The 55479-nt window shown below is 70.0% G+C and carries 53 protein-coding genes and 1 pseudogene (1 of these 54 only partly in view); 19 read left to right on the plus strand and 35 right to left on the minus strand.

Annotated elements, in window-relative coordinates:
* A pseudogene (locus tag C9F13_RS16510) lies at positions 1–1031 on the plus strand (aconitate hydratase); the annotation flags it as partial.
* A 199-nt stretch (positions 1032–1230) separates the two neighbouring features.
* Here C9F13_RS16510 and C9F13_RS16515 read toward each other — a convergent pair.
* The 10 genes from C9F13_RS16515 to radC all read right to left on the minus strand — a co-directional run bounded on the left by C9F13_RS16515 (position 1231) and on the right by radC (position 10968).
* Positions 1231–2910, minus strand: coding sequence for an NAD-dependent malic enzyme (locus C9F13_RS16515; protein ID WP_108447350.1), 1680 nt, complete (start codon positions 2908–2910; stop codon positions 1231–1233).
* 133 nt (positions 2911–3043) lie between these two features.
* Positions 3044–4252: a YeeE/YedE family protein gene (locus tag C9F13_RS16520; protein WP_108447351.1), complete on the minus strand. Its 1209-nt coding sequence runs from the start codon at positions 4250–4252 to the stop codon at positions 3044–3046.
* A 167-nt stretch (positions 4253–4419) separates the two neighbouring features.
* Entirely contained in the window at positions 4420–5445 is a 1026-nt protein-coding gene (gene trpS / locus C9F13_RS16525) for a tryptophan--tRNA ligase (RefSeq protein WP_108447352.1), read from the minus strand.
* Between the two features lie 258 nt (positions 5446–5703).
* Complete coding sequence (ald, locus tag C9F13_RS16530; protein WP_108447353.1) at positions 5704–6819, minus strand: alanine dehydrogenase; 1116 nt, start codon at positions 6817–6819, stop codon at positions 5704–5706.
* 213 nt (positions 6820–7032) lie between these two features.
* Positions 7033–7362: a putative signal transducing protein gene (locus tag C9F13_RS16535; RefSeq protein WP_342747811.1), complete on the minus strand. Its 330-nt coding sequence runs from the start codon at positions 7360–7362 to the stop codon at positions 7033–7035.
* A 3-nt stretch (positions 7363–7365) separates the two neighbouring features.
* On the minus strand, positions 7366–8559 hold the full coding sequence (locus C9F13_RS16540) for a class I SAM-dependent rRNA methyltransferase (RefSeq protein ID WP_108447354.1): 1194 nt from the start codon (positions 8557–8559) through the stop codon (positions 7366–7368).
* A gap of 30 nt (positions 8560–8589) precedes the next feature.
* Positions 8590–9423, minus strand: a complete 834-nt coding sequence (gene mutM, locus C9F13_RS16545) for a bifunctional DNA-formamidopyrimidine glycosylase/DNA-(apurinic or apyrimidinic site) lyase (RefSeq protein ID WP_108447355.1) — start codon at positions 9421–9423, stop codon at positions 8590–8592.
* 94 nt (positions 9424–9517) lie between these two features.
* Positions 9518–9673, minus strand: coding sequence for a 50S ribosomal protein L33 (gene rpmG / locus C9F13_RS16550; RefSeq protein WP_071944136.1), 156 nt, complete (start codon positions 9671–9673; stop codon positions 9518–9520).
* A gap of 24 nt (positions 9674–9697) precedes the next feature.
* Complete coding sequence (gene rpmB, locus C9F13_RS16555; protein ID WP_071944134.1) at positions 9698–9934, minus strand: 50S ribosomal protein L28; 237 nt, start codon at positions 9932–9934, stop codon at positions 9698–9700.
* A gap of 359 nt (positions 9935–10293) precedes the next feature.
* On the minus strand, positions 10294–10968 hold the full coding sequence (gene radC / locus C9F13_RS16560) for a RadC family protein (RefSeq protein WP_108447356.1): 675 nt from the start codon (positions 10966–10968) through the stop codon (positions 10294–10296).
* 111 nt (positions 10969–11079) lie between these two features.
* On the opposite strand from radC, the gene coaBC reads away from it, so the two are divergent.
* The 5 genes from coaBC to slmA all read left to right on the plus strand — a co-directional run bounded on the left by coaBC (position 11080) and on the right by slmA (position 15955).
* A complete protein-coding gene (coaBC, locus tag C9F13_RS16565; RefSeq protein ID WP_108447357.1) occupies positions 11080–12345 on the plus strand; it encodes a bifunctional phosphopantothenoylcysteine decarboxylase/phosphopantothenate--cysteine ligase CoaBC in 1266 nt (421 codons plus the stop codon).
* A 22-nt stretch (positions 12346–12367) separates the two neighbouring features.
* Positions 12368–12835: a dUTP diphosphatase gene (gene dut / locus C9F13_RS16570; RefSeq protein ID WP_108447358.1), complete on the plus strand. Its 468-nt coding sequence runs from the start codon at positions 12368–12370 to the stop codon at positions 12833–12835.
* A 31-nt stretch (positions 12836–12866) separates the two neighbouring features.
* Positions 12867–14255 carry a phosphomannomutase/phosphoglucomutase gene (locus C9F13_RS16575; protein ID WP_108447359.1) on the plus strand — a complete coding sequence of 463 codons (1389 nt, stop codon included), beginning with the start codon at positions 12867–12869 and terminating at the stop codon, positions 14253–14255.
* A gap of 67 nt (positions 14256–14322) precedes the next feature.
* A complete protein-coding gene (gene argB, locus C9F13_RS16580) occupies positions 14323–15240 on the plus strand; it encodes an acetylglutamate kinase (RefSeq protein ID WP_108447360.1) in 918 nt (305 codons plus the stop codon).
* 103 nt (positions 15241–15343) lie between these two features.
* A complete protein-coding gene (slmA, locus tag C9F13_RS16585; protein WP_108447361.1) occupies positions 15344–15955 on the plus strand; it encodes a nucleoid occlusion factor SlmA in 612 nt (203 codons plus the stop codon).
* Positions 15956–16045: 90 nt separating this feature from the next.
* Here slmA and rpoH read toward each other — a convergent pair whose 3' ends face one another.
* From rpoH to ftsY, 4 genes are all read right to left on the minus strand, one after another.
* Positions 16046–16912 carry an RNA polymerase sigma factor RpoH gene (gene rpoH / locus C9F13_RS16590; protein WP_108447418.1) on the minus strand — a complete coding sequence of 289 codons (867 nt, stop codon included), beginning with the start codon at positions 16910–16912 and terminating at the stop codon, positions 16046–16048.
* 119 nt (positions 16913–17031) lie between these two features.
* Positions 17032–18003, minus strand: coding sequence for a permease-like cell division protein FtsX (ftsX, locus tag C9F13_RS16595; RefSeq protein WP_108447362.1), 972 nt, complete (start codon positions 18001–18003; stop codon positions 17032–17034).
* Positions 18000–18668 (minus strand): cell division ATP-binding protein FtsE, encoded by a 669-nt coding sequence (gene ftsE / locus C9F13_RS16600; protein WP_108447363.1) that lies wholly within the window; start codon positions 18666–18668, stop codon positions 18000–18002. The genes ftsX and ftsE overlap by 4 nt, the downstream gene beginning before the upstream one ends.
* Positions 18665–20023, minus strand: a complete 1359-nt coding sequence (ftsY, locus tag C9F13_RS16605; protein WP_108447364.1) for a signal recognition particle-docking protein FtsY — start codon at positions 20021–20023, stop codon at positions 18665–18667. Before ftsY ends, ftsE begins: the two co-directional genes overlap by 4 nt.
* Before the next feature lie 90 nt (positions 20024–20113).
* Between ftsY and rsmD the strand changes: the two genes are divergently transcribed.
* Entirely contained in the window at positions 20114–20794 is a 681-nt protein-coding gene (gene rsmD, locus C9F13_RS16610) for a 16S rRNA (guanine(966)-N(2))-methyltransferase RsmD (RefSeq protein WP_108447365.1), read from the plus strand.
* Between the two features lie 83 nt (positions 20795–20877).
* Positions 20878–21072, plus strand: coding sequence for a cell division protein ZapB (locus C9F13_RS16615; protein WP_089849877.1), 195 nt, complete (start codon positions 20878–20880; stop codon positions 21070–21072).
* Positions 21073–21079: 7 nt separating this feature from the next.
* On the opposite strand, the gene rimI is transcribed toward C9F13_RS16615, so the two are convergent.
* The 7 genes from rimI to prfB form a co-directional block, all read right to left on the minus strand.
* A complete protein-coding gene (gene rimI / locus C9F13_RS16620; protein WP_108447366.1) occupies positions 21080–21544 on the minus strand; it encodes a ribosomal protein S18-alanine N-acetyltransferase in 465 nt (154 codons plus the stop codon).
* Positions 21531–22352 carry a hypothetical protein gene (locus C9F13_RS16625; protein ID WP_108447367.1) on the minus strand — a complete coding sequence of 274 codons (822 nt, stop codon included), beginning with the start codon at positions 22350–22352 and terminating at the stop codon, positions 21531–21533. The genes rimI and C9F13_RS16625 overlap by 14 nt, the downstream gene beginning before the upstream one ends.
* Entirely contained in the window at positions 22349–22660 is a 312-nt protein-coding gene (locus C9F13_RS16630; protein WP_108447419.1) for a BolA family protein, read from the minus strand. Before C9F13_RS16630 ends, C9F13_RS16625 begins: the two co-directional genes overlap by 4 nt.
* A gap of 75 nt (positions 22661–22735) precedes the next feature.
* Positions 22736–24130, minus strand: a complete 1395-nt coding sequence (locus tag C9F13_RS16635) for an MFS transporter (RefSeq protein ID WP_108447368.1) — start codon at positions 24128–24130, stop codon at positions 22736–22738.
* Positions 24131–24248: 118 nt separating this feature from the next.
* Positions 24249–24629 carry a hypothetical protein gene (locus C9F13_RS16640; RefSeq protein WP_108447369.1) on the minus strand — a complete coding sequence of 127 codons (381 nt, stop codon included), beginning with the start codon at positions 24627–24629 and terminating at the stop codon, positions 24249–24251.
* A 328-nt stretch (positions 24630–24957) separates the two neighbouring features.
* Positions 24958–26496 carry a lysine--tRNA ligase gene (lysS, locus tag C9F13_RS16645; protein ID WP_108447370.1) on the minus strand — a complete coding sequence of 513 codons (1539 nt, stop codon included), beginning with the start codon at positions 26494–26496 and terminating at the stop codon, positions 24958–24960.
* Between the two features lie 108 nt (positions 26497–26604).
* A protein-coding gene (gene prfB / locus C9F13_RS16650) for a peptide chain release factor 2 (protein ID WP_342747812.1) occupies positions 26605–27700 on the minus strand; the annotation gives its coding sequence in 2 pieces (ribosomal slippage) (positions 26605–27627 and positions 27629–27700; 1095 coding nt in all).
* A 244-nt stretch (positions 27701–27944) separates the two neighbouring features.
* Here prfB and C9F13_RS16655 point away from each other — a divergent pair.
* The 4 genes from C9F13_RS16655 to C9F13_RS16670 all read left to right on the plus strand — a co-directional run bounded on the left by C9F13_RS16655 (position 27945) and on the right by C9F13_RS16670 (position 33020).
* Positions 27945–29522: a peptide ABC transporter substrate-binding protein gene (locus tag C9F13_RS16655; RefSeq protein ID WP_108447372.1), complete on the plus strand. Its 1578-nt coding sequence runs from the start codon at positions 27945–27947 to the stop codon at positions 29520–29522.
* Positions 29523–29586: 64 nt separating this feature from the next.
* Positions 29587–30513, plus strand: coding sequence for an oligopeptide ABC transporter permease OppB (oppB, locus tag C9F13_RS16660; protein ID WP_108447373.1), 927 nt, complete (start codon positions 29587–29589; stop codon positions 30511–30513).
* Entirely contained in the window at positions 30503–31387 is an 885-nt protein-coding gene (locus tag C9F13_RS16665; protein ID WP_108447374.1) for an ABC transporter permease subunit, read from the plus strand. The genes oppB and C9F13_RS16665 overlap by 11 nt, the downstream gene beginning before the upstream one ends.
* Positions 31388–31406: 19 nt before the next feature.
* Positions 31407–33020, plus strand: a complete 1614-nt coding sequence (locus C9F13_RS16670) for an ABC transporter ATP-binding protein (protein WP_108447375.1) — start codon at positions 31407–31409, stop codon at positions 33018–33020.
* Between the two features lie 67 nt (positions 33021–33087).
* Here C9F13_RS16670 and C9F13_RS16675 read toward each other — a convergent pair whose 3' ends face one another.
* Positions 33088–34446: an OmpP1/FadL family transporter gene (locus C9F13_RS16675; RefSeq protein ID WP_108447376.1), complete on the minus strand. Its 1359-nt coding sequence runs from the start codon at positions 34444–34446 to the stop codon at positions 33088–33090.
* A 282-nt stretch (positions 34447–34728) separates the two neighbouring features.
* Here C9F13_RS16675 and C9F13_RS16680 point away from each other — a divergent pair, with 282 nt between their 5' ends.
* The 3 genes from C9F13_RS16680 (at position 34729) to C9F13_RS16690 (ending at position 38545) form a co-directional block, all read left to right on the plus strand.
* Positions 34729–35172, plus strand: coding sequence for a MerR family transcriptional regulator (locus C9F13_RS16680; protein WP_108447377.1), 444 nt, complete (start codon positions 34729–34731; stop codon positions 35170–35172).
* Positions 35169–38009: a heavy metal translocating P-type ATPase gene (locus C9F13_RS16685; protein ID WP_108447378.1), complete on the plus strand. Its 2841-nt coding sequence runs from the start codon at positions 35169–35171 to the stop codon at positions 38007–38009. Before C9F13_RS16680 ends, C9F13_RS16685 begins: the two co-directional genes overlap by 4 nt.
* A gap of 116 nt (positions 38010–38125) precedes the next feature.
* On the plus strand, positions 38126–38545 hold the full coding sequence (locus C9F13_RS16690; RefSeq protein WP_108447379.1) for a VOC family protein: 420 nt from the start codon (positions 38126–38128) through the stop codon (positions 38543–38545).
* 12 nt (positions 38546–38557) lie between these two features.
* Here the strand turns inward: C9F13_RS16690 and C9F13_RS16695 are convergent, their stop codons facing one another.
* The 11 genes from C9F13_RS16695 to ffh all read right to left on the minus strand — a co-directional run bounded on the left by C9F13_RS16695 (position 38558) and on the right by ffh (position 49558).
* On the minus strand, positions 38558–39175 hold the full coding sequence (locus tag C9F13_RS16695) for a YitT family protein (RefSeq protein WP_108447380.1): 618 nt from the start codon (positions 39173–39175) through the stop codon (positions 38558–38560).
* A 9-nt stretch (positions 39176–39184) separates the two neighbouring features.
* A complete protein-coding gene (locus C9F13_RS16700) occupies positions 39185–40978 on the minus strand; it encodes a single-stranded-DNA-specific exonuclease RecJ (protein WP_108447420.1) in 1794 nt (597 codons plus the stop codon).
* A 213-nt stretch (positions 40979–41191) separates the two neighbouring features.
* A complete protein-coding gene (gene thrC, locus C9F13_RS16705) occupies positions 41192–42580 on the minus strand; it encodes a threonine synthase (RefSeq protein ID WP_108447381.1) in 1389 nt (462 codons plus the stop codon).
* A 3-nt stretch (positions 42581–42583) separates the two neighbouring features.
* Entirely contained in the window at positions 42584–43900 is a 1317-nt protein-coding gene (locus C9F13_RS16710; RefSeq protein WP_108447382.1) for a homoserine dehydrogenase, read from the minus strand.
* A gap of 93 nt (positions 43901–43993) precedes the next feature.
* Entirely contained in the window at positions 43994–44737 is a 744-nt protein-coding gene (locus C9F13_RS16715) for a DsbC family protein (RefSeq protein WP_108447383.1), read from the minus strand.
* A gap of 3 nt (positions 44738–44740) precedes the next feature.
* Complete coding sequence (xerD, locus tag C9F13_RS16720; protein ID WP_108447384.1) at positions 44741–45643, minus strand: site-specific tyrosine recombinase XerD; 903 nt, start codon at positions 45641–45643, stop codon at positions 44741–44743.
* A 119-nt stretch (positions 45644–45762) separates the two neighbouring features.
* A complete protein-coding gene (rplS, locus tag C9F13_RS16725) occupies positions 45763–46119 on the minus strand; it encodes a 50S ribosomal protein L19 (RefSeq protein ID WP_108447385.1) in 357 nt (118 codons plus the stop codon).
* A gap of 167 nt (positions 46120–46286) precedes the next feature.
* Positions 46287–47060, minus strand: a complete 774-nt coding sequence (trmD, locus tag C9F13_RS16730) for a tRNA (guanosine(37)-N1)-methyltransferase TrmD (protein ID WP_108447386.1) — start codon at positions 47058–47060, stop codon at positions 46287–46289.
* 26 nt (positions 47061–47086) lie between these two features.
* Positions 47087–47635: a ribosome maturation factor RimM gene (gene rimM, locus C9F13_RS16735; RefSeq protein ID WP_108447387.1), complete on the minus strand. Its 549-nt coding sequence runs from the start codon at positions 47633–47635 to the stop codon at positions 47087–47089.
* A gap of 37 nt (positions 47636–47672) precedes the next feature.
* Positions 47673–47921, minus strand: coding sequence for a 30S ribosomal protein S16 (rpsP, locus tag C9F13_RS16740; protein WP_071944078.1), 249 nt, complete (start codon positions 47919–47921; stop codon positions 47673–47675).
* Between the two features lie 227 nt (positions 47922–48148).
* Complete coding sequence (ffh, locus tag C9F13_RS16745) at positions 48149–49558, minus strand: signal recognition particle protein (protein WP_108447388.1); 1410 nt, start codon at positions 49556–49558, stop codon at positions 48149–48151.
* 225 nt (positions 49559–49783) lie between these two features.
* Between ffh and C9F13_RS16750 the strand changes: the two genes are divergently transcribed.
* Both C9F13_RS16750 and C9F13_RS16755 read left to right on the plus strand, forming a co-directional pair.
* Positions 49784–50584, plus strand: coding sequence for a cytochrome C assembly family protein (locus tag C9F13_RS16750; protein ID WP_108447389.1), 801 nt, complete (start codon positions 49784–49786; stop codon positions 50582–50584).
* 75 nt (positions 50585–50659) lie between these two features.
* Positions 50660–51943 carry an HlyC/CorC family transporter gene (locus C9F13_RS16755; RefSeq protein WP_108447390.1) on the plus strand — a complete coding sequence of 428 codons (1284 nt, stop codon included), beginning with the start codon at positions 50660–50662 and terminating at the stop codon, positions 51941–51943.
* A 19-nt stretch (positions 51944–51962) separates the two neighbouring features.
* Here C9F13_RS16755 and C9F13_RS16760 read toward each other — a convergent pair whose 3' ends face one another.
* Together C9F13_RS16760 and C9F13_RS16765 are read right to left on the minus strand one after the other, a co-directional pair.
* Positions 51963–52718 (minus strand): 1-acyl-sn-glycerol-3-phosphate acyltransferase, encoded by a 756-nt coding sequence (locus tag C9F13_RS16760; protein WP_108447391.1) that lies wholly within the window; start codon positions 52716–52718, stop codon positions 51963–51965.
* Entirely contained in the window at positions 52718–53335 is a 618-nt protein-coding gene (locus tag C9F13_RS16765) for a TetR/AcrR family transcriptional regulator (protein WP_108447392.1), read from the minus strand. The genes C9F13_RS16760 and C9F13_RS16765 overlap by 1 nt, the downstream gene beginning before the upstream one ends.
* A gap of 188 nt (positions 53336–53523) precedes the next feature.
* Between C9F13_RS16765 and C9F13_RS16770 the strand changes: the two genes are divergently transcribed.
* Together C9F13_RS16770 and C9F13_RS16775 are read left to right on the plus strand one after the other, a co-directional pair.
* On the plus strand, positions 53524–54210 hold the full coding sequence (locus C9F13_RS16770) for an SOS response-associated peptidase (RefSeq protein ID WP_108447393.1): 687 nt from the start codon (positions 53524–53526) through the stop codon (positions 54208–54210).
* Positions 54210–55479, plus strand: the start of a protein-coding gene (locus C9F13_RS16775) for an insulinase family protein (protein WP_108447394.1). It continues 1562 nt past the right edge of the window; the window shows 1270 of its 2832 coding nt (coding positions 1–1270); the start codon lies at positions 54210–54212; the stop codon falls past the right edge of the window. The genes C9F13_RS16770 and C9F13_RS16775 overlap by 1 nt, the downstream gene beginning before the upstream one ends.

Consider the following 55479-nt stretch of genomic DNA (forward strand, 5'->3'; position numbering starts at 1 on the left):
CCTCGCCGCCCCTGGTGGTGGCCTACGCCCTGGCCGGCAACGTCCAGCTCGACCTGACCCGCGAGCCGCTGGGCATCGACCATCACGGCAAGCCGGTCTTCCTCAAGGACCTCTGGCCCAGCCAGGCCGAGATCGCCGAGGCCGTGGAGCGGGTCAACACCGAGATGTTCCGCAAGGAGTACGCCGAGGTCTTCGACGGCGACGAGACCTGGAAGGCCATCGAGGTGCCGAAGAGCAAGGTCTACCAGTGGTCGACGGACTCCACCTACATCCAGCATCCGCCCTTCTTCGAGGGCATGGGCCGCACCCCCGAGGCCATCGAGGACGTCAAGGACGCCCGGGTCCTGGCCCTGCTGGGCGACTCGGTGACCACCGACCACATCTCCCCGGCCGGCGCCATCAAGCCGGACAGCCCCGCCGGGCGCTACCTTCAGGAGCGTGGCGTGAAGCCGGTGGACTTCAACTCCTACGGCTCACGGCGCGGCAACCACGAGGTGATGATGCGCGGCACCTTCGCCAACGTGCGCATCAGAAACGAGATGCTCGACGGCGTGGTCGGCGGCGAGACCCGCCACGTGCCGAGTGGCGAGCAGATGGCCATCTACGATGCCGCCATGCGCTACCAGCAGGAGGGCACGCCGCTGGTGGTGATCGCCGGCAAGGAGTACGGCACCGGCTCCAGCCGTGACTGGGCCGCCAAGGGCACCCGCCTGCTCGGCGTGCGCGCGGTGCTGGCCGAGTCCTACGAGCGCATCCACCGCTCCAACCTGATCGGCATGGGCGTGGTGCCGCTGCAGTTCCCCGAGGGCGAGAGCCGCAAGACCCTCGGCCTGACCGGCGACGAGACGGTCTCCATCGAGGGGCTCAGGGAGCTCACCCCGGGGGGCAAGGTCACGGTGACCATCGCCTCCGACAAGGGCGAGAAGAAGATCGAGGCGCTGTGCCGCATCGATACCGAGAACGAGCTGGAGTACTACCGCCACGGCGGCATCCTCCACTACGTGCTGCGCAAGATGATCGGGGCGGCCTGATCCCAACGGGCGAGAGGCCGTCGGGGACAGGCCTAAGAGGGGGTCCGATGCCAAGGATGGCATCGGTAGCGCCCAGGGATGGGTTCACAGCGCCCCCTCGTGTCCTGTCGCCGAAAGAGCCCGAGCCCTTCCACCATGAAGAGCGACGAAAAGGCCCCGCCGGGCGGCCGGCGGGGCCTCTTTCATGCCCGTGGCACGATCAGAAGGAGCGGCGGCGGTAACGCCGATACTCCGGCGTCCAGCTGTTGCGCTCGATGGCCTGGCGCAGCTTGATGCCGTTGGTCTTCAGCGCCACGCCCTCGCCCTGGGCCTGGGCGGCGACGTCGAAGGCGATCGCCTTGGAGAGCTCGCGGATCTGGGAGAGCGGCGGCAGCAGCGCGCCCTTGCCTTCCTTGACCAGCGGCGCCTCGCGAGCCAGCGCCCGGGACGAGGCCATCAGCATGGCATCGGTGACCCGCTTCGCCCCGGCCGCCACCACGCCGAGGCCGATGCCCGGGAAGATGTAGGCGTTGTTGCACTGGGCGATGGGGATGCTGCGCCCCTCGTACTCGACCGGCGCGAAGGGGCTGCCGGTGGCGACCAGGGCCTGGCCGTCGGTCCAGCGGAGCACGTCCTCCGGCACCGCCTCGGCCCGGGAGGTCGGGTTGGAGAGCGGCATGATCAGCGGCATCTCGCAGTTGGCGTGCATGGCGCGCACCACCTCTTCGGTGAAGATGCCCGGCATACCGCAGACCCCGATCAGCACCGTGGGCTCGATACGGCGCACCACCTCGAGCAGCGACTGGCCGTCCCACTCGGCCACCAGTTCCGGGTCGTGGGCGAGGCGCCCCTGGAAGTCGCGCAGCCAGGCCTGCTCGGAGGTGACCAGGCCCTCGCGATCGACCATGTAGATGCGCGAGCGCGCCTCCTTCTCGGTCAGCCCCTCGGCCTGCATGGCCACCACCACCTGCTCGGCGATGCCGCAGCCGGCGGAGCCCGCGCCCACGAACACCACCCGCTGCTGGCCGATTCCCTCGTCACGCGCCTGGCAGGCCGCCATCAGGGTACCTACCACCACCGAGGCCGTGCCCTGGACGTCGTCGTTGAAGCAGCACAGCTCGTCGCGGTAGCGATCCAGCAGCGGCAGGGCGTTGGCCTGGGCGAAGTCCTCGAACTGCAGCAGCACCCCGGGCCAGCGGCGCTTCACCGCGGCGATGAACTCGGCCATGAAGGCGTCGTACTCCTCCTGGGAGACCCGCCGGTGACGCCAGCCCATGTACATGGGATCGTCGAGCAGCGCCTGGTTGTTGGTGCCCACGTCGAGCATGATCGGCTGGGTATAGGCCGGGCTGATGCCACCGCAGGCGGTGTAGAGCGCCAGCTTGCCGATCGGGATGCCCATGCCGCCGATGCCCTGGTCGCCGAGCCCCAGGATGCGCTCGCCGTCGGTGACCACGATCACCTTGACGTTATCCTTGGTGGAGCTCCTGAGGATGTCGTCCATGCGGTCGCGATCGGGATAGGCGATGAAGAGCCCGCGGTGGTTGCGGTAGATGTTGGAGAACTCCTCGCACGCCTTACCGACCGTGGGGGTGTAGATGATCGGCAGCATCTCCTCGAGGTGCTCGGAGACCAGTCGGTAGTAGAGGGTCTCGTTGTCGTCCTGGATCGCCCGCAGGTAGATGTGCTTGTCGAGGTCGTTCTGGCACTGGCTGTACTGCCGGTAGGCCCGTTCCGCCTGCTCCTCGATGGTCTCCACATTCTGCGGCAGCAGCCCGATCAGGTTGAACTCCAGGCGTTCCTCCCGCGTGAAGGCGCTGCCCTTGTTGAGCAGCGGCATCTCGAGCAGCGGTGGACCGGCGTAGGGAATGTAGAGGGGGCGCTTGTCTTCGGTGGTCATCTCTCGCCTCGATAGGGTGACTGGAACGGGCCGTTGGCGCTCTGGCGGCGCCATTGGCGACACTCTACCACGCCGAAAACGACGACGCCCCGACCGGGGGTCGGGGCGTCAACGATGGGAGCGACGGCGGCGCTCAGCAGCCCTTCGCGGTCGCCACCCGAGCGGCGGGCCCCGTGAAGAAGAAGGGCCGCAGCTTCACGCCGAGCATGTTGCCGGCGAAGGCCGCCACCAGCCACACCCAGCCGTGCAGGCTGCCGGAGGCGATGCCGCCGAAGTAGGCGCCGATGTTGCAGCCGAACGCCAGGCGGGCCCCGTAGCCCAGCAGGATGCCGCCGATCACCGCGGCCAGCACCGAGCGCAGCGGGATGCGAAAGTTGGGCGCGAACTTGCCGGCCAGCGACGCCGCCACTAGGGCGCCGGCCATGATGCCGACGTTCATCACCGTGGTGATGTCGCCCCACACGCTGGCCTCCAGCGCCCTGGCGTTCCAGGGGGCCTGCCAGTAGCCCCACTGGCCGACGTCGCCGCCCAGGAGCTCGAAGCCCTTGGCGCCCCAGAGGGCGAAGGCCGAGGTCACCCCCCAGGGACGCCCGGCGAGCGAGAGGGTGGCGAAGTTGAGCAGCGCCAGCCCCACGGCGCCGGCCAGCAGCGGCCAGGGGCCGGTGAGCCAGCGCCGGTTGCCGGCGTCGATCCGGGGCGTGCGCTCCAGCTGGCCGTGGCGGCGACGCTCCATCACCACGGTCAGCGCCGCGATGGCGGCGAACAGCGCCAGGCTGATCGCGATGCCGCCGCCGGCGCCGGCGCTCTTCACCAGCGAGACCGGCTGGAAGGCCGGCAGGCTCTGCCACCAGGCGAAATGGGCCGTGCCGATCACCGAGCCGACCACGAAGAACAGCAGGGTGATCAGCATGCGGGCGTTGCCGCCGCCGGCGGTGAAGAGGGTGCCGGAGGCGCAACCGCCGCCCAGCTGCATGCCGACCCCGAAGAGGAAGGCGCCGACGATCACCGACACGCCGATCGGCGCCACGAAGCCGGAGACGGACTGGCCGAACAGACTGCCGGCCGAGAGCGCCGGGAAGAACAGCGCCACGGCGATGGCCAGCATCACCATCTGCGCCCGCAGGCCGCGGCCGCGACGCTCGGTGATGAAGACCCGCCAGGCGGCGGTGAAGCCGAAGGCGGCGTGGTAGAGCACCATGCCGAGCAGGCCGCCTACCACCATCAGCGCGCCTATCCGGGCGCCGAAGGCGCTGCCCACGGCCAGCGCGCCCAGCAGCAGGCCAGCGGCGGCGAGGAGCGGCAGGGTCGGACGGGAACGCCGGATCAGGGCGACATCACTCATTGGGGGGATCCTCCGGAAGCGTCCGGGTCAGCGGTCAGGGGGAAGACACGCAGACTAACGAATCCGCCGCAGAACGTGAAGTCATCGTCTGTATGGCTTTTATGCTATAAAGAAATAGAAGGGCCGGGCTCCGCGTGGAGCCCGGCCCGAGGCCCGCGCGGTCGCCGTCAGACGAAGCGGCCGAGGCCCGCCGCCTGGCGCAGGCGGTCCATGAAGGGCGCCGCCTCGGCGCGGGCCCGCTCGGCGCCCTGGAGCAGCACCCGCTCGATGTGGCCGGGATCCTCCATCAGCCCCTGGTAGCGCTCGCGGGGCTCGCGCAGCTGCTCGTTGAGCAGCTCGAAGACGCGGTTCTTGGCCTCGCCCCAGCCGATGCCGTTGGCGTACTCGGCGCGCATGGCCTCGGTCTCGTCGGCGGTCGCGAAGGCGGCGAAGATCTGGAACAGGGTGCAGTTCGCCGGATCCTTGGGCTCGCCCGGCTCCAGGGAGTTGGTCTTGATCTTGCGCACCAGCTTCTGGAGCTTCTTCTCGGAGACGAACAGCGGGATGGTGTTGTTGTAGCTCTTGGACATCTTGCGCCCGTCCAGGCCGCCCAGCACCTCGACCCGCTCGTCCACCACCGCCTCGGGCTGGGTGAAGTACTGCCCCTTGTAGAGGTGGTTGAAGCGCCCGCCGATGTCCCGCGCCATCTCGATGTGCTGGATCTGGTCGCGGCCCACCGGCACCTTGTGGGCGTTGAACATCAGGATGTCCGCCGCCATCAGCACCGGATAGCCGAACAGCCCCATGGTGATGCCCTTGTCCGGGTCCTGGTTGCCGGCGGCCTCGTTCTCGGCCACCGCCGCCTTGTAGGCGTGGGCGCGGTTCATCAGGCCCTTGGCGCAGACGCAGGAGAGCATCCAGGTCAGCTCCGGGATCTCCGGCACGTCCGACTGGCGGTAGAAGATGGCGTTGTCGGTATCCAGCCCCAGCGCCAGCCAGGTGGCGGCGATCTCCAGGCGCGACTCCTGCACCCGCCGCGGGTCCTGGCACTTGATCAGCGCATGCAGGTCGGCGAGGAAGTAGTAGGACTGGACGGTCGGATCCTGGCTCGCGGCGATGGCAGGCTTGATCGCCCCCACGTAGTTGCCGAGGTGCGGGGTACCGGTGGTGGTGATGCCGGTGAGGACACGGGTCTTGTCGGACGGTGCGGTCATGAAGGCGGGACTCTGCTGACTCTCGAATGGCCGCTATGGTAACGCGAGGCCCCGATCAAGGCGACCGGGGCCCGCGGTGTCGACTTGCAGGGGCGCGGGTCGGCGCGAAGGTCCTTTTCCAGGGAAGGAAAAGGTAGCGCCCAGGGAGGGGTTCACAGCGCCTCCACAACGGCCCGGAGTCCCCGGAGGCAGTGCCCTCGGACGCCTCGCCCCTCCCCCGCGCCGCTCGCGCTGCCGGCACCTGTCGCCAGGAGGGTCCTACTTGATCAGGCTGGCCGGATCGACGCTCTCCAGGCCGAAGGCGTCCGCGACCGCCTGGTAGGTGACCTGGCCGTCGTGGACGTTGAGGCCGGCGGCGAAGTGCGGATCGTCGGCCAGCGCCTGTTGCCAGCCCTTGTCGGCCAGCGCCCGCACGAACGGCAGGGTGGCGTTGGTCAGCGCCTGGGTGGAGGTGCGCGCCACGGCGCCGGGCATGTTGGCCACGCAGTAGTGCACCACGCCGTCGACGATATAGGTCGGATCGGCGTGGGTGGTGGCCCGGCTGGTCTCGAAGCAGCCGCCCTGGTCGATGGCCACGTCGACCAGCACGCTGCCCGGCTTCATCTCGGCGAGCATCGCGCGGGTGATCAGCTTGGGCGCCGCGGCGCCGGGAATCAGCACGGCGCCGACGATCAGGTCGCTCTCGCGCACCGCCTCGTCGATGGCGTCGGCGGTGGAGAAGACGGTCTTCATGCGCCCCTGGTAGCGATCGTCCAGGGTCTCGAGGCGCGGGATGGAGGTGTCGAGCACCGTGACCTCGGCGCCCAGGCCCAGCGCCATGCGGGCGGCGTTCTCGCCCACCACGCCGCCGCCGATCACGGCCACCCTGGCCGGGGCGACGCCGGGCACGCCGGGCAGCAGCACGCCGGCCCCGCCCTGGGCCTTCTCCAGGCTGTGGGCGCCGGCCTGCACGGCCATGCGGCCGGCCACGGTGCTCATCGGCGCCAGCAGCGGCAGCCCGCCCTGACGGTCGGTGACGGTCTCGTAGGCGATGCAGGTGGCACCGCTCGCCATCAGGCCGCGGGTCAGGGTCTCCTCGGCGGCCAGGTGCAGGTAGGTGAAGAGCGTCTGGCCCTTGGTCAGCCGGGCGACTTCCTCGGCCTGGGGCTCCTTGACCTTGAGGATCAGCTCGGCCTCGCTCCAGACCTTCGCCACGTCCGCCTCGAGGCGCGCCCCGGCGGCCTCATAGGCGGCGTCCTGGAAGCCGGCGCCCTCGCCGGCCCCGGCCTGGACGGTGACGGTATGGCCACGGCCGACCAGCTCCCGGGCCCCCGAGGGGGTCAGGGCGACGCGATACTCGTGGTTCTTGATTTCCTTGGGTACGGCGATCTGCATGGCACGCTCCTGCGGTGGGTGACGGAATCGGTGTTCCCCCATTACAGCACAGGCAGTCGATACACGAAGAGTCCACGCAGAAGAACAAAAAGGATGAATAAATGCCGGCTTTTTCACCGGAAAATCTTCTATGAGAGAAGGCGTCGACAGAAAACCCTGTGGCCTGGCCGTGCACGGAAGGGCGACGGGTGCCTCCCCTGCCCGCTTGTCGCGCTAGTCCTGGCCCTCCCGGCCGGCACCGCAGTGCCAGCAGGTATCGAAGGCGCCCTCGAGGCGCTCGCCGCAGCCGGGGCAGGTCCAGGCCGGGCGCTCGCTGCCCCCGTGGAGGGCCTGGCGAATCAGCGCCTCGGCCCGCTCGCGGTTGTGGGGCGCTACCCAGACCTCCGGCTCGCACTCGCCCAGCGGCAACTCGCCGGCACCGCCGCCCAGGGTCATGTTGCGCAGCTCCACCGGGATGCCGGCCGCGGTCAGCACGTTATGCACGTGGCTGACCAGCAGCGCATTGGAGTGGGCGAAGGCGCGAACGTAGCCGGGCACCGTCACGGCCTAGTCCCGGAAGACGCGCACGCCCAGGGCCTTGAGGTAGGCGGTCTCGGGGATCGCCGGATGCACCGGGTGGTCCGGCCCCTGATGGCCCTGGAAGAGGATCTGGCCCTGGCGGTCCTGGTGGCGCACCGCGCCGCGCACCACGTCGACCAGGCGCTCCGGGGCCAGGTGCATGGAGCAGGAGGCCGAGAGCAGCAGGCCGTCGCGGCCGAGCAGGCGCATCGCCTCGCGGTTGAGCTTGCCGTAGGCCCGCTCGCCGTTGGGGATGTCCTTGCGCTTGCGGATGAAGGCGGGCGGGTCGAGGATCACCACGTCGAACTCCTCCCCCTCGGCCTTGAGGGCGGCGAGCACCTCGAAGGCATCGCCCTCGCCCACCGCCACCTGCTCGTGCAGGCCGTTGAGGGTGGCGTTCTCGGCGACCCGCTCCAGCGCCGCGCCGGAGGCGTCCACGCAGAGCACCTCGCTGGCGCCGCTGGCCGCGGCCTGCACGCCCCAGCCCCCGACGTAGCTGAACAGGTCCAGCACCCGCTTGCCGGCCACCAGGCCGTTGAGCCAGGCGCGGTTGACCCGGTGATCATAGAACCAGCCTGTCTTCTGGCCGTCGAGCACCGGCGCGACGAAGCGCACGCCGTTCTCCTCGAGCAGCACCTGGTCGGGCAGCTCGCCCTTCACCACCTCGACGCTCGCCTCGAGGCCCTCCTGGCGACGCCCGCTAGTGTCGTTGCGGAACACCACGGCCGCCGGCGAGAGCACCTTCTCCAGGGCGTCGAGCAGCTCCTCGGCCACGGCCTGCATGCCGGCGGTGTTGAGCTGGACCACGACGACGTCGCCGAAACGGTCGATGATGAGCCCCGGCAGCAGGTCGCCCTCGCCGTGCACCAGGCGATAGAAGGGCTTGTCGAAGAGCCGCTGGCGCAGGGCCAGGGCCTGGTTCAGACGGTGCACCAGCAGCGAGCGGTCGAGCCCCTGCTTGGGATCGCGGGAGACCATCCGGGCGCAGATCAGCGAGTGCGGATTGACGTAGGCCACCCCCATGCCCTTGCCGTTGGCCGCCTCGACCACCACCTGCGTGCCGGGCGCGATCTCCTTGAGGGGCGTGGCCTGGATGTCGATCTCGTTGGAGTAGAGCCACAGGTGGCCGGCCTTGAGGCGACGGTCGGCGTTCTTCTTCAGGCGCAGGGTGTGCTGGGTCATGGGGGTCTCGCAGGGGAAAGAGGGGATCGTTCAGGTCTGGCACTGGCCGCAGAACACGCTGGCCCGCTGGCCCAGGGTCACCAGGCGCAGCTCGGCGCCGCAGCGCCGGCAGGGCTCGCCGTCGCGGCCGTAGACATTGAGCCGCTGCTTGAAGTAGCCGGGCTCGCCGGTGCCGCCGACGAAGTCGCGCAGGGTGGTGCCGCCCTGGGTGATGGCGGCCGCCAGCACCTCGCGCACCGCCGCCGCGAGGCGGTCGTAGCGCTCCCGGGCGATGCGCCCGGCGGCCCGGCGCGGGTCGATGCCGGCCAAAAACAGCGCCTCGGCAGCGTAGATGTTGCCCACGCCCACCACCACAGCGTTGTCCATCAGGAAGGGCTTCACCGCGAGGCGCCTGCGGCGGGACAGCGCGAAGAGCCGGGCGCCGTCGAAGGCGTCAGACAGCGGCTCCGGCCCCAGTCGGGCGAGGCGCGCATCCCCCGCCGGGCCCTCGGCGAGCCAGTCGACGAAGCCGAAGCGGCGCGGGTCGTGATAGCGCAGGATGCCGCCGTCGTCGAGCACCAGGTCGACGTGGTCGTGCTTCTTCGGCAGCTCACCGAGGCGGGCGAGCCGCAGGCTGCCGGACATGCCCAAGTGCCAGAGCAGGGTGCCGGCCGAGCAGCCGTTCGCGCCCGTCAGCGGCACCAGCAGGTACTTGGCGCGACGCGAGAGGGGGCCGATCCGCGCCCCGACGAGACGCTCGACCAGATCCGCCGGCACCGGCACGCGCAGGCGGGCCTGGCGGACGATCACCTCGGTGATCTCGCGGCCCTCCACGTGGGGCGCGATGCCGCGGCGGGTGGTCTCGACTTCGGGCAACTCGGGCATGGTCTCGTCCGGAGAAGCGTCACTACGCAAGAACCCGACCATCGGGCCGGGTTCAGGCTGACAGGCTCGTACCTGCGGCGGAAGCGACCAAGGGTTACTTGATCTTGCCTTCCTTGTACATCACGTGCTTGCGGATCGTCGGATCAAACATCTTCTTCTCAAGCTTGTCCGGGGTGTTCCGCTTGTTCTTGTCGGTGGTGTAGAAGTGGCCGGTACCGGCGCTGGAAATCATTCGGATCTTGTCACGCATGACGGATATCTCCCTGTGGAACGCTTAGACGGCGTCGCCGCGCTTGCGAATGTCGCCGAGCACCGCCTCGATGCCCTTCTTGTCGATGATGCGCATGCCCTTGGAGGAGACGCGCAGCTTGACGAAGCGCTTCTCGGACTCCACCCAGAAACGGTGGGAATGCAGATTCGGCACGAAACGACGGCGCGTCTTGCGCTGGGAGTGTGAAACGTTGTTACCAGTCACCGGGCGCTTGCCGGTAACCTGACATACTTTGGACATGAGAGCCTCCAACCGCTTGGCCAGGTGTATAGACCTGAGTGTTCAAAACCTGTCGGGCAAACCGGGACGACCCCGTTGTCATTTGACCCAAGGGAATTCAAAGGCTGCACTTTATACCAGAGACCGCCACGGTCGGCAAGCGACGCGGCGATGATCCGATGGGGGCGTGGCATGGCCTGGCGACACCCGAGGGTGGCGCGGCATACGGCGATGACAGGCGGGGACCCGTACCAAAGGGTCCAGCGCAACCGGTGCGACATTATACCGATCCGCGCGCCGTTTTCCTATCGCGATCCTGGTCGGCAGGGCCAGACGGGGCACGACAGCGCGGGCGCCTGGCTCACGCGACCTCCCCCGCGCTACAGCCAGCCCCGCTCGGCGAAGGAGACCACCTCCCCGTCCCCCACCACGAAATGATCCAGCACGCGGATCTCGAACAACGCGAGCGCCTCGCGCAGCCGCTCGGTGATGCGCCGATCAGCATCCGACGGCTCGGCCACCCCGGAGGGATGGTTATGGGCGAAGATCACCGCCCCGGCACCCAGCGCCAGGGCGCGTCGGGCCACCTCGCGGGGGTAGACCGAGGCGCTGTCCAGGGTGCCGCGAAACAGCGACTCGTAGCGGATCACCCGGTGCTGGCTGTCGAGGAAGAGCACGGCGAACTCCTCGTGGCCGAGGTGGCGCAGCTTGGCGGCGAGGTAGGCGCGCACCAGGGTCGGCGACGTCAGGGCATGATCACGCTCGAGCTGGCTGGCGAGATGACGCCGCGACAGCTCCAGGGTGGCCTGGAGCTGCACGAAAGTGGCGGTGCCGATGCCGCGCTCGGCACAGAAGCGCGCCTGGTCGGCCTCGAGCAGCGGCCGCAGGCCGCCGAAGGACGCCAGCAGGTCCCGGGCCAGGTCCACCGCCGATCGGCCCGCCACCCCCACGCGCAGGAAGATCGCCAACAGCTCCGCATCGGAGAGCGCCTCCACGCCGAGGGCCAGCAGCTTCTCCCTGGGACGCTCCCCTTCCGGCCAGTCGCGAATCGACATCTCGGCCTCCCTGCCCGCCGTTCGTGGCTATCAGTGTAGTCGGGCCGGCGGCTACGCAAGGTGGGGCGCCGATGGTAAGGTATGAGGCCCGATTCCCGTTCGGATATCACCATGTCTTCACTGCCCGGCTCACGGCGCAGCGGCCGCCCGAATGCGGGCCACCGCATCCTGCTAGGCATCAGTGCCGGCATCGCCGCCTACAAGAGCGCCCAGCTCGCCCGCCTGCTCAAGCAGGCGGGCTGCGAGGTGCGCGTGGTCATGACCGAGGGCGCCCAGGCCTTCATCACGCAGCTGACACTGCAGGCGCTGACCGGCGAGCCGGTGCGCACCTCGCTGCTCGACCCCGAGGCCGAGGCCGGCATGGGCCACATCGAGCTGGCGCGCTGGGCCGACACCATCCTGATCGCCCCGGCGACCGCCGACCTGATGGCGCGCCTCGCCCAAGGCCATGCCGACGACCTTCTGACCACCCTGTGCCTGGCGAGCGACGCCGAGAGGGTGATGGCCCCGGCCATGAACCAGGCCATGTGGCGCCATCCGGCGACACAGCGCAACGCCGACCAGCTCGCCCGGGACGGCTGGCGGCTGCTGGGGCCGGCGAGCGGCGACCAGGCCTGCGGCGACGTCGGGCCGGGACGCATGCTGGAGCCCGAGGCGATCGTCGCGGCGCTGCGCTCTCAGGCGACCGGTGCCGAGGCGCGCGAGGCCGAGGGGCTGACCGTGACCATCACCGCCGGTCCCACCCGGGAGGCGCTGGACCCGGTGCGCTACCTCTCCAACCACAGCTCCGGCAAGATGGGCTACGCCCTGGCCGCCGCCGCGGCCGCGCTCGGCGCCCGGGTGCGGCTGATCAGCGGCCCGGTGGCCCTGCCCACCCCGGAGGGCGTGGAGCGCATCGACGTGGAGAGCGCCCGGGAGATGCACGCGGCCGCCCAGCGGCTGGCCCCCGACAGCGACCTCTTCATCGGCTGCGCCGCCGTGGCCGACTACCGCGCCGAGACGGCCGCCGAGCACAAAATCAAGAAGGTCGACGGCAAGGAGGGCCTGACCCTGCGCCTGGTCAAGAACCCCGATATCATCGCCGCGGTGGCGGCCCTGGCCGATCGCCCCTTCGTCGTCGGCTTCGCCGCCGAGACCCGCGACCTCGAGGCCTACGCCCGGGACAAGCTGACCCGCAAGGGGCTGGACCTGATCGTCGCCAACGACGTCTCCGACCCCGAGATCGGCTTCGGCACCGATCACAACGCCGCCCTGCTGCTGTGGCGCGACGGCGAGACCGAGGGCCGCGAGGCGCTCTCGCCCCAACCCAAGGCCGATCTCGCCCTGGCGGTGGTGCGCCGCGCCCTGGCCTGCCTGGCGGCCCGACACACCCCCTGACACCGCACCCCGAGGAGCCCCGATGTCTCTCGCCCCCGAACGCCCGCGTCTCGCCGTCAAGCTGCTCGACGAGCGCCTGCGCGACGCGATGCCCCGCTATGCCACCGACGGCTCCGCCGGCATGGACCTGCACGCCCTGCTCGACGCCCCGTTGACCCTCGCGCCCGGCCAGTGCGAGCTGATCCGTACCGGGCTCGCCATCCACATCGCCGACCCCGGCCTCGCCGGCATGATCCTGCCCCGCTCGGGGCTGGGCCACAAGCACGGCATCGTGCTCGGCAACCTGGTCGGCCTGATCGACTCCGACTACCAGGGCGAGCTGATGGTCTCCACCTGGAACCGCGGCCAGGCACCCTTCACCATCGAGCCCTTCGAGCGGCTGGCACAGTACGTGCTTGTGCCCGTGGTGCAGGCCGAGCTCGAGATCGTCGACGACTTCGCCGAAAGCCATCGCGGCGACGGCGGCTTCGGCAGTTCGGGCCGGCGCTGAGCCACTCGCACTCTCACAACGGATGGAACCCATGACCACAGAGACCGTACCCGCCTCGATCTTCCGCGCCTACGACATCCGCGGCATCGTCGACGACACCCTGACCGAGACCAGCGTCGAGCAGATCGGCCGCGCCATCGGCAGCGAGGCCCGCGCCCGCGGCGAATCCACCGTGGTCGTCGCCCGCGACGGCCGCCTCTCCGGGCCGCGCCTGCTCGCCGCCCTGACCCGCGGCCTGACGTCGACCGGGTGCGACGTCATCGACGTCGGCATGGTGCCCACGCCGGTGCTCTACTTCGCCACCCACGTGCTCGAGGGCACCGCCTCCGGCGTGATGGTCACCGGCAGCCACAACCCGCCGGACTACAACGGCTTCAAGATCGTGCTGGGCGGCGAGACGCTCTCCGGCGAGGCGATCACCGCGCTGCACACCCGCCTCGCCACGGGCGACCTCGCTGAGGGCCAGGGCTCGGTCCGCGAGGAGGACGTGCGCGAGGCCTATCTGGCGCGCATCCTCGGCGACGTCAGCCTGGCCCGCCCGATCAAGGCGGTGGTCGACTGCGGCAACGGCGTGGCCGGCGAGCTCGGCCCGGCGCTGGTCGAGCGTCTCGGCGCCGAGACGGTGCCGCTGTTCGCCGAGATCGACGGCACCTTCCCCAACCACCACCCGGACCCGGGCAAGCCCGAGAACCTCGAGGACCTGATCCGCACCGTGCAGGAGACCGGCGCCGATATCGGCCTGGCCTTCGACGGCGACGGCGACCGCCTCGGCGTGATCACCCCGAACGGCAAGCTGATCTACCCCGATCACCTGCTGATGGCCTTCGCCGAGGACATGCTGTCGCGCAATCGCGACGCCCGCGTGATCTTCGACGTCAAGTGCACCGGCAACCTGACCCGGGTGATCGAGGAAGCGGGCGGCACGCCCGAGATGTGGCGCACCGGCCACTCGCTGATCAAGGCGCGCATGAAGGAGACCGGGGCGCAGCTCGCCGGCGAGATGAGTGGCCACATCTTCTTCCAGGAGCGCTGGTACGGCTTCGACGACGGCCTCTACGCCGCGGCGCGGCTGCTCGAGATCCTCGCGAAGCAGGATGACGGTGCCGACGCCTTCTTCGCCCGCTATCCTCAGGATCTCGGCACCCCGGAGATCAACATCGCCGTGACCGACGACAACAAGTTCGCCCTGGTGGACCGCCTGGCCCGGGAGGGCGACTTCGGCGAGGACGGCGTCAAGACCACCCTGGACGGCATCCGCGTCGACTACCCGGACGGCTGGGGGCTGTGTCGCGCCTCCAACACCACGCCGGTGCTGGTGCTGCGCTTCGAGGGCAAGGACGAGGCGGCGCTCACGCGCATCCGCGCCCGCTTCGCCGACGCCCTCGCCCAGGTGTCGCCCGAGCTCGAGCTGCCCCGCTGAGGGGCGGCTCGCCCCACCGACACGCTGCACACGAACGCCAGACGAAACAGGACAGGGAAACCGACCGATGACCGAACAGACCCGCGACCCGCGCCAGGTGGTGGAGGTGCTCTCCGAGGCGCTGCCCTACATCCAGCGCTTCTCCGGCAAGACCGTGGTGGTGAAGTACGGCGGCAACGCCATGACCGAGGATGCCCTGATCGACTCCTTCGCCCGCGACATGGTGCTGATGAAGGAGGTCGGCATCAATCCGGTGGTGGTGCACGGCGGCGGCCCCCAGATCGGCGACCTGCTCGAGAAGCTCAACATCGAGTCGCGCTTCGTCAACGGCATGCGGGTCACCGACGCCGAGACCATGGACGTGGTCGAGATGGTGCTGGGCGGGCTGGTCAACAAGGGCATCGTCAACCTGATCAACCAGTGCGGCGGCAAGGCCATCGGCCTGACCGGCAAGGACGGCGCCCAGATCCGCGCGCGCCAGCTCAAGGTGGAGCACCAGAGCCCGGAGATGACCGCGCCGGAGATCATCGACATCGGCCACGTCGGCGAGGTGGAGCACATCTCCACCGACCTGATCGAGATGCTCGCCGCCCGCGACTTCATCCCGGTCATCGCCCCCATCGGGGTCGATGCCAAGGGCCGAAGCTACAACATCAACGCCGACCTGGTGGCCGGCAAGGTGGCCGAGGCCCTGGACGCCGAGAAGCTGATGCTGCTGACCAACGTGGCCGGCCTGATGAACGCCGAGGGCGAGGTGCTCACCGGCCTGACCACCGGCCAGGTGGACGCCCTGATCGCCGACGGCACCATCCACGGCGGCATGCTGCCGAAGATCCGCTGCGCCCTGGAGGCCGTGAAGGGCGGCGCCAAGAGCGCCCACATCATCGACGGCCGCGTGCCCCACGCCACCCTGCTGGAGATCTTCACCAACGCAGGTGTCGGCACACTGATCACCGACGAGCCCCAGGAGCCCGACGCCGACTGAGCGCCGGGCCCCGGTCCATGCAAGCCAGCCGCCAAGAGCTGGCCCCTTGAGCCGCGCCCCACGGGGCCGGCCCGATCCACCCGACCGACAAGAACATAACGACATGACGCAGGAAACCCACACCCCCAGCCGCCGCGAGCAGATCCTCCAGGGCCTGGCGCTGATGCTGGAGGAAGACAGCGGCAAGCGCATCACCGTGGCCGCCCTGGCCCGCCAGGTCGGCGTCTCGGAGGCGGCGCTCTATCGCCACTTCCCGAGCAAGGCGCGAATGTTCGAGGGGCTGATCGAGTTCATCGAGGAGAGCCTCTTCGAGCGCATCGGCCGGATCCTCGACGAGGTGCCGGAGGCGGTGCCGCGCTGCGGCCAGATCCTCACCCTGGTGCTGGCCTTCGCCGAGAAGAACCCGGGCCTCTCGCGCCTGCTCGGCGGCGACGCCCTGACCGGCGAGACGGCGCGGCTGCGCCTTCGCATCCATCAGCTCTTCGAACGCCTGGAGACCCAGCTCAAGCAGGTACTGCGCGAGGCCGAGCTGCGCGAAGGCCGTCGCCCCGCCCTGCCGGTCTCCGCCGCCGCCAACCTGATGCTGGCCCAGCTCGAGGGGCAGATCTCGCGCTACGTGCGCAGCGACTTCCGCCACCGCCCCACCGAGCACTGGGACGACCAGTGGCCGGCGCTCTCGGCGCAGCTGCTGCGCCCCACGGCCCAGACGGCCTGACGCCACCAGGACGACCTCGCGCTCCAACGCACGAAGCCCCGGCCATTGGCCGGGGCTTCGTCGTTCGGGGCTACGCGCACGGGGCGAGCATCAGGCCACCAGGGCGTCACCGATCTGCTGGCGGATCTTCTTCATGGCGTTCTTCTCGAGCTGGCGGATGCGCTCGGCGGAAACGCCGTAGACGTCGGCCAGCTCGTGCAGGGTGGCCTTGGCGTCGCCGAGCCAGCGGCGCTGCAGGATGTCCCGGGAGCGCTCGTCGAGGGCCTCGAGGGCCGTCTGCAGGCGCTGGGTGGCGTCCTGCTCCCAGTCGCTGTCCTCGAGCTGGGTGGCCGGATCGGCGCTGGCGTCGTCGAGGAAGTGCACCGGGGCCTGATAGGCGGACTCGTCGTCCTCGCCGGGCGAGGCGTCGAAGCCGGCGTCGTGGGCCGACAGACGCCCTTCCATCTCGCGCACCACCTCGGGCTTGACGTCGAGGTCCTTGGCGATCGCCTCGACCTCGTCAGTGTTCAGCCAGGCCAGGCGCTTCTTGGCGCCGCGCAGGTTGAAGAACAGCTTGCGCTGGGCCTTGGTGGTGGCGATCTTGACGATGCGCCAGTTGCGCAGCACGAACTCGTGAATCTCGGCCTTGATCCAGTGCACGGCGAAGGAGACCAGCCGCACCCCCTGATTCGGGTCGAAGCGCTTGACGGCCTTCATCAGGCCGACGTTGCCCTCCTGGATCAGGTCCGCCTGGGGCAGGCCGTAGCCGGAGTAGCTGCGGGCGATATAGACGACGAAGCGCAGATGCGACAGCACCAGGCGGCGAGCCGCTTCCAGGTCTCCCTCGTCGTGAAGCCGGAAGGCGAGATCGCGCTCCTCTTCGACGGTCAGCATGGGAATGCCGTTGACCGCCTGAATGTAGCCGTTCAGGTCATGACCGGGAGAGAGTTGCCCCACCGGCAGAAGACTGGTGCTCATGTGCAGGTTGTCTCCTTCGAAGCCCATAGTGCTGTTCGTGATCGCTGACTACGACGATAAAGGCCGTTGAAAGTTCCAAATGTACTCGTCTTAGGCGTGGAATCAACCGGCCGCTTGCCTTAACGAGGCCGGATCTCCGCCAGGTGCCGATTCACGGCCAGCCAGGCGCCCAGCCAGCCAAGTAGTGTACTACAGCCCAGCAGTATTGTAGACCCTTCGGCGCCCAGCCGCGGCAGGGCGAAACTGGCGCCGTAGCTGGCCGCCAGCGCGGAAATCGGCGCCGCCAGCCAGTCGCTGCCGAGGCTCAACAGCCCCCAGGCCAGCAGGCCGCCTCCGAGGCCGAACCAGGCGCCGCTATAGAGGAAGGGGCGTCGCACGAAGGCGTGGGTGGCGCCGATCAGGGTGACCACCTCGATCTCCTGGCGGCGGCTCTCCACGGCCAGCCGGATGGTGTTGCCGACCACCAGCAGCACCCCCAGCGCGAACAGCACGCCCAGCGCCAGGGTGACGCGCTGGCCCAGGGCGGCGAGGTGGCGCAGGCGCTCCAGCCAGGCGAGGTCCAGGCGCACCTCGTCGACGCCGGGCACCGCCGCGAGGGCCTCGGCAAGGCGGCGCACCGCCGCGGGGTCGGCATCGGCGGGATGTACCACGACGCTGGCCGGCAACGGGTTCGTCTCTAGCCGCGCCAGGGCATCCTCGAGCCCCAGCGCCTGCTGGAACTCGGCCATGCCCTCGGCGGCGGTGATCAGCCGGGTGGCGGCCACGCCCGCCTGGGCGGCCAGGGCCTGTTCGATGCGCCCGGCCTCGGCCTCGCCGACGTCCTCCTCGAGGTAGGTGGTGAGGGTGGCGCTCTGCTCCAGCTGGGCATCGAGCAGCCGGGCGCTGTCCAGGGTCAGCCACAGGCCGGCCGGCAGCACCAGGGCGATGGCGATGGCCAGCATGGTCAAGAGGCTGCCCAGGGGCCGGCGCAGCAGCCGACGCGCGCTGTCGGCGGCCATGGCGCGGTGGTGACGGGCCCAGGCGCGCCAGCGCAGGGCCCCGCTCGAGCGCTGCGTGCGGGCGCCGCGGGGCGGCGGCTCGGGTCGGCTCATGCGATCTCCTCGTCGGCCACCAGGCGCCCCTCGCTCAGCCGCAGGGTGCGGTGGCGCAGTCGGGCGATGAGCGCCAGGTCGTGGCTGGCGACCATCACCGTGGTGCCGATGCGGTTGAAGTCCTCGAACAGCCCCATGATGTCGGCGGAGAGCTGGGGGTCGAGGTTGCCGGTGGGCTCGTCGGCCAGCAGCAGCGCCGGCTTGTTGACCACCGCCCGGGCGATGCCCACCCGCTGCTGCTCGCCGCCGGAGAGCTCGATGGGCAGCGCCGCCTCGCGATGCAGCAGGCCGACCTTGTCGAGCGCCGCCCGCACCCGGCGGGCGGCCTCGCGGCGCTCGATGCCCTGGATCTCCAGCGGCAGCGCCACGTTGTGGTAGATCGAGCGGTCGAAGAGCAGCTGGTGGTCCTGGAAGACCACGCCGATCTGGCGACGATAGAAGGGCACCTGGCTGTGGTGCAGGCGGTCGATGTCGTGGCCCGCCACCCGCACCCGGCCACGGCTGGGCCGCTCCAGGCGCATGATCAGCCGCAGCAGCGAGCTCTTGCCCGCCCCGGAGTGGCCGGTCAGGAAGACCATCTCGCCGCGGCGCACGCGGAAGTCGATGTTGGCGAGCGCGTCATAGCGGCCGCCGTAGCGCTTGCCGACGTGCTCGAAGGCGATCATGACGCGGGCGTGTCCTGGTCCCGATCGAAGAGGGCATCGACGAACTCGTGCGCCACGAAGGGTCGCAGGTCATCCAGCCCCTCGCCGACGCCGATGAAGCGGATCGGGGTGCCGAGCTGGCGCGCCAGGGCGAAGATGATGCCGCCCTTGGCGGTGCCGTCGAGCTTGGTCAGGGTCACGCCGGTGATCGGCACCGCCTCGTGGAAGGTCGAGGCCTGGGCCAGGGCGTTCTGCCCGGTGCCGGCGTCGAGCACCAGCATCACCTCGTGGGGGGCGCTGGCGTCGATCTTGCCCATCACCCGGTGGACCTTCTTCAGCTCCTCCATCAGGTGCGCCTTGTTGTGCAGGCGCCCGGCGGTGTCGGCGATCAGCACGTCGACGCCCCGCGCCTTGGCCGCCGAGAGGGCATCGAAGATCACCGAGGCGCTGTCGGCGCCGGTGTGCTGGGCGATCACCGGCACGTCGTTGCGCTCGCCCCACACCTTGAGCTGCTCCACGGCGGCGGCGCGGAAGGTGTCGCCGGCGGCCAGCATCACGCTGCGCCCCTCGCGCTGGAAGCGCTGGGTCAGCTTGCCGATGGTGGTGGTCTTGCCGACGCCGTTGACGCCGACCACCAGGATCACGAAGGGTCCCTCACCCTTGGGCGGCAGGGCGAGGGGCTCGGTGACCGGCTCGAGGCTCGCCGCCAGCTCCTCCTGCAGGGCCCGGTAGAGCGCCTGGGGATCCTTGAGCTCCTTGCGCGAGACCCGGTCAGCGAGGCGATCGATGATCTCGGTGGTGGCCTCGATGCCCACGTCCGCCAGCAGCAGCTGGGTCTCGAGCTCCTCCATCAGGTCGTCATCGATCTGCTTGCGCCCCATGAAGAGGTCGGCGAGGCCATCGGTGAGGTTGGCGCGGGTCTTGCCGAGCCCGGCGCGGATGCGCGCGAACCAGCCCTTCTTCTCGCCGCCCGGCTTCTCCCGCAGGGCGGCGGGCGCCGGGGTCGGCTCGGGCTCAAGTTCGGGTTCGGGTTCGGGTTCGGGTTCGGGTTCGGGTTCGGGTTCGGGTTCGGGTTCGAGGACAGGCTCGGCGGTGGACGCCGGCGCCGCCGCCTCCGGCTCGCGCTGCGGGGGCGTCTCTGCCGCCGGCTCCTCGGGCGCCGGGCGGGGCTCGGCCGCAATCGTCTCCTCGGCATCGGCCTCGACGGGCGCCTCTGCCTCAGGCGTTTCATGGGCCGTGACGGCCGCTGCTGACTCGCCCTCCTCGGGGCGGGGTTCGTCCGCTATCGCGTCCTCTTCCGACCGGCGCTTGGCCTCCTGTTCCGGTGTCGTCTGCTGCTGTTCCTGCTTCTTCTTGCGCTTGAGAAAACCGAACATGGGGGGATCACGCCTCACGGATGAACGAATCGCCTCATCCTACCATTGCGCACCATGACTGTGGACAAGCCGGCGGTTACAATCCGCCCCATGACACGTCGCTCCTCCTCCTCCCGCAAGCCCCGCCGCCCGGGCCCGGCCGCCTCGACCAGGGGCCCCGGCAACCGGAGCGCCGCCCGCCGGAACACCGGACGGCTGCGCTTGATCGGCGGCGACTTCCGCCGCCGCCAGCTCCCGGTGCTCGACCATCCCGGGCTGCGCCCCACCCCCGACCGGGTGCGCGAGACGCTCTTCAACTGGCTGACCGCCGCCGTGCCCGGGGCGCGGGTGCTCGACCTCTTCGCCGGCACCGGGGCGCTCGGCCTCGAGGCCCTGTCTCGCGGCGCCCGAGAGGCGGTGTTCGTCGAGGCCGACGCCAGGGTGGCCCGCCAGCTGGCCGACAACCTCGCCACCCTGGGCGCCAGCGAGCGCGCCACGCTGCACACCACCGAGGCCCAGGCCTTCCTGGCCAGCCCCGCCGCCCCCTTCTCGCTGGTCTTTCTCGACCCGCCCTTCCACCGGGGCCTCGCCGCCGACTGCTGCGCGGCCCTGGAGGCCGGCGGCTGGCTCGCCGAGGAGGCCTCGATCTATCTCGAGACCGAGTCCTCGCTGGCACCGGACGTGCCGGCCAGCTGGCAGCTGCATCGGGAGGTGCGTGCAGGCGACAGCACCGGGCGGCTCTATCGGCGCCGGCCGACCGGGGGCCAGTCGCCCGACGGCGACGGTTGCTGAGCCCCGGCCGCGGGGTTACGCTGCCGGCAGGAGAATCCCCACCGGGCGCGGCCCGATCAGCAGGATGTAGTCAGGAGAACAGGATGAGCATCGAACTCTTCAACCAGCTCGAACAGAAGGTCACCAGCGCCGTCGAGGCCCTGGAGTTGATGAGGATGGAAGCCGAGGAGCTGCGCGAGGAAAACGCTCGCCTGAAGCAGGAGCGCGAGGAGTGGGAGCGCCGCCTCTCCAGCCTGCTGGGCAAGTTCGACGAGGTCGAGACGACCGCGACCAGCTGAGGCGGGATCAGCCCAGCGGGAGCGACATCAGCAGGGCGTCCTCCCGCTCACGGCCGGCGAGCGGCGGATAGTAGCCGCGGCGCCGGCCGTCCTCGTTGAAGCCGGCGCGCCGATAGAGGCCGATGGCCGGCGCATTGCTCGCCCGCACCTCCAGCAGCAGGCGCTCGACGCCCCAGTCTCGCGCCGTCTCGACCACCTCGTCGAGCAGCCGAGCCGCCAGCCCCTGGCGGCGCTGATCGCCGGCCACCAGGATGGCCTGCAGCTCCGCATCGAAGGGCAGGCGCACCACCACCGCATGTCCCACCAGCCGCGCGTCCCGCTCGGCGCCGACGACCCGCGTCTCGAGATCGGCCAGCGCGGCCGCGAGCTGGCGCGGCGTCCAGGGATCGTCCTGGCCGGCCTGCTCCAGGGCCGTCAGCGCCGCCAGGTCGTCGCTCCCCAGCGGGCGCAGCCTCGCCTCAGCCGGGCGCATGCCCCGCCTCCCAGGCGTCACGCCAGTCGGCGATCCGCGGCCAGAGCGCGCGCTTGGCCGCGGCGCTGCCGGCGAGTTCCTCCAGAGCGGGTCCCTGCCAGGCCGGCAGTCCCAGCAGCGGGCAGTGGGCATCGGCCACGCCGAGCAGCTCGTCGAGGACGGCGTCATCGCCGAATACCAGCAGCCGCTCCGGCACCCAGCCGCGTCGCTGGCGGCCGGCCAGGAAGGCCTGGAGCCCCTCCCGGGCCTCCTCCAGGGGCGCCTCCACCGGCAGCCCCTCCACCTGGGGCCAGCGGAAGGCCTCGAAGGCCGGCATCTGCTCGGGCACCACGCCTGCGGCCTGCAGCAGGTGGCGCAGCAGGCGCACCTCGGTGGCGCCCGGGGGCGCCTCCCGGGGCAGCAGGATCAGCCAGCGGCCGTCGAGGCAGGCCACCTGCAGGGTGAAGCGCAGCGCCTCGCCGGCGCGCTGGGCGGGACGTGCCGCGACCGGCTCGGCGGCGGCCTCCGACTCGATGGCGGGCACGATGTCGCCGAGCAGGGCCCGCGCCTTGCCGGGGCCGGCCGGCGGACGCTGGGGCGGCTCCGGCTCGGCGGGGGCCTCGCGGGGCGTGGCGTCCCGGGCCTGGGCGGCCTCGTCGAGCAGGGCGTGCAGGCGCTCGCCGGGCGGCGGGGGCGTCGCGGCCTCGGGGCCGGGCGACGCCCACTCGACCTCCGGCGTGGGCAGGGCGTTGGGCAGGCGATAGCGGGCGACCCAGGCCGTCAGGCCCATGGCCTCCAGGTACTGCAGACGCTGCGGCTCCGGGGTCACGGGGTGCCGCCGCCCCGGCAGTCGGGGGAGTCGGGGCGCGCGCGGCCGCTGGCCTGCCACTCCTCGGGCGTGTAGAGGTGCAGGGCCAGGGCGTGGACGGGACCGGCCAGCTCGTCGGCGAGCAGCGCGTAGAGCTGCTGGTGACGCTTGACCGGCATCAGCCCCTCGAAGCGGCGAGCGACCAGGGTGACCTTGAAGTGCGTCTCCGAATTCGCCGGCACGTTGTGCCGGTGGCTCTCGTTCTCCACCGCCACGAAGTCGGGCTCGAGGGCCTTGAGCTTGGCTTCGATGGTGTCCTGGATGCTCATGTCGACGTCTCGATGCTGGATGAATGAGAGGGTCATTGTACGCCTTCCGCGCGGGCCCGACGACGCCTGCCGCGATCAGGCCCGTCGCGCCTCGCGCTGGGCCCGCCCGGCCAGGCCGACCCGCGAGAGGCTCGCCAGAAGCGACAGCACGCAGGCCCCGGCCCCGGCCCAGAGCGTGGCCTGAACCGGGGCGCCGGCGGCCAGGAAGGCGCCGACCAGGGCGACCCCGAGGGACTGGCCCACGGTGCGGGTGGTGCTCATCACGCCGGAGGCCCGGGCGCTGCGCTCCCGGGGCACGCTCGCCATCATCTCGCGGTTGTTGGGGGGCTGGAAGAGTCCGAAGCCCATGCCGCAGAGCGCGGTGCGCCACAGGCTGTCGGCCAGGCCCGCCTCGGCGTCCAGCCCGGCCAGGGCGGCCAGGCCCAGCAGCAGCAGCACCAGGCCGGCACTGGAGAGCAGGCTCGGGTTGACCCGGTCGGCGAAGCGGCCCGCCAGCGGCCCCACCACCATGATCGCCAGCGGCCAGGGAGTGAACATCCAGGCGGTCTGCAGCGGCGTGAAGCCCATCTCCTGCTGATAGACGAAGGAGAGCGCCACGAAGGCCAGCCCCTGCCCCACGAAGGCCAGCCCCGAGGCGCAGACCGCCAGCGAGAAGCGCGGCTCGGCGAACAGCGCCAGCGGCAGCAGGGGGTGGCGCGCGCGCCGCTGGCGGCGCAGGAAGAGCGCGGCACTGAGCGCGCTGCCGCCGAGCCAGGCGAGCACCTGCCAGCCGGGGACCCCGTGGCCGGCGCCGTCGAGGCCCAGGAAGAGCCCGGCCATCATGGCCACCGCGAAGAGCGCGCCGCGCCAGTCGAAGTCCTCCCGACGCCCCGGCTCCCGGGGGAGCGCCCGCCAGGCGAGGCTGGCGGCGCAGAGCCCCAGCGGCACGTGCAGGGCGAAGAGCCACGGCCAGTTCGCCACCGAGAGCACCAGGCCGCCAAGGGTCGGCCCCGCCGCGTAGCCGCCGGCCACCACCAGGGCGGAGAGCCCCAGGGCGCTGCCGAGCAGCCGCGAGGGGAAGATCGAGCGGTAGAGCGAGGGCCCGATGGAGAGGGTCGCCGCCGCGCCGAGCCCCTGCAGGCCCCGGAACAGCAGCAGGGTCTCGAGGTTGCGGGAGAGGGCGCTGCCCAGCGCGGCCAGGGTGAAGAGCCCCACCCCGGCCGTGTAGAGGCGATAGCGCCCGACCCGTTCGCTGAGCGCGGCGAAGACCAGCAGGAAGGCGGCACAGACCACCTGGAAGAGGTTGGTGACCCACACCACCCGGGAGGGCGAGGCCGCGAGGTCGGCGGCGATGGTGGGCAGGGCGATGTTGACCATGGTGGTGTCCACCACCGCCATCAGGGTCCCGAGGATCAGGGCCAGCACCGCCAGGCGCCGTTCCGGGCCGGGCAGGCCGTCGTCGCCGGGACGGGTCGCGAAGAGTCGACTCATCCTGTTTCCGTCACTGTCTGTTGCCCTCGCCAGGGAGGGGCCATAAAACGAAAACCGGCCGAAGCCGGTTTCTCGGGGGCGCCGTCATCGCGATGACGGCTCGACCGATGCCTCAGTCCTAGTCGGTCTCCAGCAGCAGGGCGTCGTCCACCTCGGAGATCTCCAGCGCCGCCTCGTTGTCCAGGTCGACGGCCAGGTAGCTGTGCTCGACCTGCAGGAAGCGCTGGAAGAGCGCCCAGTCCAGGGCCTCGGGCCACTGGCGCTCGTCCTCTTCCCAGGCGCGCAGCTCGGTCTCGAGGATCTCGAGGAAGCGCTCGCGCACGAAGCCCTCCAGGGCCTCCGGCGTGTCCATCTCCGGGATCAGGTAGACGGTGCTTTCGCGTTCGACGTCGGCCAGGGTCAGGTCGTCCCCGTCCATGGTGGGTTCGAGCGCATTGATCCAGTCCACGAAGTGCCGGGTCGGCCTGACGCTCAGGGCGGAGCGGTTGAGCAGTTTCATCACGGTCTCCTCGACGTCGAAACGACGGTCATTATGGGCGCTGCCCACGGCGTTTACCAATGCTTCCCACCTCATCACCGCAGATGAGTGGTCTCTAACTGCCCGGCTCGGGGCTGACCTGGCGACAGGCCTTGGGGGAGGCGCTGTGAATCCCTCCATGGACGCTACCTCGGCCCTGCTGCGCTCTCGCGTCCCACTCCGCTTGCAGGTCCGGTGCTGGCCATCCCTGGCCAGCCCGTTCGGAGCAATGCTCCTCACCCCTGGTCCTCGGACCTCCCCTTCGGCCTATCCCCAGCGCCCCTCGCTCGCACCCTGAAGCACAGCCTCTTCAGTCGACCTCGGGGCGCATGGCCGGGAACAGCAGCACGTCGCGGATCGAGGCGCTGTCGGTGAACAGCATCACCAGCCGGTCGATGCCGATGCCCTCGCCGGCGGTCGGCGGCAAGCCGAACTCCAGGGCGCGGACGTAGTCGGCGTCGTAGTACATCGCCTCGTCGTCGCCAGCCTCCTTCTCCGCGGCCTGGGCGGCGAAGCGCTCGGCCTGGTCCTCGGCGTCGTTGAGCTCCGAGAAGCCGTTGGCGATCTCGCGGCCGCCGACGAAGAACTCGAAGCGCTCGGTGACGAAGGGGTCGCTGTCCTTGCGGCGCGCCAGCGGGCTCACCTCGGTGGGGTACTCGGTGATGAAGGTCGGCTGCTGGAGGCGGTGCTCGACGGTCTTCTCGAAGATCTCGATCTGGACCTTGCCGAGCCCCCAGCCGTCCTTGACGTCGATGTCCAGGCGCTCGGCGATCTGGCGGGCCGCTGACTCGTCGGCCAGGGCCTCGGCGTGGATGTCCGGGTTGAACTCGAGGATGGCGTCGAACACGGTGATGCGGCGCAGCGGCTGGCCGAAGTCGTACTCGAAGGTCTCCAGCACCTCGCCCTCGGCGTTGCGCACGGTGTTGACCACCGTGGTGGTGCCGAGCACCTTCTGGGCCACGCTGCGCAGCATCTCCTCGGTGAGGTCCATCAGGTCATGATGGTTGGCGTGAGCCTGGTAGAACTCGATCATCGTGAACTCGGGGTTGTGCCGGGTCGACAGCCCCTCGTTGCGGAAGTTGCGGTTGATCTCGAAGACCTTCTCGAAGCCGCCCACCACCAGGCGCTTGAGGTAGAGCTCCGGGGCGATGCGCAGGTACATGTCGATGTCCAGCGCGTTGTGGTGGGTGACGAAGGGCCGGGCCGTGGCGCCGCCGGGGATCGGCTGCAGCATCGGCGTCTCGACCTCCATGAAGCCGCGATCCTCGAAGAAGCGGCGCATGGCGCTGATCACCCCGGCGCGGGCCTCGAAGACCCGGCGCGAATCGGGGTTCACGATCAGGTCGACGTAGCGCTGGCGGTAGCGCGCCTCGAGGTCGGTCAGGCCGTGGAACTTGTCGGGCAGCGGCCGCAGGCTCTTGGTGAGCAGCTTGGCCTCGACCATCATCACGTAGAGGTCGCCCTTGCCCGACTTGTGCACCGGGCCGCGGGCGGCCACGATGTCGCCGATGTCCCAGCCCTTGACGTCCTCGAGCACCTCGGCCGGCAGCCCCTTCTTGTCGACGTAGAGCTGGATCGTGCCGGAGGGGTCCTGGATCACCAGGAAGGGCCCGCGCTTGCGCATGATGCGCCCGGCCACGGCGGCCGGGCGACCCAGCGCCTCCAGCTCGGCCTTGTCCTTGTCGCCGAGCTCGGCATCGAGCTCGGCCGCCAGGCTGTCGCGGCGGAAGTCGTTGGGGAAGGCGCTCGCGCCGGTGTCGGCGGCCAGTGCGCGGCGCGCGGCCAGCTTGGCACGGCGCTCGGCGATCAGGCGGTTCTCGTCGTTCTGCGGGGAGTCCGGGTGGGCCATGTCGCTACCTGTGGCGTCGCGGCCTCACGAGAGGCCGCTGCGGTGAAGAGAGTGGGCGTCAGGCCGCGCCCCGGGCGATGCTCGCCCGGGGCGCGGCAGGGCTAGGGCTCAGAGTCCCTGTTTCAGGCTGGCTTCGATGAACTGATCCAGGTCGCCGTCCAGCACCTTGTCGCAGCTGCTCGACTGGACGCCGGTGCGCAGATCCTTGATGCGCTGGTCGTCCAGCACGTAGGAGCGGATCTGGCTGCCCCAGCCGATGTCGGCCTTGGAGTCCTCGGCCTCCTGCTTGGCGGCGTTGCGCTTCTGCATCTCGTGTTCCCACAGCTTCGCCTTGAGCTGCTTCATGGCGAAGTCGCGGTTGGCGTGCTGGCTGCGCTGGCTCTGGCAGGCCACCACGATGCCGGTGGGCTCGTGGGTGATGCGCACGGCGGAGTCGGTGGTGTTGACGTGCTGGCCGCCGGCGCCGCTGGAGCGGTAGGTATCGACGCGCAGGTCCGAGGGGTTGATCTCGACCTCGAAGCTGTCGTCCACCTCCGGCGAGAGGAACACCGAGGCGAAGGAGGTGTGGCGGCGACCGCCGGAGTCGAAGGGACTCTTGCGCACCAGGCGGTGCACCCCGGTCTCGGTGCGCAGCCAGCCGAAGGCGTGATCGCCCTGGATGTGCACCGAGGCCGACTTGATGCCCGCCACGTCGCCGGCCGAGACCTCGATGATCTCCGCCTTGAAGCCGTGATGCTCGGCCCAGCGCAGGTACATGCGCAGCAGGATGTTGGCCCAGTCCTGGGCCTCGGTGCCGCCGGAGCCGGCCTGGATGTCGAGGTAGGCGTTGTTCTCGTCCATCTCGCCGGAGAACATGCGCCGAAACTCGAGCTTGGCGAGGCTCGCCTGCATGCCCTCGAGCTCCTTCTGTACCTCGGCGACGGTGCCCTCGTCCTCCTCCATCTCGGCCAGCTCCAAGAGGTCCCGGCTATCGCCCAGGCCCTGGTCGAGCTCGTCGATGGTGGCGACGATGGTCTCCAGCGTGGCGCGCTCCTTGCCGAGCTTCTGGGCGTAATCCGGGTCGCTCCAGACGTTGGGGTCCTCGAGCTCGCGGGTAACTTCCTCTAGCCGATCCTTCTTTTCGGCATAGTCAAAGATACCCCCTCAGGACGTCTGTCCGCTCAGACAGGTCCTTGATGAGGTTGTGGATGGCATTGGTTTCCAGCATGGGCTCGCTCGCCTGAATCTGCAGTGGAAAGACGGCCGCCGCGGCGGCGCGGAAAAGGGACCTATTGTAGCGAAACCCGGCCGCAGCGACCATCCTCCCCGGCCATCGGCGCGGGGAGCGGTATCGAATTCATGGATGAGGTCATGCGCAATTTCGAATAGACCGCGACCGCCGGCTTGGACATGGTGAGGCCATGGCCGACACGGCCGACTCCATACAACCACAAGCAACGGAGTGCACCATGATCACGCCCCGCCTCGCCGCCGGCTCGCTGCTGCTGGCTGCCACCTGCCTCGCCCTGCCCGCCAGCGCCGAGACCCTGCGCCTCGCCATCATGGGCGAGCCCGCCTCCCTGGACCCGCACAAGATCAGCGGCACCTGGGAGAACGACGTGGTCGGCGACCTCTTCGAGGGGCTGGTCACCGAGGCCGCCGACGGCACGCGCATTCCCGGCGTCGCCGAGTCCTGGGAGATCGCCGAGGACGGCACGACCTACACCTTCACCCTGCGCGAGGACGCCGCCTGGTCGGACGGCACCCCGGTGACCGCCGACGACTTCGTCTTCGCCTTCCGCCGCATCCTCGACCCGGCGACCGCCGCCAGTTACGCCTACCTGCTCTACCCGGTGAAGAACGCCGAGGCGGTCTTCGCCGGCGAGGCCGAGCCGAGCGCGCTGGGCATCGAGGCGCTCGACCCGCGCACCCTGCGCATCACCCTGGAGCGCTCCACCCCCTACTTCCTCGACCAGCTGGCCCACTACACCGCCTATCCGGTGCCCCGGCACGCCGTGGAGGCCCACGGCGACGACTGGTCCAGCCCCGAGCACATGGTCTCCAACGGCGCCTTCGCCCTGCAGGAGTGGCAGTCCCAGACCCGCATCGAGGCCACCCGCAACCCGCACTTCCACGACGCCGAGAACGTCGCCCTGGACGAGGTGATCTACTTCCCCATCGAGGAGCGCAACACCGCCCTGAACCGCTTCCGCGCCGGCGAGATCGACATCGCCCGGGAGTTCCCGACCCAGCAGTACGCCTGGCTCCAGGAGAACCTGCCCCAGGCCGTGCAGGTGGCGCCCTACCTCGGCATCTACTACTACGCCTTCAACACCCGGGACGGCCGCGCCACCGCCGACCCGCGGGTGCGCGAGGCGCTGAGCCTGGCGGCGCGCCGCGAGGTGATCACCGACCAGATCCTGGGCACCGGCGAAGAGCCCGCCTACGGCTTCGTGCCGCCCAACGTGGCCCACTACGAGGGGGCCGAGCTCGACTTCGCCGACCTGAGCCAGGAGGAGCGCCTCACCCGTGCCCGCGCGCTGATGGCCGAGGCCGGCTACGGCCCGGACAACCCGCTCGAGCTCTTGCTGCGTTACAACACCAGCGAGGACCACCGCAAGGTCGCCATCGCCCTGGCCGCCATGTGGAAGCCGCTGGGCGTGGAAGTGGAGCTCTACAACGCCGAGGTAGCCGTCCACTACGCCGACATCCGCCAGGGCGACTTCGACGTGGCCCGGGCCGGCTGGATCGGCGACTACAACGACGCCCAGAACTTCCTGAGCCTGCTGGAGGGCGGCGTCGCCAACAACTACGGCGCCTATGACAACGACGCCTTCGATGCCCTGATGGACCGGGCCGCTGAGACCCAGGACACCGACGCCCGCGCCGAGCTGATGGCCGAGGCCGAGGCCCTGGCGCTGGCCGACAACGCCACCCTGCCCCTCTACTACTACGTCTCGCGCAACCTGGTGAGCCCCGCGCTGAGCGGCTGGCAGACCAACATCGAGGACATCCACCGCTCGCGCTGGATCGACATCGAGGAGTGATCCGCCCTTCCCCACCGCTGTGACTGTCCCCGGGCCCTGGCGGCCCGGGGCGCGAGGCCACCCCATGCTCCGCTATACCCTGACGCGCCTGCTGCAGGCGATTCCGACGCTGTGGATCGTCATCACCCTGTCGTTCTTCCTGATGCACCTGGCCCCGGGCGGCCCCTTCGACGGCGAGCGCCAGCTGCCGCCGGAGATCGAGGCCAACCTGCTGGCCACCTACCACCTGGACGAGCCGGTATGGCAGCAGTACCTGATCTACATGGGCAACCTGCTGCAGGGCGATCTCGGCCCCTCCTTCAAGTACAAGGACTTCACCGTCACCGAGCTGGTCGCCCAGGGCTTCCCGGTGAGCCTGGAGCTCGGCCTCTGGGCCATCGGCCTGGCGCTGCTGATCGGCCTGCCGCTGGGGGTGATCGCCGCGCTCAAGCGCAACTCCACCGTCGACTACTTGGTGATGGGCACGGCCCTGGCCGGCGTGGCGGTCCCCAACTTCGTGATCGCCCCGCTGCTGGCACTGGTGTTCGGGGTCTTTCTCGGCTGGCTGCCGGTGGGCGGCTGGAACGACGGCGCCTGGCCCAACCTGGTGCTGCCGGTGGTGGCGCTGTCGATCCAGCAGATCGCCTACATCGCGCGGATGATGCGCGCCAGCATGATCGAGATCCTCGGCAGCCACTTCATCCGCACCGCCCGCGCCAAGGGGCTGACGGAGACCGAGGTGATCTGGCGCCACGCCCTGCGCCCGGCGATGCTGCCGGTGGTCTCCTACCTGGGCCCCGCCATCGCCGGCATCATCACCGGCTCGGTGGTGATCGAGCAGATCTTCGGCATCCCGGGCATCGGCCGCTACTTCGTGCAGGCCGCCCTCAACCGCGACTACACCCTGGTGATGGGCACGGTGGTGTTCTACGGCGCGCTGATCGTGCTGCTCAACCTGCTCGTCGACCTGCTCTACTCGGCCCTGGACCCGCAGATCCGCTATGACGACTGATACCGCTCTCTCAACCCCCGACCTCACCGGCGACAGCCTCGACCGCGAGGCCTGGCGCCGGCTCCGGCAGAACCGTGCCGCCACCGCGAGCCTGGCGCTGCTGGCCCTTGTCGCCCTGGCCTGCATCGCCGGCCCCTGGCTGACGCCCTGGGCGCTGGACGAGGTGGACTGGAACGCCTTCCTCGCCGCGCCGAACCTCGACGACGGCCACTACGCCGGCACCGACGCCAACGGACGCGACCTGCTGACCCGGGTGCTCCACGGCGGGCGCGTGTCGCTCTCCGTGGCGCTGGTGGCGACCTTCGTCTCGCTGGTGATCGGCGTGCTCTACGGCGCCGTCGCCGGCTACCTGGGCGGGCGCGTCGACACCCTGATGATGCGCTTCGTCGACATCATGTACTCGCTGCCCTTCATGTTCCTGGTGATCCTGCTGATGGTGGTGTTCGGCCGCAACATCCTGCTGATCTACGCCGCCATCGGCGCCGTGGAGTGGCTCGACATGTCGCGCATCGTGCGCGGCCAGGTGCTGGCGCTGAAGCGCCGCGAGTTCGTCGAGGCCGCCCAGGCGCTGGGCGTGCGCCGCCACACCATCGTCACCCGCCACCTGATCCCCAACGCCCTGGGCCCGGTGATCGTCTACGTCACCCTCACCGTGCCCAAGGTGATCCTGCTGGAGAGCTTCCTCTCCTTCCTGGGGCTCGGCGTGCAGGAGCCGCTGACCAGCTGGGGCGTGCTGATCAGCGAGGGCAAGGACATGATGGAGACGGCCCCCTGGATGCTGCTGGTGCCCTCCACCTTCCTGGCGACGACCCTGTTGTGCCTCAACTTCCTGGGCGACGGCCTGCGCGATGCCCTCGACCCCAAGACCCGTTAGCGACCCGCAAGGAGGCTCCATGCCAACGCCACTGCTCGAGATCGACCGCCTGCGGGTCGAGTTCGACCTGCCAGGCGGCAGCGTCGCCGCCGTCAAGGACCTGAGCTTCACCGTTCACGAGGGCGAGACCCTGGCACTGGTCGGCGAGTCCGGCTCCGGCAAGTCGGTCTCCTCCACCGCCGCCCTGGGCCTGCTGCCGGCGCTCGCCCGGCCCACCGGTGCCATCCGCTGGCACGGCGGGGCCGGCAACGAGGACCTGCTGCGGGTGGCACCGAAGCGCCTGCGTCAGATCCGCGGCAACGAGATCTCGATGATCTTCCAGGAGCCCATGACCTCGCTGAACCCGCTGCACCGGGTGGGCCGCCAGATCGTCGAGGTGCTCGCCAAGCACACCGTGCTGCGCGGCCGTGACGCCCGGGCGCGCGCCCTCGAGCTGCTCGAGCAGGTGGGCCTCCCCGAACCCGGGCGGCGCCTGGCGAGCTACTCTCACGAGCTCTCCGGCGGCCAGCGCCAGCGGGTGATGATCGCCATGGCGCTGGCCTGCGAGCCGAAGCTGTTGATCGCCGACGAGCCGACCACGGCGCTGGACGTCACCGTCCAGGCCCAGATCCTCAGCCTGCTCAAGGATCTGCAGCGCCGCTACGGCATGGCGATCCTGTTCATCACCCATGATCTCGGCATCGTGCGCCACTTCGCCGACCGGGTCTGCGTGATGCGCGGCGGCGAGAGGGTGGAGAGCGGCGAGACCGCCGCCCTCTTCGCCGATCCCCGCCATGCCTACACCCGCATGTTGATCGACGCAGAGCCCCACGGGCGCAAGGCGCCGGTGCCCGCCGACGCCCCGCTGCTGCTCGAGGCCCACGACTTGCGGGTGCGCTTCCCGCTGAACAGGCGGCTCTTTCGCCCCACGACCTACTTCGAGGCGGTGCGCGGCATCGATCTGGCGATCCGCCGCGGGCAGACGGTGGGCATCGTCGGCGAGTCCGGCTCCGGCAAGTCGACCCTGGGCCGCGCCCTGCTGCGCCTGCTCGAGAGCCGAGGCGAGATCCGCTTCGGCGACACCGCCCTCGACGGCCTGGACAGCGCCGGCATGCGCCCGCTGCGCTCGCGGATGCAGGTGGTCTTCCAGGACCCGTTCGGCTCGCTGTCGCCGCGCATGACGGTGGGCGAGATCGTCGGCGAGGGCCTGCGGGTGCACGCCCCGGAACTCGGCCGACGCGAGCGGGACGCCCTGGTCCAGGAAGCGCTCCACGATGTCGCCCTCGACTCGACGATGCGCCACCGCTACCCCCACGAGTTCTCGGGCGGCCAGCGCCAGCGCATCGCCATCGCCCGCGCCCTGGTGCTCAAGCCCAAGTTCCTGCTGCTCGACGAGCCCACCTCGGCCCTGGACCGCTCGGTACAGGCCACGGTGATCGCGCTGCTGCGCGACCTGCAGGAGCGGCACGGCCTCACCTACCTCTTTATCAGCCACGACCTGGCGGTGGTGCGGGCGCTGGCCGACAGCGTGCTGGTGATGAAGGACGGCGTCGTGGTCGAGCAGGGCGACACCGAGGCGCTGTTCCAGGCGCCCCGCGAGGCCTACACCCGGGAGCTGATGCGGGCGGCCTTCCTCGAGGAGGCGGCCGCCTGAGCCCTGCCCGAACGCGACGACCCCGGCCAGTGGCCGGGGTCGTGGGGTCACGCCGCAAGGGAAGGGATCAGAAGCGGTAGTCCACCGAGAGAGCGAAGACGTCGGCCTCCACCTCGTAGGTGCCGTTCAGGCTGCCCTTGGTCGCGTTCTCTTCCTTGCTGCCGTCCTGGTCGATATCTCCGTCGTCGGCGAAGACGTGCATGTAGCCGGCGGTGATGCCGAGCTCGGGGCTGGGCATCCAGGTGGCGCCGAGGGTCGCCCACTGGCGGTCGGCGTCCGGCACCCGCGGGGTGCGGAACTCGGCGCTCGGCACCGGGCTCTCGTCGACGCCCAGGCCGGCGCGCAGCAGCCACTGGTTGTTCAGGGCATAGTTGGCGCCCACCGAGAAGGCCCAGGTGTCGTCCCAGTTCTCGGTGGTGGCACTATCGGTGCCGTCCTCGAACTCGACCACCAGCTCGTCGAAGCTGCTCCACTCGGTCCACTCGGCGTTGGCCATCAGCGCCAGCCGATCGGTCAGCTGGTGATAGACGCCCAGGTTCAGGTTGGCCGGGGTGGTTAGGTCGGCTGTTCCACCCTGGTTATCCGGAAGCCCTGCTGCCACCTGAGGATTATCGGAGCTATAGTCCACCTCCCCTTCCAGAGTCAGGTCGATTTCCGAACGATAACTGGCACCTAGGCGCGTTTTCTCAGTGACCTGAAAAAGTGCCCCCACGGTATAGCCATATCCCCAGTCGTCGCCGGTCACCTCGGCAAAGCCGTCAGCCTGACCTGCATTGCTCGCTGCCGCTTGAACTCTCGGGTCTGTCGGACCAAGTAATTGAGCGGCTTCTAAGGCACCGATCGTGGCTGCATCAACTGAGTTGGAGAGCGTCGCATCCGCATACTGCGCCCGCAGGCCGACGGCAAGGTTGAGCCGCTCGGTGGCCCGGTAATTGAGTGTCGGCTGGAAATCGATGGTGGTGAGTTCGGTCTCCACGGCGTGGTAGCGGCCGATCCAGTCCTCGTCGTACTTGGTGGAGAGCCCGTAGGGAGCGTAGATGGCCAGGCCCAGATCGAACCACTCGTTGAGTCGGGTTTTGGCCGCAAATGATGGCACGACGGCACTTTCACCGCCTTGATTGGACGCGTCAGAGGTGTAAGGCACTCCGAAAACACTGGAGGCGTTACCATCCTGCAGCTCAAAGCTGGCATCGATATAGGCCACCCCACCGGCGACCTGGCTGCCATCGATGTTGCCGATGGCGGCCGGGTTGTAGGCCATGAAGCTGACGTCCTCGGCACCGGCGGTGGCGTTGGACATGGCGTTGGCTAGGGTCTTGGCGCTCTGCTCGCGCACCTGGAAGCCGGAGGCGGCCGCCTGGCCGGCGATCAGCGCCGTGGAGGCGAGGGCGATGGCAATGGTCAGCCGATTGAGATGATGAGGCATATGGCGAGGCATCCCTTTTTCGATGGGTCGTTGTTGTCGTTCTGCCGCGGGGCGGTCACGTGCCGTCAGTGTTCGCGCATCCCCGGCCGGGGATCAAGTCCAAACGAGCGTTTTAAAGCAAAATCTGCTAATACTTTGGTAGAACGATCGTTTCATGTCGTTATCTTTCATTGACTTAGCCTCATGCCGCACACCATGCCCCGGCGGGGCCATCTAACCTTGACCTTTGGGTTACCCAAAGGTTTTACACTCCCCGCCATGGCATCCACCGGAGACCCCGCGATGAAGGTCAGCGAGATCGCGCGCCAGGCCGGCGTCACCGCCGAGACCGTGCGCCACTACACCCGCGAGGGGCTGCTGATCCCCGAGCGTCATCCCGACAACGGCTACCAGCTGTTCGGCCAGCGGGATCTGGAGCGCCTGCGCTTCGTGCAGCGCGCCCGCACCCTGGGGTTCGGCGTCGCCGAGATCCGCGACATCCTCGAGCATGCCGACCACGGCGACTCGCCCTGCCCGATGGTGCGCGACCTGCTGGCGAGCCGACTGCCCCAGATCCGCGCGCGCATCGCCGAGCTGGAGGCGTTGGCCGCGCGCATGGAGCAGGCCCTCGCGGCCTGGGAGGAGATGCCCGACGGCACGCCGGACGGCCACAGCCTGTGCCGGCTAATCGAGAGCTTCCCCGAACCGCTCAATGCCGGCGTGGACGCCGGCGAGGAGACGCGATGAACGCCCCACACACCCTCGAGCGCCGGGTGCCCGGCATGAACTGCCAGGGCTGCGTGGCGACGATGCGCCGCGCCATCCAGGCCCAGGACAGCGAGGCCGAGGTCACCGGCACCCCCGCCGAGAAGCGTCTCGAGGTCGCTACCCGGCTGACCGGCGACGCCCTGGACGCCGCGCTCGCGGAGGCCGGCTACCCCGCGGACGGCGAGCCGGCCGACGGAGCGCCGGCCGACCGGCAGTCTCACGAGCGCCGCGTCCCCGGCATGAGCTGCCAGGGCTGCGTGGCCAAGATGCGCCGCGCCATCCAGGCACGGGATAGCGAGGCCGAGGTCACCGGCACCCCCGCCGAGAAACGTCTCGAGGTCGCCACCACGCTCGCGGCGCGCGAGCTGGACGAGGCCCTCGCCGAGGCCGGCTACCCGCCCGCCGAGGGCGACGACGAGGGGGCCGCCGGCACGGACGCCGCCGGCGAGGCCGAGACGAGCGAGGACACCAAGTCGGCAACGTCCGCGGCCGCCGGCGACGCGCCGGATGAGGCGCCTGATGAAGTTCAGAAGCCGACGACCCGCCGCCTCTCGATCAGCGGCATGACCTGCGCCAGCTGCGTGAAGAGCGTCCGGCAGGCCCTCGAGAAGACGCCCGGGGTGGTCAGTGCGGAGGTGAACTTCGGCACCCATACCGCCGAGGTGCGCGGCAGCGCCGACCCGGACGCCCTGGTAAGCGCCGTGGAGGACGTGGGCTACGGCGCCGAGCCGATCGTCGACATGCGCGAGGCGGAGGAGGCCCGGGCGCGCAAGGACGAGCGGACCTATCGCCAGCGCCTGAGGGGCAGCCTGCTGTCGCTGGCGCTCGCCGTGCCGCTGATGGCCAGCATGTTCGTCTACCACCCCCAGCCGGTGGGCGGCGGCCGGCTCTACTGGCTGGCGATCGGCCTGCTGACGCTGGCCGTGATGGCCTATCCGGGGCGCCACTTCTTCGTCAACGCCTGGAAGAACTTCCGCCACCACCAGGCCAACATGGACACCCTGATCGCCATGGGCACCGGCACCGCCTGGCTCTACTCCATGGCGGTGGTGGCCGTCGGTCCCTGGCTGCCGGAGGTGGCCCGGGGCATCTACTTCGAGGCCTCGGCGATGGTCATCGGCCTGGTGCTGCTGGGCAACGCCCTGGAGCTGCGCGCCCGGGGCCGCACCAGCGAGGCCCTGAAGCGCCTGCTCGACCTGCAGAGCCGCACCGCCCGGGTGATCCGCGACGGCGAGGAGCGCGAGGTCGACATCGACGAGGTGCGCCAGGGCGACCATATCCGCGTGCGTCCCGGCGAGCGCCTGCCGGTGGACGGCGAGGTGACCGAGGGGCAGAGCCACATCGACGAGTCGATGCTCACCGGCGAGCCGGTACCGGTGGCCAAGGGCGAAGGCGACGAGGTGAGCGCGGGCACCGTCAACGGCAAGGGCGGCCTGGTCTACCGCGCCACCCGGGTCGGGGCGAACACTCGGCTGGGCCGGATCACCGAGCAGGTGGCCAGCGCCCAGGCCTCCCGCCCGCCCATCGGCCAGCTGGCCGACCAAGTGTCGAGCATCTTCGTGCCCTCGGTGATGATCATCGCCGTGCTCACCGCGCTTGCCTGGTTCAACTTCGGCGCCGAGCCGCGAGTGATCCACATGCTGGTCACCGCCACCACGGTGCTGATCATCGCCTGCCCCTGCGCGCTGGGCCTGGCCACGCCGATCTCCACCATGATCGGGGTCGGCAAGGCCGCCGAGCACGGCGTGCTGGTGCGCCATGGCGACGCCCTGCAGACCGCCACCAGGCTCTCCACCCTGGTGGTGGACAAGACCGGCACCCTCACCGAGGGCAAGCCCCGGGTCACCGAGGCCGAGGTGTTCGACGGCGACGAGCGCACGGTGCTGGGCCTGGTGGCGGCGCTGGAGCGCGGCTCCGAGCACCCCCTGGCCGAGGCGCTGATGGCCCACGCCGAGGAAGCGGGCGCCGAGCCCGGCGAGATCACCGGCTTCGACACCGTCACCGGCGGGGGCATCACGGCGAGCACCGCCGACGGCCGGCCGCTGCTGCTGGGCAATGCCCGGCTGCTGGAGGAGGCCGGCGTGGCGCTGGACGATGCCCGCGAGATCGCCGGCGGACTCGAGGAGAAGGCGCGCACCGTGGTCTACCTCGCCGTGGACGGCCGGCTGGCCGCGGTCTTCGGCATCAGCGACCCCCTGCGCCATGACAGCCGCGAGGCGGTGAAGCGCCTGCAGGCCGACGGCCTGAGGGTGGTGATGCTGACCGGCGACAACGAGCACACCGCCGCCGCCATCGCCCGGGAGGTGGGCATCGACGACTTCCGCGCCGGCCTGCTGCCCGAGGACAAGCTCGACGAGATCGGCCGCCTCCAGGCCGCCGGCGAGGTGGTCGGCATGGTCGGCGACGGCATCAACGACGCCCCGGCGCTGGCCCGCGCCGACGTCGGCTTCGCCATCGGCCAGGGCACCGACGTGGCCATCGAGAGCGCCGGCATCACCCTGGTGCGCGGCTCGCTCCACGGCGTGGCCGCCGCCATCGAGATCAGCCGGGCGACACTGACCAACATCAAGCAGAACCTGGTGGGCGCCTTCGGCTACAACGTGCTGGGCATCCCCATCGCCGCCGGGGTGCTCTACCCCGTCACCGGCACCCTGCTCTCGCCGATGATCGCCGGGGCCGCCATGTCGCTCTCCTCGATCACCGTGGTGAGCAACGCCAACCGGCTGCGCCTGTTCCGCCCCGCCGCCGAGGCCGGCAGCGAGGCCCAGAGCCGTGATATGCAGCACAGCGATGCCACACAGGAGGACGCACGATGAGCTGGATCGTCAATCTCGCCGGCCTGGCCCTGATCGCCCTGATCGCCTGGTGGTTCTGGGGGAGCCGGCACTGACCATTGCTAGACTGAAGGGACAGCTCGGAATCGGAGAGGAACATGCCCAAGCTCGACGGCGTGCTGGAAACCGCCCTCTACGTGGCGGACATGGCCCGCGCCCGGGCCTTCTTCGAGGAGGTGATGGGGCTTTCGCCCTTCAACGCCGACCATCGCTTCACCGCCTATGATGCCGGCGGCCGCTCGGTGCTGCTGCTGTTCCGGCACGGCGAGACGCAGGAGACGGTGGTGCTGCCCGACGACATGGGCACCATCCCGCCCCACGATGGCGACGGCCGGGTGCACCTGGCCTTCGCCATCGCCGCCGAGGCGCTCGCCGACTGGGAAGGGCAACTGGCGCATCACGGGATTGCCATCGAGGGGCGCACCCACTGGCCCCGCGGGGGGGAGAGTCTCTATTTCCGCGACCCCGATGGCCACCTGCTGGAGCTCGCCACGCCCGGGGTCTGGCCGACCTACTGAGTCCCCGTCGGGTCAGCTGACCCCCATGTAGCGCCCCGGCTTGTGGTTCAGGGCGATAATCAGGTTGAGCGCCACGGCGCCCAGCACCGAGAGCCCGACCCGCTCCAGGGGCAGCATCGACAGCGCGATCAGCATGATGCCCCCGTCGATGCCCAGCTGCACGTAGCCGGCCCGCCAGCCGTAGCGGTCCTGCAGGTAGAGCGAGAGGATGTTGATGCCGCCGAGGCTCGTGCGGTGGCGGAAGAGTACCAGCATGCCGATGCCGATCAGGCTGCCGCCCATCAGGGCGGCGTAGAGCGGCTGCAGCCACTCGATGCGGATCCAGCCGGCGGTGAGTTCCGAGAACACCGAGACCAGGGCGATGGCCACGAAGGTGCGCAGGGTGAAGCTCCAGCCCATGCGCCGGATCGCCAGCCAGTAGAACGGCAGGTTGATCAGGAAGAAGCCGACCCCGAAGCGCCAGCCGGTGGCGTACTGCAGCAGGAAGGCCAGGCCCGCGGTGCTGCCGGTGAGCAGCATCGCCTGGGTGTAGAAGCTCACGCCGAGGGCGACGAAGAGCGTGCCGACCAGCATCGCCATCACGTCCTCGTGGGGGCGATGGCGGTCGGTGGGCAGGTCCTGGGGGTCCATGGCGTCTCCTCAGCGCGGCTCGGCGTGCTCGAGCATCAGCTGCAGGGACTCTCGCCCCCGCCAGCGGTTGCGATTGAGCTTGAAGGCGCAGTGCAGCGAAGCGCCGACGCCGAAGGCCGGCACCTCGCCCGGGGTCAGCGCCCGGAACCAGATCGCCTTGAGGCTCGCGGCGCCGGCCGAGAGCTCGAGCATCAGGTGGCTGCCGTCGGCGCCCACCGGGCGCAGCGCCTCGACCAGGAAGGTGCCCTCGAAGAGCGGGGCATCGAACTCGCGGCCGAAGGGGGCGAGCCTCTCCAGCTCGTCCAGGGTGGCGAGGTCGAGCTGATGGGGCGCGAGCTCGCCGTCGGTGAGGATGCGCGGGCGCAGCTCGGCATCGCCCAGCTGCTCCCCGACGGCGGTGAGGAAGGCCTCACGGAAGGCGTCCAGGCGCTCGGCCGGCACCCCCACCCCGGCGGCGCCGCGGTGGCCCCCGAAGCGCGGCAACGCCTCGGGGGCGAGCTCGAAGGTGCGCTGCAGCGCCTCGCGCAGGTGCAGCCCCTCGATGGAGCGCCCGGAGCCGGTCAGCATGCCCGGCGCCGCCGCCGGGGTCAGCACCAGGGCCGGCCGCCCGTAGGCCTGCACCAGCCGGGAGGCGACGATGCCCTGCACCCCGGGATGCCCCTCCTCCAGGTAGACCACGATGGCGGGCTCGTCGGCGGTCAGCGCCGGCAGCGCCAGCGCCCTGGCCTGCTGGGCCATCTCCGCCTCGATCGCCTTGCGGGACTGGTTGTCCTGGTCGAGGGTCTCGAGGTGGCGATGGGCCGCCGCCTCGTCGGCGGCGAGCATGAAGTGCAGCGCCGCGTAGGGGTCGTCGAGCCGCGAGCGGGCATTGATGCGCGGCCCCATCTGGAAGGCCAGGGTCTCGGCATCGAAGGGCACGCTGTCGGCCCCCAGGCGTTCGGCCATGGCGCGCCAGCAGGCCGCCTCCATGCGGTTGATCAGGGTCAGACCGTGGTGGACCACGGCGCGATTGGCGGCGCTGCCGCCCAGCGACACGCAGTCGGCCACGGTGCCCAGTGCCACGTAGGAGAGCCAGGGCGAGAGCTTCGGCGTGGCGTCCGCCAGCACGCCCCACTCGACCAGCACCCGGCGCGCCAGCGACATGACGAGCCACGCCACCATGCAGCCGGCGATGGTCGGGTCCGGGTAGTCGCAGTCCTCGCGGGTCGGGTTCACGGTGGCGTAGGCCGAGGCCGGCGGCCCCTCCACCGGCAGGGCGTGGTGGTCGCTGACCACCACGTCGACGCCGGCGGCCTTGAGCCGGGCGATGCGCGGCTCGTCGGAGCTGCCGCAGTCGGCGGTGATCACCAGGCTCGGCCGCGGCGAGAGCGCTAGCGTGCGCTCCACCAGCGGCAGGCTGATGCCGTAGCCGTCGTGGATCCGGTGGCCGATCAGGCTGTGCAGCCTCGCCTCCGGCACCCCGAAGAGCTCCACCAGGGTGCGCCGGATCACCACGTGGGAGGTGATGCCGTCCACGTCGTAGTCGGTGAGGATGCCGATGTGCTCGCCGTCGACCACCGCCTGGGCGATGCGCTCGGCGGCCCGGCGAGCATCGGCGAGCCGCTCGGGGTGCGCCAGGTGGCGCAGGCTCGGCGAGACCAGCGGCGCGAGTTCGCCCGCGTAGCCGTGGAGTCGCCCGGCCAGCACCCGGGCCTGCAGCTCGGTAAGCCCCTCCGCGCGGGCGCGGGCGAAGAGCGCCTCGTCCCGGGGGCGCGGCTCGATGCGCGGCTGGAGGCGTTCATGCAGGTCGTGGGGATCGGTCACGGCGTCCAAGCCCGACTCCTTCTGGATGGGATAGCGAATTTACCAGGGCGGGTGGCCGATCGTCGGGGCTGATCCGAGATCAGGCCTCAAAGGAGGCGCTGTGAACCCATCCATGGGCGCTACCGACGCCATCCATGGCGTAGGACCTCCTTTTCGGCCTGTCCCCGGCGCCCCTCGTTCTACGCCCAAGGCGCCATCTTCTCGACAGCAACCTCAGCGACGATTCTCGGCCACGAACGCCTGCACGGCGGAGAGCTCCGCGGGCAGCACGGTGTAGCGCTCCTCGCGCTCCAGCAGGTCGTCCATGTGCGGCGGCAGCGGCACGCCCGGGAAGCCGGCCTTGACCACCGCCTCGGCGAACTTGGCCGGATGGGCCGTGGCCAGGGTGATCATCGGGGTCGTCGCGTCGGCGCGCGCCCGCTCGGCCGCCCGGTAGCCGGTGGCGGTGTGCGGGTCGAGGATCTCCTGGGTGCGATGGTGCGCCTCGCGGATCACCTCGAGGATGGTGGCGTCGTCGACGCTGTGGCTGGCGAAGCTCTCGCGAAGCGTCGCCAGCGGCGCCTCGGCCAGCGCCGTGGGCTCGTGCTGGAAGCGCTCGAGCAGGGCCTTCACCGCGGCCCCGTCGCGGCCGTAGGCCTCGAACAGCAGCCGCTCGAAGTTGGACGACACCACAATGTCCATGGAGGGTGCCAGAGTGGCCTTGAGTTCCTGCTTGGAGAAGTCGTTGTCGCAGAGCGTGCGGTGCAGGATGTCGTTGGCGTTGGTGGCGATGACGAACTGCTTCACCGGCAGCCCCATGCGCTTGGCGATGTAGCCGGCGAAGACGTTGCCGAAGTTCGCCGAGGGCACGCAGAAGCTGACCGCGCGGTGCGGGGCACCCAGCGCCACGGCGGAGGCCACGTAGTAGACCACCTGGGCCATGATGCGCGCCCAGTTGATGGAGTTCACCGCGACGAGCCGGGTGCCCTCGAGGAAGCCCTGGTCGGCGAAGCTCGCCTTGACCATCGCCTGGGCGTCATCGAAGTTGCCCTCGATGGCGACGTTGAAGACGTTGTCGGCCAGCACCGTGGTCATCTGGCGGCGCTGCACCTCCGAGACCCGGTTGTGGGGGTGCAGGATGAAGATGTCGAGGTTGTCGCAGTGGCGGCAGCCCTCGATGGCGGCGGAGCCGGTGTCGCCGGAGGTGGCGCCCATGATCACCGCGCGCTCGCCGCGCTTCTTCAGGAAGTGATCGAGGATGCGGCCGAGCAGCTGCAGCGCCACGTCCTTGAAGGCCAGCGTCGGGCCGTGGAACAGCTCGAGCAGGAAGTGGTTGGCGTCGAGCTGGTTCAGCGGCACCACGGCGTCATGGCTGAAGGTGGCGTAGGCCTCCTTGACGATGCCGCGGAAGGTGTCGTCGTCGATCTCGCCATTGACGTAGGGCTGCATCACCCGGAAGGCGATCTCGGCGTAGGAGAGCCCGGCCATGGCGGCCAGCTCGTCATGGCCGAGGGTGGGGATCGTCTCGGGGATGTAGAGCCCGCCGTCGCTGGCCATGCCGGTGAGCACGACCTCCTCGAAGGAGAGCGCGGGCGCCTGCCCGCGGGTGCTGATGTAGCGCATGCCTTACTCCTGCTCGTCCAGCGACTCGACGCGGATCCGCGTCACCGGGCCGGCGATGTCGGCCAGCGATTCGATCAGCCGGATGGCCTCGTTCATCTGCTTCTCGCGGGTGCGGTGGGTCAGCAGGATGATCGGCACCAGCTCGCCCTCGGTGGCCTCCTTCTGGATCAGCGCCTCGATGGAGATGCCCTGCTCGGAGAGGATGGTCGCCACCCGGGCCAGCACGCCGGGGCGGTCCACCGCCAGCAGCCGCAGGTAGTAGGCGGTGGTGATGTCCTCCATGGGCATGATCGGAAGCTGGCTGACGTCCTCGTCGATGCCGCTGAAGGCCAGGTAGGGCACGCGGTAGTGGTGGTCGGTGGCAATGTCGCGGGCCACGTCCAGCAGGTCGGCGACCACCGCGGAGGCGGTGGGCTCGGCGCCGGCACCGGCGCCGTAGTAGAGGGTCGGGCCCACGGCGTCGCCCATCACGGCGATGGCGTTCTTGACGCCGTGCACGTTGGCCAGCAGCCGCTCCTTGGGGATCAGGGTCGGGTGCACGCGCAGCTCGAGGCCGGCCTCGGTGCGCTTGGAGAGCCCCAGGTGCTTGATGACGTAGCCCAGGTTGTCGGCCTGCTCCACATCCTCGGCGGTGATCCGCGAGATGCCCTCGGTGTAGGCCTTCTCGAACTGCAGTGGCACGCCGTAGGCGATGGAGGCGAGGATGGTCAGCTTGTGGGCGGCGTCGATGCCCTCGACGTCGAAGGTCGGGTCGGACTCCGCATAGCCCAGCGCCTGGGCCTCGGCCAGCACGTCCTCGAAGGCGCGGCCCTCGTCGCGCATGTGGGTGAGGATGTAGTTGCCGGTGCCGTTGATGATGCCGGCGACCCACTCGATGCGGTTGGCGCCGAGGCCCTCGCGCAGCGACTTGATCACCGGGATGCCGCCGGCCACGGCGGCCTCGAAGGCGACGATCACGCCCTTCTCGTGGGCGGCCTTGAAGATCTCGTTGCCATGCACCGCGATCAGCGCCTTGTTGGCGGTGACCACGTGCTTGCCGTGCTCGATGGCGGTCAGGACCAGTTCGCGGGCCACGTCGTAGCCGCCGATCAGCTCGACCAGCACGTCGATGTCGGGGTTGGTGGCCACCTCGAAGACGTCGGAGGTGGTGCGGATGCCGGTGGTGTCACACTCGGGATTGAGGCTGCGGAAGGCGACCTGCTCGATGACGATCGGACGCCCCGCCCGCCGGGCGATGTCGTCGGCATTGCGTGTCAGCACGTTGAAGGTTCCGCCACCGACGGTCCCCAGGCCACAGATTCCCACTCTCACCGGTTTCAATGTCTTTCCCCTTGTTCTGGCGTGTGTCTCAGCGTGTAGGGGGCCCGTGCGGGCCCCTCGTGCCGACGCTCGTCGGCGTCGGTCATTCCTCGATCATCCTTCGCTCAGGCCGAGCATGGCGGCCAGCCGCTCCGCCGGCACATAGCCGGGCACCAGGCGGCCGTCGGGCAGCACGATCGCCGGCGTGCCCTGCACGCCGAGCTGCATGCCCAGATGATACTGTTCCTCGACCGGATTGTCGCAGTCCGCGGCGCCCGTCAGCGCTTCTTCGCGCTTGGCCGCCGACATCGCCTCGGTCGGGTTGTCGGCGCACCACACCTGCTGCAGCTGGCGCCCGCCCGGCGAGCCCAGGCCGCTGCGCGGGAAGGCCAGGTAGTGCACCTCGATGCCCATCTCGTTGAGCCGCGGCACCTCCTCGTGGAGCTGGCGGCAGTAGGGGCAGGTGGTGTCGGTGAAGACCACGAGCTCGGCACGGCTCTCGCCGGTGCCGCGGTAGATCACCCGCTCGCTCTCCGGCACCGCGGCGAGCCGCGCGCTGCGCTCGGCGTTGCGGCCCTGCTCGGTGAGGTTGACCAGACCGTGCTCGGCGTTCTCGTAGAGGTCGCCGACCAGGAAGTGGCTGCCCTCGGCGTTGCTGTAGAAGGTCTCGCCGCTCTCCAGCGTGACCTCATAGAAGCCTTCCAGCGGCGTCTCGCGAACGCGCTCCACCGGCATGGACTGGCCGTTGACCGTCAGGGTCTCGGCCAGCTGCCGGGCCGGATCGGCCTGGGCGACGGGCAGCAGGGCCAGGGACGCCGCCAGCAGCCCCCCGCCGACGGTAAGGGTCGATAATCTCATGGTTCAGCCTCGAGGATGATGGTGGGCATGCAGGTCTTCGAGTCGCACCTGCGCCACATGGGTATAGATCTGCGTGGTCGAGAGATCGCTGTGACCGAGCAGCAGCTGTACGACACGCAGATTGGCCCCATGATTCAACAGGTGGGTGGCGAAGGCGTGGCGCAGGGTGTGCGGCGACAGCGGTCGGTCGATCCCGGCGACCCGCGCATGGGCCTTGATGCGGTACCAGAAGGCCTGGCGGGTCAGGCAGCGGTCGTCACGCCCGGGAAACAGCGCCGGCCGGGTGATGTCGGCCATCAGCGCGCCGCGGGCGGCGCGCAGGTAGCGCTCGAGCCAGCTCACGGCCTCCTCGCCCAGCGGCACCAGGCGATCCTTGTCGCCCTTGCCGCGCACCCGGACCACGCCCTGGCGCAGGTTGACCGCGTCGGTGGTCAGCCCCACGAGCTCGGTGACCCGCAGGCCCGCGCCGTAGAGCACCTCCAGCATGGCCCGGTCGCGCACGCCGAGATCGGTGGCTAGGTCCGGCGCCGCAAGCAGGCGCTCCACCTCGTCCTCCTCCAGGGTGTCGGGGAGCGACGGCCGCACCCGGGGCAGGCGCACGTCGACCAGCGGGTCGTGATCGATCAGCCCCTCGCCCAGAGCCCAGCGGTAGAAGCGCCGCAGGCTGGAGAGCAGCCGGGCGTTGCTGCGCAGGCTGTAGCCCGCCTCGCGCCGCGCGTCGAGCCAGGCCGGCAGCGCCTCGCCGCTCGGCGACAGCAGCGCCTCGCCGGCCTCGGCCAGGCGGGCCTGCCAGCGGGTCAGGTCATGACGGTAGGCGCTCAGCGTGTTGTCGCTGGCGCCCTGCTCCAGCCACAGGCCGTCGAGGAAGGCGTCGATCAGCGCTGCGACCTGCGTGGTGCTTCCCATAGGACTCCCGAGCGGGCCCAGTCAGAACGAAACCCCGCCCCGCGGCAGCGGTGACGGGGTTTCGACAGCGGAGACGGGGCCTGGGGCCCCGACGCCACACGCGGGCAGAGGCGGTCGCCTCAGGCCAGCTTTTCCTTGATGCGGGCAGACTTGCCGCTGCGCTCACGGAGGTAGTACAGCTTGGCCTGGCGCACGTCACCACGACGCTTGACCTCGATGGAGTCGACCAGCGGGCTGTAGGTCTGGAAGGTACGCTCGACGCCGACGCCGTGGGAGATCTTGCGCACGGTGAAGGCGGAGTTCAGGCCGCGGTTACGCTTGCCGATGACCACGCCTTCGAAGGCCTGGAGACGCTCGCGGGTGCCTTCCTTGACCTTGACCTGGACGATCACGGTGTCGCCGGGGGCGAAGGCCGGGACTTCCTTGCTCATCTGCTCGGTCTCGAGCGCCTGGATCACCTTGTTCTTGCTACTCATGACAATAACTCCTCAATAAACTTCGTGACGCGCCGGATGCGGTTCGTCGCCGGCGTGTCGTGATCCCGGCGCCCGAGACGGGCTCGAGAGCGCGGGAATGCTGTTGGTGACACAGGTCCGCCGTCCTCGGACGCGTCCTGCACCTCCGCCCTGATCCCTCGCCCGGCCTACTGCTCGGCCTGTCGAGTGGACAGCGCGTAGTCCTCGATGAACTCCTCGAGCAGCACACGCTGCTCGTCGCTCAACGTCCTGCCTTCCAGCAGGTCGGGCCGCCTGAGCCAGGTCCGCCCCAGGGACTGCTTCAGCCGCCAGCGCCGGATGGCGCCATGGTGGCCGCTGAGCAGGACCTCCGGCACTCGACGCCCGTCGACGTCCTCGGGGCGGGTGTAGTGCGGGCAGTCCAGCAGCCCGTCGTTGAAGGAGTCCTCGACCGCGGAATCCTGATGGCCCAGCACCCCGGGCACCAGCCTTGCCGCGGCATCGATCAGCACCATGGCCGGCAGCTCGCCGCCGCTGAGCACATAGTCGCCGATCGACCACTCCTCATCGATGTCGGCTTCCACCACCCGCTCATCGATGCCTTCGTAGCGCCCGGCCACCACCACCAGGGGTGGGCCCGAGGCCAGTTCCTGCACACCCCGCTGATCCAGCCGACGTCCCTGGGGGGAGAGGTAGATCACCTTGGCGCGCTGGCCGGTGGCGGCCTCGGCGCGCTCCCGGGAGGCGTGGATGGCCGAACGCAGGGTGTCGACCTTCATCAGCATGCCGGGGCCGCCGCCGTAGGGGCGGTCGTCCACGGTGCGATGCCGGTCGGTGGCGTAGTCCCGGGGATTCCAGAACTCGAGCGCGATGCGCCCCTTCTCCACCGCCCTACCCGTGACGCCGTGCCGAGTGATCGCCTCGAACATCTCGGGGAACAGCGACACCACGCCGATCCACATGGCCGGCGCCGGAACCGCGTCGGAACTCAAAATTCCGGGTCCCAGTCGACGGTCATCACGCCCGCCTCGAGGTCGACCTCCAGCACGACGTCGCCGGGCAGGAAGGGCAGCAGGCGCTCGCGCGCCTCGATGCGCTCGTCGGCGGCTCCCTTCACGACCATGACGTCGTTGGCGCCGGTCTCGAAGAGGTGATCTATGCGCCCCAGCGCGACGCCCTCGCGGGTCACCACGGCCAGTCCCTCGAGCTGATACCAGTAGTAGTCATCGGTATCGAGCTCGGGCAGCTCGGCCTTGGGCAGCAGGATCTCGGCACCCGCCATGGCCTCGGCCGCCTCGCGGCTGTCGACGCCCTCGAGCCTCGCCACCAGGCCCTTGCCCTGGCGACGCCCCTGCAGCAGGCGCGCGCGCGTCAGACGGCTGCCCTGGCGCAGCACCCAGGCCTCGTAGTCGAGGATGCCGTCCATGGGACTGGTGTACGAATACACCTTCAGCCAGCCCTTGACGCCGTAGGGGCTGGTCAACTTGCCCAGCACCACGTGATCGTCGGCCGGCTGCGCTTGCGCGTGTTCGCTCATCGACGACCCCTGGACCGTTGCAGCCACCGCATCAGGCTCAGGCCTGCTTGCGGGCTTCCTTGACCAGCTCGGCGACGCGGTCGGAGAGCTGGGCACCCTGGCTCTGCCAGTGGGTGATGCGCTCCAGGTCGACGCGCAGGCGCTCTTCCTGACCACGGGCGACGGGGTTGAAGAAACCCAGACGCTCGATGAAGCGACCGTCACGGGACTTGCGAGAATCGGTCACGGTGAGGTGGTAGAAGGGACGCTTCTTGGCGCCACCACGTGCCAGACGAATGGTAACCATGCGTTGATTATCCTTCGGTTGAAGTTACGGATATTTCGGCCGAGGTGCCGTTGCCCGGCTGGCCTCGACGATCTGCTCCGGGAAGCGGGCCGACGGCCCGGCTTCGGGTCATTCGGTCACGACGATGACCGCGCCGTTCGCGGTCCTGCCTGTGAAGACGCGACATTCTACGGAAAAGCGCTCGACTTGGAAACCTTTTTGCGCTCGGCGCCGCGCCATGCGCCGGCTCAGCGCCAAGGCAGCCCGCCGGGACCACCCATGCCGCCCATGCCGCCGGGCCCGCCCGGACCGCCGCCGCCCATCATGCCGGACATGCCGCGCATCATCTTCTGCATGCCGCCCTTCTGGCCCGCCTTCTTCATCATCTTCTGCATCTGCTTGTGCTGCTTGAGCAGACGATTGAGGTCGGGCACCTGCAGGCCGGCACCGGCGGCGATGCGGCGCTTGCGCGAGCCGTTGATGATCTCGGGCTTGCGACGCTCCTGGGGGGTCATCGAGTTGATCAGCGCCTCGAGCTTGCCCATCTCCTTCTCCGGCCCCGGGCCCTGGGCCATCTCGGCCATCTGCCCCATGCCCGGCAGCTTGCCCATCAGGCCGCCCATGCCACCCATCTTCTTGAGCTGCTGGAGCTGGTCGCGGAAGTCCTCGAGGTCGAACCCCTGGCCCTTCTTGACCTTCTTGGCGAGCTGGTCGGCCTTCTTCTTGTCGACGGTGCGCTCGGCCTCCTCGATCAGCGAGAGCACATCGCCCATGCCGAGGATGCGCGAGGCCACCCGGTCCGGGTGGAAGGGCTCGAGGGCGTCGACCTTCTCGCCCACACCCATGAACTTGATCGGCTTGCCGGTGACGTGGCGCACCGAGAGCGCCGCGCCGCCGCGGGCGTCGCCGTCGGCCTTGGTGAGGATCACCCCGGTCAGCGGCAGCGCCTCGTGGAAGGCCTTGGCGGTGTTGGCGGCGTCCTGGCCGGTCATGGCATCGACCACGAACAGCGTCTCGTCCGGCGAGACGGCATTCTCGAGGGCCTGGATCTCGGCCATCATCGCCTCGTCGACGGCCAGGCGACCGGCGGTATCGACCAGCACCACGTCGTGGAACTGGATCTTGGCGTGCTTGATCGCCGCCTCGGCGATGGCCACCGGCTGCTGGTCGCTGCGCGACGGGAAGAAGTCGACCTCGACCTCCCGGGCCAGGGTCTCGAGCTGGTCGATGGCCGCCGGGCGATAGACGTCGGCGGAGACCACCAGCACCTTCTTCTTCTCGCGCTCGCGCAGGTAGCGCGCCAGCTTGGCCACCGAGGTGGTCTTGCCCGCGCCCTGCAGGCCGGCCATCAGCACCACCGCCGGCGAGCCCTTGAGGACCAGGCCCTCGTTGGCCTCGCCCATGATCGCCTCGAGCTCCTGCTGGACGATCTTGACGAACTGCTGCCCCGGGGAGAGGCTCTGGGAGACCTCCTGCCCCACGGCACGCTCGCGCACCCGGTCGATGAAGGCCTTGACCACCGGCAGCGCGACGTCCGCCTCGAGCAGGGCTCGGCGCACCTCGCGCAGGGTGTCCTTGACGTTGTCCTCGGTCAGGCGGGCCTGACCCTTGATGGACTTGAGCGTCTGGGACAGACGCTCGCTGAGATTCTGGAACATGGGGCCTCTCCAATCACGATGGCCGGGGAAACCGCTCCGGCACCGGCCGGGGCTCCCTTCAATGGTCGAAAATTATACGCGCCCTGGCCGGCAGTCTCCATGCATGACCATGATTCGCTGCCGCCAGGAGGCCCCGCCGTGCTGTGCGCCGCCCCGGGGATTCGGTATAGTAGCGGCACCATTTCATAAGCTCAGGCGCTGGCGAAGGCGCACGGACAGCGATCGATGCAGCCGCTATCACTTGCCGTCATGGCCTTCCTCTTCTACGTGGGGGCCGCCTCCTGGCAGGGCCTCGCCCTGGCCCGGCGCGTTCCGCCGCGCGACATGCTGGTGCGCGCCCTGGCCCTGTTCGGCCTGCTCTGCCACCTCCCACTGGCCGCCACCCTGCTGGCCCGGGGCGACTCCCTGCTGCCCGGCCTCTCCACCAGCGCGGTGCTGGTCGGCGCGCTGGCCGTGCTGCTGCTGCTGCTGGTCAGCCTCTTCAAGCCGGTGCTCAACATCGCCACCGGGCTGCTGCCGCTGGCCGGCCTGAGCCTGCTGCTGGCGGTGGGACTGCCGAGCCCCGAGCGGGCCAGCGGCATGACCCCGGGCATCGCCCTGCACGCCCTGAGCAGCGCCCTGGCCTTCGCCCTGCTGGCGATCGCCGCCGTCCAGGCGGTGCTGCTGGGCATTCAGAACCAGGCGCTGCGCCATCACCACATCCGCGGCGTCGTCCAGTCGCTGCCGCCGCTGACCACCATGGAGCGGATCCTCTTCGAGCTGATCTGGGCCGGCATGCTCATGCTGACCCTGTCGATCGTCAGCGGCTTCCTGTTCGTCGACAACATGTTCGCCCAGCACCTGGCCCACAAGTCGATCCTGTCGCTGGCCGCCTGGGTGATCTTCGCCACCCTGCTGTTCAGCCACCACCGTCTGGGCTGGCGCGGCATGCGCGCGGTGCGCTGGACCCTTGGCGGCTGCCTGGTGCTGCTGCTGGCCTACTTCGGCAGCAAGTTCGTGCTGGAGATCGTCCTCGACCGCGGCTGAGAGCGTCCCGCCTTGACACCCGCCGGCCGAGTCCCTACAACTCGAGCCTGATACGCCTTTGAGGATCCTTCGACATTGAGTGACGACTTCCCGCTGGGACTGCTGTTCGGCCTGCTGTTCCTGCTCGTCTGCCTGTCCGCCTTCTTCTCCAGTTCCGAGACCGGGATGATGTCGATCAACCGCTACCGCCTGAGCCATCAGGCGAGCAGCGGCGATACGCGCGCCCAACGGGTTATGCGCCTGCTCGCGCGGCCGGACCGGCTGATCGGCGTGATCCTGATCGGCAACAACTTCGTCAACAACCTGGCGGCCTCCATCGCCACCATCATCGCCATCCACTTCTTCGGCGAGGTGACCGGCCCCGCCGTCGCCACGGCGCTTTTGACCATCACCATCCTGATCTTCGCCGAGGTCACGCCCAAGACCTACGCGGCGATCAAGCCCGAACGCATCGCCTATCCCGCCTCGCTGGCCCTGGAGCCGCTGCTCAAGCTGCTCTACCCGCTGGTGTGGCTGGTCAACGCCATCTCCAACGGCCTCTTGCGACTGATGGGCGTGAAGAGCATCGACGGCGGCGCCGACCACCTGACCCGCGACGAGCTGCGCACCGTGGTGCACGAGGCCGGCACCCTGATCCCGCGGCGCCACCAGTCGATGCTGCTGTCGATCCTCGACCTGGAGAACGTCACCGTGAACGACATCATGGTGCCGCGCCACGAGGTGATGGGCCTCGACCTGGACGACGACCTGGAGGAGATCCTGGCCCAGATCCGCACCAGCCAGCACACCCGGGTGCCGGTCTACAAGGGCGACATCAACAACATCATCGGCATGCTCCACCTGCGCAACGCGGCGCGCTTCCTCTCGCGCGGCGACGTGACCAAGGCGGCCATCGTCCAGGAGGCGCGGGAGCCCTACTTCATCCCCGAGTCCACGCCGCTGCACACCCAGCTGCTCAACTTCCAGAAGCAGAAGCGGCGCATCGGCATCGTGGTCGACGAGTACGGCGACGTGGAGGGCCTGGTGACCCTGGAGGACATCCTCGAGGAGATCGTCGGCGAGTTCACCACCGACGTGGCGGGCCTCGACCAGGAGATTCACCCCCAGGAGGACGGCAGCCACCTGATCGACGGCACCGCCAACATCCGCGACATCAACAAGGCGCTGGGATGGCAGCTGCCGACGGACGGCCCCAAGACCCTCAACGGCGTGATCCTCGAGCACCTGGAGTCCTTCCCCGACGGGCCGGTCTGCCTGCAGATCGGCAACGTGCGCATGGAGATCCTCGAGGTGCGCGACAACCTGATCACCGCGGCCCGCTGCTGGCAGCCGGTGCGCCGCCCCGCGCGGGTCGCGTGAGGCCCGTCATCCGGACCGGTCAGCGCCCCGTCTCTTCCGCCTCTCCCGCTCGCCCCGGTGCCGCCTCGTCGAGGCGTGTGCCGGGCGCGGCCCAGCCGTCGGCCTCGGCCTTGAGGGCGCACACCCGTTCGACGACCCGCTGCCGGCTCGCCTCGCCGGGCGACATGGCCTCGCCGAAGTAGAGCGCCACCCGGGCGCGGCAGCGCCGCGGCGGCCGGGTCAGCGCCTTGCCGCCCTGGTGCGAGGTCCAGGAGCCCCACAGGCCGGCCAGGCCGGCGGGGATCACCGGCACTGCATCGCGGGACAGGATCAGCTCGAGGCCGCGGCGAAAGGGCTGGATCTCGCCGTCCGGGGTCAGGCGCCCCTCGGGAAACACCATCACCACCTCGCCCTGGCGCAGCGCCCGGCTGACCTCGGCCAGCGCCTGGCGCACGCTGCCCGGATCGCGCCGGTCGGCGTCCACGGGAATGGCGCCCACCCGGCGGAACAGCCAGTTGAGCCAGGGCGAGTCGTAGATCGGCTTGTCCATCAAGAAGCGCAGCGGCCGGGGGCTGGCCACGCCCACCACCAGGGCGTCCATGAAGCTGACATGGTTGCAGACGACGATGGCCGGGCCGCTCGCGGGAATCTGCTCGCGACCGCGAAAGCGCAGCCGATAGGCCAGGTGAAGCAGCAGGGCGAGCAGGCGTCGCAGGAAGGGATGAGGGGCGCTGGCCAGTCGCCAGCCGCCCGCGGCCATCACCAGCCCCGTCGCCCCCCACAGCAGCGGGGACATCACGACGCGTCCGGCGCGCGCGCGAGGCCGGCCAGGATGGTCGAGAGCAGCTGGTCGAGCAGCTCGCCCACCTCCAGCGGTTCGCCCTGCCGGCGACCGAGGCGCTCGTTGAGCCCCAGCTGGACCAGGCCGTGCACGCTGCCCCAGAGCGTGCGGCTCAGCCGCCAGGCCTCCAGGTCGTCCAGCGACGGCTGGTACTCCTTGAGGGTCGCCTCGACGCGCAGGAACAGCCCCTCGATCATCTCGTTCTGGCGCTGGTCGAGCTCACCCTCCTGAGCCAGGGGATAGTCGAAGAGCAGCTGCCAGCGATGAGGGTCCTGGCGGGCGAACTGCCAGTAGGCCCGGGCCAGGGCCTTGAGGCGACGCTCGGGCAGCTCATCGGTGAGCAGCGGTTCGATCACCTCGCGCAGCCGCGCCAGGCTCTCGACGTTGACGTGCTGCAGCAGGTTGCTGAAGCTGCCGTAGAGCTTGAGCAGCGTGCTGGGCGCACAGCCGACCTCGCGCGCCAGCGCCCGCAGCGACAGCGTGTGGACCGGATGCTGCCTGAGCCAGGCATCGCAGGCCTCCATGACGTGGGCATGGAGCGCCTCGGGGGCATGCTGTCGGGGACGAGCCATCGGGATCCTCGCGGGGTGGTGGCGCGCAGTGCGCGTCGGACGACAAGGATACCCTCATCGAACACTGTTTTCGATAGCATATCCACACCCGTTGGCGATGCAAGCCGCCGGCAGGATCGCGCCGCGTTCGCGGCTTTTCTCCGCCGATGGACTTGGTTACCCTGACGCGCCATCCACTCGGAGTCCCCATGGCCGGCCGACTGCACATCGCCCCGCTCGACCTCGAGCGCCTGCTGCCCGACCTGGTCGCCGAGACCGCCCTGATCACCGGCCCCAACCTGGCGCCGCGCCGTCCGCTGTCGATGATCCGCCTGGATACCGGCCAAGCGCGCCTGGCGAGGGCCTTCTGGGGGCTGACGCCCCCCTGGCTCAAGGTGCTCGATCACGCGCCGCACTGCGCCCGGGCCGAGGCCCTGCAGACGCGCCCCATGTTTCGCGAGGCCTTCGCCGCCCGGCGCTGCCTGGTGCCGGCCAGCGGCGTCTATGCCTGGAAGCCCCAGCCGCGCTTCAAGCAGCCCTTCCTGGTCACCCGCGCCGATCGCGGCCCGCTGCTGCTGGCGGGGATCTGGTGCCGCTTTCATACCAGCCTCCACGAACACCACGACTCCATGGCGCTGATCACGGTGCCGACCAATGCCCTGCTGGCACCGATCACCGACCGCCTGCCGGCGGTGATCGCCCCCGGGAAGGCCCTGCGCTGGCTCGACACGCAGACCTCGGCGGAGGAGGCCCAGGCCATGCTCGGGCCCGCCCCCGCGGAACTTTTGGGCGCCTTTGCGGTCTCGAGAAAGGTCAACGACCCCGCCTGCGAGGAGCCGAGCTGCGCCCATCCCATCGGCCCCATGCTGCGCCATCCCGTCTCACAGGAGCGATGATGAATCACGCCTCTACTGACTCTTGCCGCCAGTCGGGCCGCCTGCTCGCCTGGCTGGCCGTTGCCGCGGCCCTGCTGACGGGCCTGACCGCCCGCGCCGACGCCATTCATTCGACCGTCTCGCCCAAGGTCAGCCCCCACGACGACCGGCAGTACCGCGCCCTGACCCTCGACAACGGGCTGAGCGTGCTGCTGGTCAGCGACCCGGAGGCCGACAAGGCCGCCGCCTCGCTGAACGTCGACGTGGGCAGCGCCCAGGATCCCGAGGATCTCGCCGGCCTGGCCCACTACCTCGAGCACATGCTGTTCCTCGGCACCGAGGCCTATCCCGCACCCGACGCCTACCAGGGCTACCTGAGTCGCCACGGCGGCAGCCACAACGCCTTCACCGCGCCGCACGACACCAACTACTTCTTCGACATCGAGCCCGACGCCCTGGCCGGTGCCCTGGACCGCTTCAGCCGCTTCTTCGTGTCGCCGCTGTTCAACCCCGAGCGCCTGGAGAGCGAGCGCAACGTGGTGCACTCCGAGTACCAGGCACGACTGCACGACGACGGCCGCCGCGCCCAGGACGTGCTCGACCAGCTGCTCAACCCCGCCCACCCCACCACCGGCTTCTCGGTGGGCAGTCGCGAGACCCTGGCCGACCGACCGGCGGGGGAGCCGAGCCTGCGCGAGCGGGTGATCGACTTCTACGAGGCGCACTACGACGCCAACGTCATGCACCTGGCCGTGGTCGCCCCCCAGCCCCTCGACGAACTCGAGGGCCTGGTCACCGAGCGCTTCGCCGACGTGCCGGACCGCGGCCTCGCACGGCCGCGCATCGAGGCCCCGCTGGTCGAGGCGCAGCACCTGCCGCGCGCCGTGCGGCTCCAGTCGGAGCGCGACAGCCAGCGGGTCAGCTTCCTGTTCCCGGTGCCCGACCCGGAGACCGCCTATCGCCACAAGCCCGCCGACTACCTGGCCCACCTGCTCGGCCACGAGGGCGAGGGCAGCCTGTTCGCCGTGCTGCGCGAAGCGGGATGGGCCGACGGCCTCTCCGCCGGCGTGACCCGCGGCGACGGCCGCCAGGCGCTGTTCGCCGTGGACATCAGCCTGACCCCGGAGGGCGCCGAGGCGCTGCCCCGCGTCCAGGCGAGCCTGTTCGCCGCCATCGAGCGCATCCGCGAGGACGGCCTCGAGGCGTGGCGCTACGAGGAGCAGGCGCGGCTGGCCGACCAGCAGTTCCGCTTCCAGCAGCACGGCGCCCCCCAGGGCGACGCCATGCGGC

It is taken from the genome of Halomonas denitrificans, from assembly GCF_003056305.1.
GTDB classification, from domain to species: domain Bacteria; phylum Pseudomonadota; class Gammaproteobacteria; order Pseudomonadales; family Halomonadaceae; genus Halomonas; species Halomonas denitrificans.

Excerpts from the sequence above, each read along its gene's own strand:
- rimI (WP_108447366.1), bottom strand. The coding sequence starts at position 21,544 with ATGCGCCCGGCTGAGGCGAGGCTGCGCCCGCTGGGGAGCGACGACCTG.
- slmA (WP_108447361.1), top strand. The coding sequence starts at position 15,344 with ATGACGCAGGAAACCCACACCCCCAGCCGCCGCGAGCAGATCCTCCAG.
- C9F13_RS16635 (WP_108447368.1), bottom strand. The coding sequence starts at position 24,130 with ATGAGTCGACTCTTCGCGACCCGTCCCGGCGACGACGGCCTGCCCGGC.
- ftsE (WP_108447363.1), bottom strand. The coding sequence starts at position 18,668 with ATGATCGCCTTCGAGCACGTCGGCAAGCGCTACGGCGGCCGCTATGAC.
- rpmG (WP_071944136.1), bottom strand. The coding sequence starts at position 9,673 with ATGCGTGACAAGATCCGAATGATTTCCAGCGCCGGTACCGGCCACTTC.
- rpsP (WP_071944078.1), bottom strand. The coding sequence starts at position 47,921 with ATGGTTACCATTCGTCTGGCACGTGGTGGCGCCAAGAAGCGTCCCTTC.
- ftsY (WP_108447364.1), bottom strand. The coding sequence starts at position 20,023 with ATGTTCGGTTTTCTCAAGCGCAAGAAGAAGCAGGAACAGCAGCAGACG.
- thrC (WP_108447381.1), bottom strand. The coding sequence starts at position 42,580 with ATGCGCTACATCAGCACCCGCGGGCAGGCGCCCGCGCTCTCCTTCGAG.
- C9F13_RS16515 (WP_108447350.1), bottom strand. The coding sequence starts at position 2,910 with ATGACCACCGAAGACAAGCGCCCCCTCTACATTCCCTACGCCGGTCCA.
- rpmB (WP_071944134.1), bottom strand. The coding sequence starts at position 9,934 with ATGTCCAAAGTATGTCAGGTTACCGGCAAGCGCCCGGTGACTGGTAAC.
- trpS (WP_108447352.1), bottom strand. The coding sequence starts at position 5,445 with ATGACCGCACCGTCCGACAAGACCCGTGTCCTCACCGGCATCACCACC.
- C9F13_RS16630 (WP_108447419.1), bottom strand. The coding sequence starts at position 22,660 with ATGAGCATCCAGGACACCATCGAAGCCAAGCTCAAGGCCCTCGAGCCC.
- radC (WP_108447356.1), bottom strand. The coding sequence starts at position 10,968 with ATGTCGATTCGCGACTGGCCGGAAGGGGAGCGTCCCAGGGAGAAGCTG.
- rsmD (WP_108447365.1), top strand. The coding sequence starts at position 20,114 with ATGACACGTCGCTCCTCCTCCTCCCGCAAGCCCCGCCGCCCGGGCCCG.
- rimM (WP_108447387.1), bottom strand. The coding sequence starts at position 47,635 with ATGAGCGAACACGCGCAAGCGCAGCCGGCCGACGATCACGTGGTGCTG.
- ftsX (WP_108447362.1), bottom strand. The coding sequence starts at position 18,003 with ATGAGCCGACCCGAGCCGCCGCCCCGCGGCGCCCGCACGCAGCGCTCG.
- C9F13_RS16695 (WP_108447380.1), bottom strand. The coding sequence starts at position 39,175 with ATGGACCCCCAGGACCTGCCCACCGACCGCCATCGCCCCCACGAGGAC.
- C9F13_RS16760 (WP_108447391.1), bottom strand. The coding sequence starts at position 52,718 with ATGTCCCCGCTGCTGTGGGGGGCGACGGGGCTGGTGATGGCCGCGGGC.
- C9F13_RS16655 (WP_108447372.1), top strand. The coding sequence starts at position 27,945 with ATGATCACGCCCCGCCTCGCCGCCGGCTCGCTGCTGCTGGCTGCCACC.
- C9F13_RS16665 (WP_108447374.1), top strand. The coding sequence starts at position 30,503 with ATGACGACTGATACCGCTCTCTCAACCCCCGACCTCACCGGCGACAGC.
- C9F13_RS16615 (WP_089849877.1), top strand. The coding sequence starts at position 20,878 with ATGAGCATCGAACTCTTCAACCAGCTCGAACAGAAGGTCACCAGCGCC.
- C9F13_RS16770 (WP_108447393.1), top strand. The coding sequence starts at position 53,524 with ATGGCCGGCCGACTGCACATCGCCCCGCTCGACCTCGAGCGCCTGCTG.
- coaBC (WP_108447357.1), top strand. The coding sequence starts at position 11,080 with ATGTCTTCACTGCCCGGCTCACGGCGCAGCGGCCGCCCGAATGCGGGC.
- C9F13_RS16540 (WP_108447354.1), bottom strand. The coding sequence starts at position 8,559 with ATGACCCAGCACACCCTGCGCCTGAAGAAGAACGCCGACCGTCGCCTC.
- ffh (WP_108447388.1), bottom strand. The coding sequence starts at position 49,558 with ATGTTCCAGAATCTCAGCGAGCGTCTGTCCCAGACGCTCAAGTCCATC.
- C9F13_RS16685 (WP_108447378.1), top strand. The coding sequence starts at position 35,169 with ATGAACGCCCCACACACCCTCGAGCGCCGGGTGCCCGGCATGAACTGC.
- C9F13_RS16575 (WP_108447359.1), top strand. The coding sequence starts at position 12,867 with ATGACCACAGAGACCGTACCCGCCTCGATCTTCCGCGCCTACGACATC.
- argB (WP_108447360.1), top strand. The coding sequence starts at position 14,323 with ATGACCGAACAGACCCGCGACCCGCGCCAGGTGGTGGAGGTGCTCTCC.
- C9F13_RS16680 (WP_108447377.1), top strand. The coding sequence starts at position 34,729 with ATGAAGGTCAGCGAGATCGCGCGCCAGGCCGGCGTCACCGCCGAGACC.
- C9F13_RS16690 (WP_108447379.1), top strand. The coding sequence starts at position 38,126 with ATGCCCAAGCTCGACGGCGTGCTGGAAACCGCCCTCTACGTGGCGGAC.
- oppB (WP_108447373.1), top strand. The coding sequence starts at position 29,587 with ATGCTCCGCTATACCCTGACGCGCCTGCTGCAGGCGATTCCGACGCTG.
- trmD (WP_108447386.1), bottom strand. The coding sequence starts at position 47,060 with ATGTGGATCGGCGTGGTGTCGCTGTTCCCCGAGATGTTCGAGGCGATC.
- lysS (WP_108447370.1), bottom strand. The coding sequence starts at position 26,496 with ATGGCCCACCCGGACTCCCCGCAGAACGACGAGAACCGCCTGATCGCC.
- C9F13_RS16675 (WP_108447376.1), bottom strand. The coding sequence starts at position 34,446 with ATGCCTCATCATCTCAATCGGCTGACCATTGCCATCGCCCTCGCCTCC.
- dut (WP_108447358.1), top strand. The coding sequence starts at position 12,368 with ATGTCTCTCGCCCCCGAACGCCCGCGTCTCGCCGTCAAGCTGCTCGAC.
- C9F13_RS16520 (WP_108447351.1), bottom strand. The coding sequence starts at position 4,252 with ATGAGTGATGTCGCCCTGATCCGGCGTTCCCGTCCGACCCTGCCGCTC.
- C9F13_RS16715 (WP_108447383.1), bottom strand. The coding sequence starts at position 44,737 with ATGAGATTATCGACCCTTACCGTCGGCGGGGGGCTGCTGGCGGCGTCC.
- rplS (WP_108447385.1), bottom strand. The coding sequence starts at position 46,119 with ATGAGTAGCAAGAACAAGGTGATCCAGGCGCTCGAGACCGAGCAGATG.
- xerD (WP_108447384.1), bottom strand. The coding sequence starts at position 45,643 with ATGGGAAGCACCACGCAGGTCGCAGCGCTGATCGACGCCTTCCTCGAC.
- mutM (WP_108447355.1), bottom strand. The coding sequence starts at position 9,423 with ATGCCCGAGTTGCCCGAAGTCGAGACCACCCGCCGCGGCATCGCGCCC.
- rpoH (WP_108447418.1), bottom strand. The coding sequence starts at position 16,912 with ATGAGCACCAGTCTTCTGCCGGTGGGGCAACTCTCTCCCGGTCATGAC.
- ald (WP_108447353.1), bottom strand. The coding sequence starts at position 6,819 with ATGCAGATCGCCGTACCCAAGGAAATCAAGAACCACGAGTATCGCGTC.
- C9F13_RS16765 (WP_108447392.1), bottom strand. The coding sequence starts at position 53,335 with ATGGCTCGTCCCCGACAGCATGCCCCCGAGGCGCTCCATGCCCACGTC.
- C9F13_RS16750 (WP_108447389.1), top strand. The coding sequence starts at position 49,784 with ATGCAGCCGCTATCACTTGCCGTCATGGCCTTCCTCTTCTACGTGGGG.
- C9F13_RS16640 (WP_108447369.1), bottom strand. The coding sequence starts at position 24,629 with ATGAAACTGCTCAACCGCTCCGCCCTGAGCGTCAGGCCGACCCGGCAC.
- C9F13_RS16670 (WP_108447375.1), top strand. The coding sequence starts at position 31,407 with ATGCCAACGCCACTGCTCGAGATCGACCGCCTGCGGGTCGAGTTCGAC.